The 57,671-nt window shown below is 56.6% G+C and carries 52 protein-coding genes and 1 pseudogene; 29 read left to right on the top strand and 24 right to left on the bottom strand.

Annotated features, from left to right (window positions below; genetic code table 11):
- The first annotated feature begins 200 nt into the window (after positions 1–200).
- Both GS614_RS18125 and GS614_RS18120 read left to right on the top strand, forming a co-directional pair.
- Positions 201–1,169, top strand: coding sequence for a zinc transporter ZntB (locus GS614_RS18125; RefSeq protein WP_171726986.1), 969 nt, complete (start codon positions 201–203; stop codon positions 1,167–1,169).
- 121 nt (positions 1,170–1,290) lie between these two features.
- On the top strand, positions 1,291–2,622 hold the full coding sequence (locus GS614_RS18120; protein ID WP_171331127.1) for an MFS transporter: 1,332 nt from the start codon (positions 1,291–1,293) through the stop codon (positions 2,620–2,622).
- Positions 2,623–3,769: 1,147 nt separating this feature from the next.
- Here the strand turns inward: GS614_RS18120 and GS614_RS18115 are convergent.
- Positions 3,770–3,988, bottom strand: a complete 219-nt coding sequence (locus GS614_RS18115) for a hypothetical protein (protein WP_171117720.1) — start codon at positions 3,986–3,988, stop codon at positions 3,770–3,772.
- Positions 3,989–4,418: 430 nt separating this feature from the next.
- On the opposite strand from GS614_RS18115, the gene GS614_RS18110 reads away from it, so the two are divergent.
- Positions 4,419–6,917 (top strand): hypothetical protein, encoded by a 2,499-nt coding sequence (locus tag GS614_RS18110; RefSeq protein WP_171726984.1) that lies wholly within the window; start codon positions 4,419–4,421, stop codon positions 6,915–6,917.
- Between the two features lie 171 nt (positions 6,918–7,088).
- Here the strand turns inward: GS614_RS18110 and GS614_RS18105 are convergent, their stop codons facing one another.
- The 8 genes from GS614_RS18105 to GS614_RS18070 all read right to left on the bottom strand — a co-directional run bounded on the left by GS614_RS18105 (position 7,089) and on the right by GS614_RS18070 (position 14,165).
- Positions 7,089–7,754 carry an EamA family transporter gene (locus tag GS614_RS18105; protein WP_171726983.1) on the bottom strand — a complete coding sequence of 222 codons (666 nt, stop codon included), beginning with the start codon at positions 7,752–7,754 and terminating at the stop codon, positions 7,089–7,091.
- 53 nt (positions 7,755–7,807) lie between these two features.
- The gene (locus GS614_RS18100) at positions 7,808–8,707 is read right to left on the bottom strand and encodes an EamA family transporter (RefSeq protein WP_171726982.1); all 900 of its coding nucleotides are present in this window, start codon (positions 8,705–8,707) and stop codon (positions 7,808–7,810) included.
- A 24-nt stretch (positions 8,708–8,731) separates the two neighbouring features.
- The gene (locus GS614_RS18095; protein ID WP_171726981.1) at positions 8,732–8,881 is read right to left on the bottom strand and encodes a hypothetical protein; all 150 of its coding nucleotides are present in this window, start codon (positions 8,879–8,881) and stop codon (positions 8,732–8,734) included.
- Positions 8,882–8,893: 12 nt separating this feature from the next.
- The gene (locus GS614_RS18090; RefSeq protein WP_171726980.1) at positions 8,894–9,532 is read right to left on the bottom strand and encodes a DsbA family protein; all 639 of its coding nucleotides are present in this window, start codon (positions 9,530–9,532) and stop codon (positions 8,894–8,896) included.
- A complete protein-coding gene (wrbA, locus tag GS614_RS18085; protein ID WP_171726979.1) occupies positions 9,532–10,155 on the bottom strand; it encodes an NAD(P)H:quinone oxidoreductase in 624 nt (207 codons plus the stop codon). The genes GS614_RS18090 and wrbA overlap by 1 nt, the downstream gene beginning before the upstream one ends.
- A gap of 107 nt (positions 10,156–10,262) precedes the next feature.
- Positions 10,263–11,150 carry a LysR family transcriptional regulator gene (locus GS614_RS18080; protein ID WP_171726978.1) on the bottom strand — a complete coding sequence of 296 codons (888 nt, stop codon included), beginning with the start codon at positions 11,148–11,150 and terminating at the stop codon, positions 10,263–10,265.
- A 335-nt stretch (positions 11,151–11,485) separates the two neighbouring features.
- On the bottom strand, positions 11,486–12,853 hold the full coding sequence (locus tag GS614_RS18075) for an alpha/beta fold hydrolase (RefSeq protein WP_171726977.1): 1,368 nt from the start codon (positions 12,851–12,853) through the stop codon (positions 11,486–11,488).
- Positions 12,854–13,532: 679 nt separating this feature from the next.
- A complete protein-coding gene (locus tag GS614_RS18070) occupies positions 13,533–14,165 on the bottom strand; it encodes a YceI family protein (RefSeq protein WP_171726976.1) in 633 nt (210 codons plus the stop codon).
- 73 nt (positions 14,166–14,238) lie between these two features.
- On the opposite strand from GS614_RS18070, the gene GS614_RS18065 reads away from it, so the two are divergent.
- From GS614_RS18065 to GS614_RS18015, 12 genes are all read left to right on the top strand, one after another.
- The gene (locus GS614_RS18065) at positions 14,239–14,982 is read left to right on the top strand and encodes an endonuclease/exonuclease/phosphatase family protein (RefSeq protein WP_171117268.1); all 744 of its coding nucleotides are present in this window, start codon (positions 14,239–14,241) and stop codon (positions 14,980–14,982) included.
- Between the two features lie 76 nt (positions 14,983–15,058).
- Positions 15,059–15,781, top strand: coding sequence for a CDP-alcohol phosphatidyltransferase family protein (locus GS614_RS18060; protein ID WP_171169817.1), 723 nt, complete (start codon positions 15,059–15,061; stop codon positions 15,779–15,781).
- A 590-nt stretch (positions 15,782–16,371) separates the two neighbouring features.
- Positions 16,372–17,391 carry a sulfatase-like hydrolase/transferase gene (locus GS614_RS22225; RefSeq protein ID WP_253285426.1) on the top strand — a complete coding sequence of 340 codons (1,020 nt, stop codon included), beginning with the start codon at positions 16,372–16,374 and terminating at the stop codon, positions 17,389–17,391.
- Positions 17,388–18,293 (top strand): lysylphosphatidylglycerol synthase transmembrane domain-containing protein, encoded by a 906-nt coding sequence (locus tag GS614_RS18050; RefSeq protein ID WP_171726975.1) that lies wholly within the window; start codon positions 17,388–17,390, stop codon positions 18,291–18,293. Before GS614_RS22225 ends, GS614_RS18050 begins: the two co-directional genes overlap by 4 nt.
- Positions 18,290–19,285, top strand: a complete 996-nt coding sequence (locus tag GS614_RS18045) for an ABC transporter substrate-binding protein (protein ID WP_171116966.1) — start codon at positions 18,290–18,292, stop codon at positions 19,283–19,285. Before GS614_RS18050 ends, GS614_RS18045 begins: the two co-directional genes overlap by 4 nt.
- Positions 19,286–19,300: 15 nt before the next feature.
- Positions 19,301–20,047: an ABC transporter ATP-binding protein gene (locus GS614_RS18040; protein ID WP_171116964.1), complete on the top strand. Its 747-nt coding sequence runs from the start codon at positions 19,301–19,303 to the stop codon at positions 20,045–20,047.
- On the top strand, positions 20,048–21,580 hold the full coding sequence (locus GS614_RS18035) for an ABC transporter permease (RefSeq protein ID WP_371809415.1): 1,533 nt from the start codon (positions 20,048–20,050) through the stop codon (positions 21,578–21,580). It abuts the gene before it with no gap.
- Positions 21,577–22,629, top strand: a complete 1,053-nt coding sequence (locus tag GS614_RS18030) for a glycosyltransferase family 4 protein (protein WP_171116962.1) — start codon at positions 21,577–21,579, stop codon at positions 22,627–22,629. Before GS614_RS18035 ends, GS614_RS18030 begins: the two co-directional genes overlap by 4 nt.
- A gap of 258 nt (positions 22,630–22,887) precedes the next feature.
- Complete coding sequence (locus GS614_RS18025) at positions 22,888–23,454, top strand: hemerythrin domain-containing protein (RefSeq protein WP_171116960.1); 567 nt, start codon at positions 22,888–22,890, stop codon at positions 23,452–23,454.
- Between the two features lie 10 nt (positions 23,455–23,464).
- Positions 23,465–23,872 carry a hypothetical protein gene (locus GS614_RS22220; RefSeq protein WP_253285424.1) on the top strand — a complete coding sequence of 136 codons (408 nt, stop codon included), beginning with the start codon at positions 23,465–23,467 and terminating at the stop codon, positions 23,870–23,872.
- Between the two features lie 143 nt (positions 23,873–24,015).
- Positions 24,016–24,480, top strand: a complete 465-nt coding sequence (locus tag GS614_RS22215) for a glutathione S-transferase family protein (protein ID WP_371807927.1) — start codon at positions 24,016–24,018, stop codon at positions 24,478–24,480.
- Positions 24,481–25,025: 545 nt separating this feature from the next.
- Positions 25,026–25,631, top strand: a complete 606-nt coding sequence (locus GS614_RS18015) for a hypothetical protein (protein WP_216601202.1) — start codon at positions 25,026–25,028, stop codon at positions 25,629–25,631.
- 149 nt (positions 25,632–25,780) lie between these two features.
- On the opposite strand, the gene GS614_RS22210 is transcribed toward GS614_RS18015, so the two are convergent.
- The 4 genes and pseudogenes from GS614_RS22210 to GS614_RS22470 all read right to left on the bottom strand — a co-directional run.
- A complete protein-coding gene (locus tag GS614_RS22210; protein WP_253285422.1) occupies positions 25,781–26,230 on the bottom strand; it encodes a tetratricopeptide repeat protein in 450 nt (149 codons plus the stop codon).
- Between the two features lie 18 nt (positions 26,231–26,248).
- Complete coding sequence (locus tag GS614_RS18010) at positions 26,249–27,523, bottom strand: adenylate/guanylate cyclase domain-containing protein (protein WP_371809414.1); 1,275 nt, start codon at positions 27,521–27,523, stop codon at positions 26,249–26,251.
- Positions 27,524–27,751: 228 nt separating this feature from the next.
- On the bottom strand, positions 27,752–28,429 hold the full coding sequence (locus GS614_RS18005; RefSeq protein WP_253284216.1) for a LysR substrate-binding domain-containing protein: 678 nt from the start codon (positions 28,427–28,429) through the stop codon (positions 27,752–27,754).
- A 48-nt stretch (positions 28,430–28,477) separates the two neighbouring features.
- Positions 28,478–28,669, bottom strand: a pseudogene (locus GS614_RS22470) (LysR family transcriptional regulator); the annotation flags it as partial.
- Between the two features lie 102 nt (positions 28,670–28,771).
- On the opposite strand from GS614_RS22470, the gene GS614_RS18000 reads away from it, so the two are divergent.
- Entirely contained in the window at positions 28,772–29,638 is an 867-nt protein-coding gene (locus GS614_RS18000; protein ID WP_171726973.1) for an NAD(P)-dependent oxidoreductase, read from the top strand.
- 163 nt (positions 29,639–29,801) lie between these two features.
- Here GS614_RS18000 and GS614_RS17995 read toward each other — a convergent pair whose 3' ends face one another.
- Positions 29,802–30,434, bottom strand: a complete 633-nt coding sequence (locus tag GS614_RS17995) for a tyrosine-type recombinase/integrase (protein WP_170465021.1) — start codon at positions 30,432–30,434, stop codon at positions 29,802–29,804.
- 208 nt (positions 30,435–30,642) lie between these two features.
- On the opposite strand from GS614_RS17995, the gene GS614_RS17990 reads away from it, so the two are divergent.
- The gene (locus GS614_RS17990) at positions 30,643–32,523 is read left to right on the top strand and encodes a tetratricopeptide repeat protein (protein ID WP_170659160.1); all 1,881 of its coding nucleotides are present in this window, start codon (positions 30,643–30,645) and stop codon (positions 32,521–32,523) included.
- 902 nt (positions 32,524–33,425) lie between these two features.
- Here GS614_RS17990 and GS614_RS17985 read toward each other — a convergent pair.
- Positions 33,426–35,708 (bottom strand): adenosylcobalamin-dependent ribonucleoside-diphosphate reductase, encoded by a 2,283-nt coding sequence (locus GS614_RS17985; RefSeq protein ID WP_171726972.1) that lies wholly within the window; start codon positions 35,706–35,708, stop codon positions 33,426–33,428.
- A 129-nt stretch (positions 35,709–35,837) separates the two neighbouring features.
- Between GS614_RS17985 and GS614_RS17980 the strand changes: the two genes are divergently transcribed.
- Together GS614_RS17980 and GS614_RS17975 are read left to right on the top strand one after the other, a co-directional pair.
- Positions 35,838–36,269: a DUF1489 family protein gene (locus GS614_RS17980; RefSeq protein WP_171726971.1), complete on the top strand. Its 432-nt coding sequence runs from the start codon at positions 35,838–35,840 to the stop codon at positions 36,267–36,269.
- A 100-nt stretch (positions 36,270–36,369) separates the two neighbouring features.
- A complete protein-coding gene (locus GS614_RS17975; protein ID WP_216601201.1) occupies positions 36,370–36,750 on the top strand; it encodes a hypothetical protein in 381 nt (126 codons plus the stop codon).
- Here GS614_RS17975 and hisG read toward each other — a convergent pair.
- The 3 genes from hisG to hisS are packed head-to-tail and all read right to left on the bottom strand — an operon-like array spanning position 36,747 to position 40,018.
- Entirely contained in the window at positions 36,747–37,442 is a 696-nt protein-coding gene (hisG, locus tag GS614_RS17970) for an ATP phosphoribosyltransferase (protein WP_171726969.1), read from the bottom strand. The genes GS614_RS17975 and hisG overlap by 4 nt on opposite strands.
- Positions 37,439–38,527, bottom strand: coding sequence for an ATP phosphoribosyltransferase regulatory subunit (locus tag GS614_RS17965; RefSeq protein ID WP_171726968.1), 1,089 nt, complete (start codon positions 38,525–38,527; stop codon positions 37,439–37,441). Before GS614_RS17965 ends, hisG begins: the two co-directional genes overlap by 4 nt.
- A gap of 3 nt (positions 38,528–38,530) precedes the next feature.
- On the bottom strand, positions 38,531–40,018 hold the full coding sequence (gene hisS, locus GS614_RS17960; RefSeq protein ID WP_171726967.1) for a histidine--tRNA ligase: 1,488 nt from the start codon (positions 40,016–40,018) through the stop codon (positions 38,531–38,533).
- Positions 40,019–40,147: 129 nt separating this feature from the next.
- Between hisS and GS614_RS17955 the strand changes: the two genes are divergently transcribed.
- Positions 40,148–40,342, top strand: a complete 195-nt coding sequence (locus GS614_RS17955) for a SlyX family protein (protein WP_171726966.1) — start codon at positions 40,148–40,150, stop codon at positions 40,340–40,342.
- A gap of 4 nt (positions 40,343–40,346) precedes the next feature.
- Here the strand turns inward: GS614_RS17955 and GS614_RS17950 are convergent, their stop codons facing one another.
- From GS614_RS17950 to dnaE, 3 genes are all read right to left on the bottom strand, one after another.
- Positions 40,347–40,715, bottom strand: coding sequence for a hypothetical protein (locus GS614_RS17950; RefSeq protein ID WP_216601200.1), 369 nt, complete (start codon positions 40,713–40,715; stop codon positions 40,347–40,349).
- A 16-nt stretch (positions 40,716–40,731) separates the two neighbouring features.
- The gene (locus GS614_RS17945) at positions 40,732–40,950 is read right to left on the bottom strand and encodes a hypothetical protein (RefSeq protein WP_171172726.1); all 219 of its coding nucleotides are present in this window, start codon (positions 40,948–40,950) and stop codon (positions 40,732–40,734) included.
- Positions 40,951–41,035: 85 nt separating this feature from the next.
- Positions 41,036–44,539 (bottom strand): DNA polymerase III subunit alpha, encoded by a 3,504-nt coding sequence (gene dnaE, locus GS614_RS17940; RefSeq protein WP_171726965.1) that lies wholly within the window; start codon positions 44,537–44,539, stop codon positions 41,036–41,038.
- On the opposite strand from dnaE, the gene GS614_RS17935 reads away from it, so the two are divergent.
- The 8 genes from GS614_RS17935 (at position 44,538) to GS614_RS17900 (ending at position 54,267) form a co-directional block, all read left to right on the top strand.
- Entirely contained in the window at positions 44,538–44,702 is a 165-nt protein-coding gene (locus GS614_RS17935; RefSeq protein WP_171119079.1) for a hypothetical protein, read from the top strand. The two genes, dnaE and GS614_RS17935, sit on opposite strands and share 2 nt — an antisense overlap.
- 180 nt (positions 44,703–44,882) lie before the next feature.
- Positions 44,883–46,244: a xanthine dehydrogenase small subunit gene (gene xdhA, locus GS614_RS17930; RefSeq protein WP_171726964.1), complete on the top strand. Its 1,362-nt coding sequence runs from the start codon at positions 44,883–44,885 to the stop codon at positions 46,242–46,244.
- Positions 46,241–48,643 carry a xanthine dehydrogenase molybdopterin binding subunit gene (gene xdhB, locus GS614_RS17925; protein WP_171726963.1) on the top strand — a complete coding sequence of 801 codons (2,403 nt, stop codon included), beginning with the start codon at positions 46,241–46,243 and terminating at the stop codon, positions 48,641–48,643. The genes xdhA and xdhB overlap by 4 nt, the downstream gene beginning before the upstream one ends.
- On the top strand, positions 48,643–49,578 hold the full coding sequence (xdhC, locus tag GS614_RS17920; protein ID WP_171726962.1) for a xanthine dehydrogenase accessory protein XdhC: 936 nt from the start codon (positions 48,643–48,645) through the stop codon (positions 49,576–49,578). The genes xdhB and xdhC overlap by 1 nt, the downstream gene beginning before the upstream one ends.
- The gene (locus GS614_RS17915; protein WP_171726961.1) at positions 49,575–51,092 is read left to right on the top strand and encodes an ATP-binding cassette domain-containing protein; all 1,518 of its coding nucleotides are present in this window, start codon (positions 49,575–49,577) and stop codon (positions 51,090–51,092) included. The genes xdhC and GS614_RS17915 overlap by 4 nt, the downstream gene beginning before the upstream one ends.
- Before the next feature lie 63 nt (positions 51,093–51,155).
- Positions 51,156–52,238: an ABC transporter permease gene (locus GS614_RS17910; protein WP_171726960.1), complete on the top strand. Its 1,083-nt coding sequence runs from the start codon at positions 51,156–51,158 to the stop codon at positions 52,236–52,238.
- 3 nt (positions 52,239–52,241) lie between these two features.
- On the top strand, positions 52,242–53,162 hold the full coding sequence (locus tag GS614_RS17905; protein WP_152460135.1) for an ABC transporter permease: 921 nt from the start codon (positions 52,242–52,244) through the stop codon (positions 53,160–53,162).
- A 31-nt stretch (positions 53,163–53,193) separates the two neighbouring features.
- A complete protein-coding gene (locus GS614_RS17900) occupies positions 53,194–54,267 on the top strand; it encodes a BMP family ABC transporter substrate-binding protein (protein WP_152460134.1) in 1,074 nt (357 codons plus the stop codon).
- A gap of 123 nt (positions 54,268–54,390) precedes the next feature.
- On the opposite strand, the gene GS614_RS17895 is transcribed toward GS614_RS17900, so the two are convergent.
- The 3 genes from GS614_RS17895 to GS614_RS17885 are packed head-to-tail and all read right to left on the bottom strand — an operon-like array spanning position 54,391 to position 56,443.
- The gene (locus GS614_RS17895) at positions 54,391–55,188 is read right to left on the bottom strand and encodes a metal ABC transporter permease (RefSeq protein WP_171726959.1); all 798 of its coding nucleotides are present in this window, start codon (positions 55,186–55,188) and stop codon (positions 54,391–54,393) included.
- The gene (locus tag GS614_RS17890) at positions 55,188–55,928 is read right to left on the bottom strand and encodes a metal ABC transporter ATP-binding protein (RefSeq protein WP_171726958.1); all 741 of its coding nucleotides are present in this window, start codon (positions 55,926–55,928) and stop codon (positions 55,188–55,190) included. The genes GS614_RS17895 and GS614_RS17890 overlap by 1 nt, the downstream gene beginning before the upstream one ends.
- 2 nt (positions 55,929–55,930) lie before the next feature.
- Positions 55,931–56,443 carry a Fur family transcriptional regulator gene (locus GS614_RS17885; RefSeq protein WP_171119062.1) on the bottom strand — a complete coding sequence of 171 codons (513 nt, stop codon included), beginning with the start codon at positions 56,441–56,443 and terminating at the stop codon, positions 55,931–55,933.
- 57 nt (positions 56,444–56,500) lie between these two features.
- On the opposite strand from GS614_RS17885, the gene GS614_RS17880 reads away from it, so the two are divergent.
- Entirely contained in the window at positions 56,501–57,556 is a 1,056-nt protein-coding gene (locus tag GS614_RS17880; RefSeq protein ID WP_171726957.1) for a zinc ABC transporter substrate-binding protein, read from the top strand.
- The last annotated feature ends 115 nt before the right edge of the window (positions 57,557–57,671 follow it).

Genomic DNA, 57,671 nt, shown 5'->3' with positions numbered 1-57,671 from the left:
AATCATTTAGATGCGCAGCAACAGCATGACCCTTGCCACATTTCTGCGCGGCGAAGCCGGGGTGGTCTGGATTGATTGCCCAGACCCTAGTGCGGAAAGGTATTGCATAGGAGTAAAGCTGCACACTCTTAATAGGCAATCCGTGTTGCGGCCAGCATCAGTGGTCTTAACTTTCCAACCCACATAAAGAAGGATTGCCAATGAACACCCAAACAGTCACTCCCATCTGCGCGTTTGATATAGTAGCTGGCCAAGCAGTCCCCGTCTCTTCAGAGTGGCTAGAACCCTTTGCAAGGCAGCAAAACGGTTACCGCTGGATTCATTTCGACCTCGCCGACAGCGGCTTAAGGCAATGGGCATCCGAACAACTGCCAAACATAGCCGCGCAAGCATTGCTTCAATCCGAAACGCGACCACGATGTGATCTGCACGAGGATGGCATCATCCTGAACCTGCGCGGCGTTAACCTGAACCCTGACGCGTCTCCGGAGGATATGGTTTCTCTAAGGCTCTGGGCCACGGAAAGAACCATCGTATCTGCCCGTGTGCGCAAAGTCTGGGTAGCAGATAGTCTTCGCCTAAAAGCCGAAAGCGGTACGGGGCCGGAAAGTGTTGGTGCATTTTTGGCAGAACTTGCTTCGGGGCTCACAAAGCGGATTGAGGCTGTTTCCCTTGAACTTGAAGACGAGACAGACTCTCTCGAAGAGGTTGGGCTTTCAGGAAATGAAATCAAACCAGAGAGCATTGCGCGATTGCGGCAAACGGTGATCAAACTTCGGCGCTATATCAGCCCGCAACGCGATGCGCTCGATGCTTTGTCCTCATTGAAAAGTAGCGTAATTCACAGCGACGCATCCGTATTGGTCAATGAAACCGCGAACCGCACTCGCCGTACGCTTGAGGAACTGGATGCAAGCCGGGACCGCTTGACAGCCCTTCAGGAGCAAATGGACGCCGAACACGCGAATGCGCTTGCTCGAAACGGCTATCTCTTGTCTGTCGTGGCCGCGATCTTTCTGCCACTCGGATTTCTGACTGGACTGTTTGGCGTGAATATTGCCGGAATGCCCGGCTTGAGTGCGCCCTTTGCGTTTTGGGCGCTGACACTGGCGTCGGTTGCCATCGGAATTGCACTTTACGTCGTATTCAAACTCTCGAAGTGGTTGTAGCGAAAGCAGATTGCCAAAGGTTGACCAAACTGCTGGACAGAAAGCCTTGATCACCTTCGCCAAATCGCGTTTGCGAGCAAAATAGCTTCTCATTTCCCAATTTGACATTAGGCTGGAGCCGATGTTCCGACAGCTCTTACCGATATCAGCGCTACTTCTTGGATCAGGGCTTCTTCTATTTGCAGGTGGTGTCCACGGTCTGATACTTCCCGTTCGTGGATCCTTCGAAGGTTTTTCCGCCAGCTCTCTCGGCCTTTTAGGAACGGGGTGGGCAGTTGGCTATGTAGCAGGATGCCTTGTTGCACCAAGGCTTGTTGGGGCAGTAGGGCATATTCGAACCTTCGGCGTAATGTGTGCTCTCGCTGCCGTAACGATCCTTTTCCAGGCCGTTGTAGTGGAAACGTGGGCTTGGATACCGTCGCGCGCAGTATCAGGATTTTGTTTTGCTGGCGCAGCAATGATCGTCGAATCTTGGCTCAACGACAAGGTTGAACCCAATACGCGTGGTACAGTCTTTGGTGTCTACACGATGGTTAACCTGGGTGCGGTGACAGCCGGTCAGATGGCTATCTCACTGGGAGATGCATCGGGTTTCATTTTCTTTGCCGTAGGCGCGATGGTCTATTGTTTGGCGCTTATACCAACTGCCCTGTCAACCTCGGCATCGCCAGCACCCCTGACATCTGTGCGTCTCGATCTACCGGCGTTGTGGCGAAACTCACCAGTTGCGGTCGCTGCGGTCTTTCTTGTTGGCATTTCAAATGCAGCATTTGGGACTCTTGCTGCGGTGTATGCGGATCGCGTTGGGCTATCACTTACTGCAATAGCTTTGTTCGCGAGTATTCCGGTTTTGGCCGGAGCTTTTGCACAAATTCCAATTGGATTTGCAAGTGATCGAATGGACCGGCGTAAAGTCTTACTTTTTACAGCGGTCGTAGCTCTTGCTTCGGATCTGGCTTTTGTCCTTCTTGCGCCGGAGTCGCGCGTCATGAACCTTGCTTTGGTCGGGATGTTCGGCGCTGCAATTTTTGCGATGTATCCAATCATTGTTGCGCACGCGAACGACCATGCACCACCTGGAACGTCCATCCAAGTCTCAGGCGGCCTTTTGATGGTCTTCGGCTTAGGTTCAATTGTAGGGCCGTTGATCGCTGGTTTCGCCATGACAGCACTCGGGCCGCGGGGTTTGTTTCTTACAACCGTCGCAGCGCATTGCCTGATGATACTATTTACGATTTGGCGAATTCTGACTAAGTCCGCAGTTCCCGAGGGCGAGAAGACTGCATTTAGAGTCAGCGCTCCCGCAAGGGTGGTTACGCCTGAAACTGCCGTCCTTGCTGCCGGTGAAGATGAAGCAATTTCGCTTGCTGACGCTGAGAGCGAGCTGGGCGCCCATCCCGATGTGAAAGGTAAATTGGCTCCAAATTCAAGTTCCGAAAACAGTCTGCCCTGATCGTTGCAAATTTTTTCGCCACGCGCGATGCTGGTCCACTGCCAGCGTGAGAGTAATACCGTCCGCCCAAGACGCTCAATAACCGCTGGAAGCGCCGGAGCGACAAGAGCGAATTTGCCCGAACCACGGCGTGGATGACGGATATTTGCGCGCCAGAGTGGGACACCGGCCTCTATCAAAGACGAGTTGAATTGTGACGCTATTTTCACGGGATCGCCGGAGTTTCGACCTTCATTCAACCTCATTGCTAACCTCTTACCATTGGACACGGCGCAACATGGGAGGAGCTCCAATAAATTGCCGACTGTCAGCAACGAAGTTATCAAGTATATCACAAACTCTTCTCCGCTCGAGACCATGAAGGATTAGGGCGCCGGGGCCGGCGAGATGAGTGGAAAACTGTTTCCTTCACAAAAGCCAGCGATGGCTTCTTCCTAGATGGCGAGGCGCATTTCCAGTCTGTCCGCGCGGCTTGAGACAACGGCCTTACCGATACGAACCCGCTCGTTGACGACACAGGCGGAAGTATCAACCAGGACACAGAACAGAAAGTTCAAGTTATGTTTTCAGGTCCGTACCTCGATGCGTTGGCGAAAGGCTTAGGAAGAGCTCTCAAGATCAAAGAATGGAAAGATAACCCCAACAAACCGTCAATCGGCCACCCGTAGGTAGCCGCGCAACGGAATTTGGTTTCTGAATCCAAGATGACTAGGACAATTCATTGACCCGGCCCCCTGAAAACCATTCTGGATGTGAAATCGAGTCTTTGCTTCGTTTCGAGCAGTAATACTATCAACAGCCGCCTATCACAGTCCGCTCCTGGGAATCCGCAATGCAGCAATAAACATCCGCGCGGACAGCAACTTTGGACCGCCATATGACAGGTTGTAGGAAGAAATCATAGTATTGCCTCAGATTTCAGCATAAACGAGCAATTTGAACCAAGTTGGTTGCGCCAATTCGCTGACCATCGGTTTCAGCTGGCGTATATCGGTTCCGTAACACCCTCCAACTACTTGAACCTACGGATTCTTCCGTGCAATCGCGGCAGTCTGCTTTCCAAGCTCAATTGGATCGCCTTGGTCCAATTCATCTGCTTCGCCAAGTTCCGCATGCGAGCAACTCGAAGCGTTAGCCACCACGTCTTTCAGTCGGGGGTGGTTGCCAAGCGCTCCGGCGAAATGAGCCGGATGAACGCAATTGACAATAAAAACAGCGCTACCGCCTCGGTAGCCCCGTCGATCTTATCAATTCCGTCCACAAGTTTGGTTCCGTCCGCTAGGTATCCGTCTGTCTCTACAACCAGATACATGATGATCGGCAGATGCACCACCAAAACGGCGCGTGGTCTGATCGGTGGGAACAAAGTTTGCCACAGAGCTTCCACCCAGTTGGCGTTTCGAAGGTCGGCTTCGATTATCAGAGTTATCTGGTTAACTATACAGAACACCGTTTTCGAGCATTATACCCAAAACGCTTTGGGTTTGAGTTCGCGGCGCGGCTCAAAGGAAGGAAAGCGTACTAAAGCCCTACTTTTTGCAAAGCCTACTCTCGCGGCCCGATGCAGTTAATAATCGCGTTCAACAGCTGATTCATGTTTCCACTCGTAAAGCTGTCCTTCATGCATGTTGCAGGCCGTTGGGTCTTCTTTAGGCAGATCAAGCCGCCGCGCGGAATACTCTGACCGGTCAACTTAAACGCCTTGGTTCACGCAATTGTTTGTGTATCATGTCACCAAACGTTGCCGCCTTACAGATTTGCACAGTCCTTAGCCGAACTTCTGCGGAGTGTCGTTAATGCACGCCATCGATGATCTCGGATGGCCTGAAGCGTACATTGAGCTTCTGCCGCTGATAACTGACCGCTGGTTGGTAAAGGATGAGATTTATTTTCACCGGCAGCTAAGTGCCGGTAAGTCCGGAGCCCTAGTTTATATTGTCGACATTACATGCGACACGTTCAGCGGCCAGGCCATACTTAAGTTCGACGCCCTGCCCGATCCGGAATGGAATGAAAAGGCCGAAAACCAAAGGCATCTGGAAGCGTTTGAAGCGGTTCCCGCGTTTGGATCAAAGCACCTGGCGCGGGTCGTCCACTCTTTGGAACACGAGGGTAAGATTGCGATCCTGTCCACCGTTGTGGCGCAAGGACTTGAATACTCACTTCCCTGGAACGATTGCGGCTATGAGCCGGCCTTGAACGTTCTAGAGCGGCTGTCGAGAAGCCTGCTTGACGACTGGAATATCGATTACAAGATGGCGCCTGGCTTGCACTCGCCTCAGGATCTGCTTGCTGGATGGCTCGGCTACAGGTTGGATCCTGAGCCAGGCCGGCTACATCACTTTCTTTTGGATGTTTGCGGACATGACCCGCACGAGCGTTGTCTTATGTTTGAAGGGCATTGGTACCCAAACCCGCTGGCCTTTGCCTTTGAAAAGAACCTGCCGGGCCGGTTGAGCGTAAGAGCGGCAAAGGGACGGGTGCATGGGGACCTCCATGGCTACAATGTACTGGTTCGATCGCACCAGTCCCGCGATCCTGATTATTTTCTGATCGATTTGGCCATGTATGAAGACAAGCAATTCTTGTTTTACGATCATGCGTATTTCGAGATGGCGTACCTTCTGGCGCGGCGCGGAAACTGCATACCTGCCCAATGGGATGCCATCCTAGATGACTTAGGCCTCTTTCATTCGAAACACCACACATTGGGGCTTTGGCAGGATGACGTCGGCCTCGTCGAGTTCGTCAGAACTCTTCGGCGAGGCGCTATGAGTTGGGTCGAGCGCCACGAAAGCCATCGGCTAAGCTTTATGGAAAGCCAATACTTGCTGGCCCGTGTCGCCGTGGGCCTGAATTTTGCACACAAGAACCTCAACGTCGGCGCACGCAGCCACGCATTCTTGTATGCAGCTCACAATCTCAAAGACTACATGACACTCAACAATGTTGAATGGCCCAGACACGGTCCAGTGTTCCGTTTTCCAGCGACACGGGGAGCTATGTCTGATTCTCAATCTAAGGCCGAAACGCTTGCACCAAGAACCGAGCCTCCACCCGAAAAAGACCGTCTGTTTGATCAGATGATCACTCAGCTTCCAGCGCCGCAAAAACCAGTAATCGCAGTGCTACCTTTCGACTGCCTTAGTGGGCAAAGCGACACCAACGGGTTTGTGGCTGGCATCAACCATGAACTTGTAACCGAACTTGCCAAAGTGGATTGGCTGTCAGTCGTCTCACCAACCTCCACCCAGCTCCTCAAGGATGCTTCTTTGGTTGGAGAAGAGATCGCACAACGTCTCGGGGCCCACTATTTGGTAGAGGGTTCCGTGCGTTATGACGATCAGCGCGTTCGCGTGACTGCCCATCTGGTAGATACATCGACCGGGCATGATCTTTGGGCTGATCGCCTGGATCACAAGACAGAAGATGTCTTTTCCTTGCAGGAGGAGATCGCGTCAGCCGTTGTCGGGCACATAGATTGGGAGTTACGGTTCGACTTACGCGAACAAGCCCGGTTGAAACGTGGTGAGGTCAACGTTTGGGACAGGGTTCAAAAAGCGCTATGGCATCTCTTCAAATTCACAGATGAAGATACACAGAAGGCAAAGGATATTCTAACCAGAACTATCGACATCGCACCAGAATATGCACTTGCGCACGCGGTGATTGCGAACGCCGAGCTTCGGAAACTGTTCTTCGTCCAGGTCGATGATCGGGAAGAGGCGAAGGAACGCGCGCTATATCACGCAGAGCGGGCCGTGGCATTGGATGAACAAAGTAGTTTTGCGCACGCAAGTCTTGCCCGTGCCTACACTCAGTTCAACAAACACGATACCGCGATTGCAGAGGCTCAGCTCGCGGTCAGTCTAAATCCAAGCGCGGCAAACGCTCATTTGGTTCTTGGGTATGCGCATCTCGCAAACGGGCAGGCAAAGCTCGCGTTATCGCATTTCGAGACCGCTACCCGGTTTGGGCCATCGGGTCCTTATTTCAAGGTGAAATTGTTGGCTAAAGCCTTTTGCCTTTATGTTCTCGACAGTTTTGGCCAGGCCGAAAGTTGTGCGAGAACAGCATTGGAGGGAAAATCGGTTGATCCGTTCGGTCGCTATGTGCTGGCGGCAATACTAATTCGGCAGAAAGCCATAGGCGCCGCGAGACGAATGATTCGTCAGAGCCAAGAAAAACGCCCCGACATGACCTGTTCCCGCGTCCGTCTGGCATTCGAAAACCTGCAACAACGCGATATTGACAGGTTCGTTGAAGATCTTCGGGAAGCTGGGTTGCCGGATTGAGCTTGGCCCTTTTCGGTCTGCCTGGTGCCGCAATAGCACTTCTTTCGAATCGTTCAGCCAGATAAGAAGCCAGGCCCCGTGCCTCTGGCAACGCATGTATCAATGAGGCGGATGGTCCGCAGCCGTTGGCCGATGGTGCAAACGGGTTGCGATCAAAACACCACTGACAATCTACGCACCACCAACGCCTTGATAGGTCCGATTGTCCATGCCCTTTGCAGCCACGGCTTCGACCGCAACAAATATCGGCACGAGATAGGCAAATAGAGAAGCTGTCGAAACACCGACTTCGTTTGTACCAAAATTTATCAGGTGGAGGTAGATAGCACCCATGCCAACACCAATGAACAGGATCGATCCCCAGACCTGCCAAGAGTAGTCCAATGGCTGAGATGTACCAGCTTCATGTATCACAATGAACGGCAGCAGGACGACAATGCCAACAACGAATATCACGAATAAACCTTCATCTGGCTTAGGGTGCATGCGCCATTTCTTCAGAAGAACCAAATACAGCCCGCGGCAGGCATTGGAGGCTATCATCAAAAGAAAGGCGAGCGCGGGCGCATCGGCCAGAATATCCGCGCGGACCAAAACCAGCCACCCGGTCATGAGCCCCATGAGACTGACAACGATCAACACGGTCTGGATCAGCCGGCAGACCATGGCCGAAAGCGCCAGGCCCGGCGCTATGGCGCGAAAGATCCGGTAGAGCAGAATGGCCAGAGCGGCATCGCTGAGATCGATCAGGGGCGCGCGCAGGCCAAGTTCGGCACCAAAGCCCGTCATGATGATCGCGAGGTAAAACAGCCCCGGCGAGCCATATCTCGCACGCAAGATCGGGGGTGAGGGTAAGCTTGGGCATTGGGACCGTCCTTATTGACACCTGGTCAGACATTTCTTGCAAGCACCGGCTTGTGCCGCGCGAATGTAGCACGGGCGCTGGTCCGGTTCGCGCGCTGCCCCGCCCAGACGGAGGCAAGGACGATGACCGCGCCCAAGCCCTGCAGGGGTAAGAGCGACTGCCCAAGCACCACCCAGCCCAGGAAAACCGCAGTAACGGGGCTCATCATGCCCAACATGGCGACGGCACCGGGCTCGATCCGGGCGACACCCCGGAACCAGAGCGCATAGGTGGCTGCCGCGCCGATGAGGCCAAGCCAGACCAGCCCGGCCAGGTTCGTCGCCGTCAGCGGCGGCAAGGGCGGTTCGATGATCAGTGCGAACGGCAAAAGGACAAGCCCCCCGGCGGTCAGCTGCCACGCGGTGAAGCTCAGCGCCGAGACGGGCGGCTGCCACTTGCGGCTGAGCACGGTACCCGCCGCCATGGAGGCGGCACCGCCCAGACCCGCGGCGACACCGATGGGATCGAGTGCGGCCTCGGGTCCGATCAACAGCAGTGCGACGCCCAGTATGCCGGTTGCCGCCGCGGCGACCGCGCCAGCCCGGATCGGTGTGCCGAGCCAGCCGCGCGCCATGAGAATGACCATCATCGCCTGCAGCGATCCGAGCGTCGCCGCGACTCCGCCCGGCAGCCGATAGGCGGCCACGAACAGAAGCACCCAGAACAGGGCGAAGTTGAAGCTGCCGAGCAGGAAGGCGCGGCCAAGCCATGCGCGTGGCGGCAGGCAGCGCGTGAGGGCAAGCAGGAGCAGGCCGGCGGGCAGCGCGCGCAGCGCGGCAAGGGTCACGGGATAGCCCACCGGCAGCGCCTCGGTGGTGACAATATAGGTGCTGCCCCAGATCGCCGGGGCGAGCGCCGTGAGAAGAATGTCGCTGGTGCGTGACATGGATCGTATCTCCTTGTTCGGGGCTCACCAGAGCAGGTGATGGGGCAGCCGGGGTGGTCTGGCGCAGGCATCAAGGCCGATATCGCGCCGCATGTGCGGCGAGAGATCCCGTGCCAATTCGCACAACCTGCGGCGGTGGATCCGGCTGCGCGAAAGACGGGCGAAAGAGGTCATGAGGGTCTCCTTTCAGGCGACAAGGCGGAGGGCGGCGCGGAGCTGTGCGGCAAGGTCTTCCCGCGGTCCGTTGACGAGGCGCGCGCCTGTTTCGCGCACGATGAGCGTGGGAATGGAGTGGACCTGAAGAGCGCGGGCCAGTTGCCTATCGGCTTCGACGACCCGGGCCGTGTGTGGATCGTCGAACGCATCGCCAAAGACAGTCGCCTCGAACCCGAGATCCCGTGCCACTGCCAGAACGGTTTCGGGGTCGGCAATATTGCGGGCTTCGCCCAGATGAGCTCGTTGCAGGCAGTCGAACATGTCCCAATGTGCGGCTTGCCCGCCAATGCGTTCGGCGGCCTTGCAGCCGAGGGCGGCGATCATACCGTGGGGATAGTCGAAGGGCGCTGCCCGCATGGCGTCGATATCGACAAGCTCCGGCCGGTCGCCGACCTGGCGGCAGGCGTCCCAGTGGCCAAGGATGGTCTCGCGGGCGTCTTCGGGTGCGCCCCAGCGTGCGGCCATCTCGGCGCGGCTGGCCTGCAGGACGAAGGTCCGGTGCCGGATATCGAGATCGAACTCCTCCGCAAGCCCGCGCATCCACGACGAGATGTTGAAGCACCAGCAGCAGACGACGTCGTGAAAGAAATCTATTGTAAGGGACGGCATCACGCGGCCTCCTCTTGCCAATCCGCCCCGGCAAGGCGCACGGCGATCCGGGCGACATGCGCGCCCTGGAAGCGCGCCCCGGCAAGATCGGTCCCGGATGGTGCACGCGACCCGTCGGCTCCGGCGATGGTGCCCGCGCCATAGGGCGCGCCGCCCACGATTTCCTCGCCCGCCTTCTGACCAGCAAAGGTATAGGGCATGCCCGCGATCAGCATTCCGAAATGCTGCAACGGGATCTGGGTCGAGAGCAGCGTCGCCTCGTGCCCGCCATGCTGCGAGCCGGTAGAGGCGAAGACGGCCGCGACCTTGCCGACCAGCGCGTTCCGCGCCCAGAGGCCGCCCGCTTGGTCGAGAAAAGACTTCATCTGCCCGGCCATCATCCCGAACAGCGTTGGGGTGCCGAAGATGATGGCGTCGTAGCTTTCCAGATCGGCGGGAGACGCAACAGGGGTCTCGTCGGCCGCGAACCCGGCCTTCTGCCGGATCTCCTCGGGGACGGTTTCGGGCACGCGCCGCAGATCGACATGGGTGCCGGGCACCGAGCGCGCGCCTTCGGCCTCGGCCTCGGCAAGCGCGCGGACATGGCCATAGCTGGAATAGTAGAGAATAAGAACACGGGTCATGGGATCCTCTCAGTGTTTCGGGTTTCGTCACCTGAGAAGATCGGCGATGAGGCGGCCCGGAATAACCGGACCGCTCTCAATTCACTCTTTACGTGGATTGAAGAATGTCAGGGGTGCAGCGCGGCGCGCAAGTGATCGAGAAACGCCGTCACTTTCGCATCCATGCCGATGCGCGAGGCCGTCAATGCGTAGATTTCAGGCGCTGGCAGTTCCCAATCGGGCAGTACGCGGACCAGCTCGCCGCGCGCGACCGCATCCTTTGACACGAAATCCGGCAAGGTGCCGATTCCCTGGCCGGCAATCAGCAGATCGCGCAGGACAAGGCTGTTGCCGACGCGGATGGGCGGATCAAGGTCCACGGTCACCGTTTCGGACGGACCGTGAAGGGTCCAGGCGATGAGGTGATCGGCCAGCAAAAAGCCGATGACACGGTGATCGGCAACGTCCAGCGGCGTTTCTGGAGCACCGACGCTGTCCAAGTAGGACGGCGCGGCAAAGACCTGTTGCCGCATCGTCCCCAGCTTGCGGGCCACAAGCGCGGAATCCGGCATCGCCGCCCGGATCCGGATCGACACATCGAAGCCTCCCTCCACCATGTCGATCACCCGGTCATCCATCGAAAGCGTTAGGCGCAGATCGGGATAGGCGTCGAAAAACCCCGGCAGGATCGGCGCAATGACGGTCTGACCGAAGGAACTGGAGGCGTTCACCTTGAGATGGCCGCGTATCGCCCCGGCGCCGTCACGGATGCGCGTCTCGACCTGGGACACGGCATCAAGGATACCTGATGCTTCCTCGTAGAAGAGTTGGCCAGCATCGGTGAGTGACATTGAACGCGTTGTGCGGGTGAGCAATACCGTGCCAAGGCTCTCCTCCAAAAGCTTTATCTCGCGGCTTAGAAGAGCGGGAGAAACCCCGAGATCCTCCGCTGCACGCGCAAAGCTGCCTCGCTCGACAATGCGGCGGAAGGCGTTCATGACAGAGAGCTTGTCCATTGTTGCTTTCGACCAGTCCAACTGAAACGCTGCCTTCTGCGAGCGATCAAGTCGAGGAATACCATGAATGCGGATCTCGTGCGAACAGGCCGCAAGACTGCTCGGCTGTCAATTCGCCTCCCTCTTAGAGGATACCATATCTGCAAAACCCGCCAAACCGATGATCCGCATTCGAACCATGAACAAAGACCACCGGCTCACCTTCGGCGTATTGTGCGTAGGATAGCCTGACTGCACTTATTGCAACTCTGTGTTCCATTACTCTGGCGAGGTACTCTTGTAGCATTTGTTTTGAGAGATATAGCGCCAGACCCAAAGGCACTTGGAGCAATAATTCAGCTGTGTTCAGCCAAGAAAGCCAGGGCATCCCTCTCAAAACGTGGCCATTCCGGGTCGTTGTCCGGGATGGTATGGTTCGAGCTTTCGTAGGCGATGAACTTCGCGTTGGGCAATCCCTTTGCAAACAATCGTCCTTGTTCGACCGGTTGCATCCTGTCGCCGGTCCCATGGCAAACAAGGCACGGCACCTCGACCTTGGACAATATCGGTGAGATATCGATGTTATCAATCACGCCGCGATACCGCCCCATGTTTTCGGGTGAAATCATCTTGCGCATGTCTTCGGCATATTGCCGCCGTTCTTCTTGGCTCGCGCCCGGCACGATGATTTGCGCCATCAAATCACGCAGAGACGGATAATCATCGTCCCACCCGGCAGTCATCATTTGCTTAATTGCGTTGGCGCGTTCCACATCTTTTTGCGATGTTCTTTTTGCCCGACCAACAGGGAACCCACCTATCATTACGATCGCAGACACGCGGTCAGGTCGGCGCGCTGCGAAGGCGGCTGCCACTGCGGACCCCTGCGATATCGCAAGGATCGGCGCGCGCCTTATATCCGCTGCGTCGAAAACAGTTTCCAAGTCATCAACGAACCGTTCGAACGTACAAGTTTCGGCGTCCCAGTCGGATAGACCGTTGAGCCTGGCGTCAAAACGGACCAAGCGATGTCTTTGAGCGATGGAAGTGTAAATTGGAGCTTTCCCGGGATTGCGCCAGTCAAGTTCCAAGTGTCCAATCCAGCTTGGCGCCTTTACGACCGGAGGACCGTCCCCAACTGAGCTCCAGGCCAGACTAATGTTGTCGTCTGTCTTACAATAGCGAATTTCCTGTGTTTTGGCGAAGTTAGCGCGCGATTTGGACACATGTTCATCGGTGAAGTTGAACGACAGCACTTCGATCGGCTGTTCAATGCCTTTGAACGTATGCAGCCCTTCTCGGCGCAATCGTTTGGCGTAATCCGCTCCGGCAAGATCACAAAGTACCTTTGAGGCCAGAATGCCCCCGGGTTCAGCTGCCGATTGGAGCCGCGCAGCGATGTTAACGCCGTCTCCGAAGATATCTTCGCCATCGACGGTGACGTCGCCGACATGCAAACCCGCTCTAAGCTGGATACGTTCCGGAACCAGATAGGGATGGTCTGGCTCTCTTAACTTGGTTTGAATCGCAATTGCCGCTTCTAGAGCTTTTCCTGCTGACGGAAATTCAATCAATGCTCCATCGCCCAACAGCTTGACCACCCTGCCAGATTTTTGTTCAACGATCGGCGTAACCAAATCGCGGTACAAGGTGTTCAGTGTTTTGAGAAGTAGCTTGGAGCCGCCCTGCATCATCCGACTGAAGCCGACGACATCCAGAGACATGATTGCAGCAAGGCGACGTTGGCTCATAGTTACTTCCCGCAAGTTGGCTCGAAGACACTACCACTTTCATAGATTGTTAGAACCGGCAACTTGCCTAATACCTGTGAACGTGCGGTGGAAAGATCGGTAGCTAAGGTCTCGAATTGTCGGAAGACGTGTGGAGGCGATTATTCAAAAGGTATGCCTATCCGTTTTCGTGGAGAACTGCGGGTTTGTCCGCAAAGCAGACACTTATCGGGATTGCACCAATGACGGCTTCGAGCAGAAACTTGACTTTGCGCAGATAGGTGCACGTCCCTTTCTTACATCAACCGGTTTGTCCCAATACCGTGTCTACACCCAGCCTATCCCGCACTCATCGCTGTCGTGGCCCTACAAAACCTGATCAGCGTCAATGCTTGCGCAACCACCAAGCACTATTGTTGCGATTTGCTCAGAAATCTTCACCACTGTAGGCCGCGTTTAGTCCGCATGCTTTCAGCTATGTAATACGTCATTTATGGTTCACCGCTATCAACATGAGGTAAATTCAGACTCAAAACTGAAAATGGGCGGCAGTCGTTTAGTGACTAGGATTCGAAGGAAAAATCAAAAAAATACGTGGACTGCCCTTCGAAGCCAGGCAGTTTACTGCCCGCAAGATCGATTTGTTGGCTGGCAACACATTCGTTTACCAAAATCATTTGTCGCTTTTGATTGCTTCCGTCTCAATGTTAATCGTCACTTCATCGCCAACAAGCCCATTCGCGACTCCGTAGTCCATCCCAAACTCACTGCGCAAAATGGCGGTGTCGAGCGACAGTCCTAAAACCTCGCGTTTATGGCCAAACGGATATTCTGCGACTTTGTTTAGCGTAACATTCAGCGTTACGGGAAGAGTTTGATCCAAGATCGTCAATTCTCCGGTCACAGTTCCGCTGGTGTCGTCCGAAGCTGTGCCACCGTTCGCAACAAATTTGATTCCGGGATACGTCGAGACATCCAGGAAGTCTCGGTTTCGAACATGACCGTCACGCGCGTCGTTGAACGTGTTCACGGACGCCGCTTGGATTATAACCTCTACGTCGCGCAACTCTTGCGTTTCAGTGTCGTAAAAGAAGTTGCCCGACACTTCTGTGAACACACCAAGTGTTTTTGCGTAGCCGATGTGATCAATTGTGAAATAGATGGCCGTGTGCGTTGGATCGAGTTCATACCGCGCCATATCGGCGTTGGCCGCCATTGCATATGCACTTAGTGCAGCCGAGGTTACAATCGTTCGCGTTGTAGTGCCAAAGCGGCCGAGATCGGTTTTTAAACGCGTAAAAGCCATAGTACGAAGACCTCCGAGTGGTAGCCAAGGTTATAAATAATATAGGTTGCAAACGGACAAAGGCCGTAAAAACATGAGCAACTCCACAATTCGCTGCGCAACATGGAACATTCATCGCGCAAAGGGACCAGATGGACAGGTCGATCCAAACCGTGTGGCCAACGCAATCGGGACGGAACTGACGCCTTTGGGTTTGGACATTCTGGCGTTGCAAGAAGCGGATGAGGAATGTCGACCGCACGCTCGGATCGTAGACGTGCAGAACATCTCCGAGCTTACGGGGCTCAGATACACACAAGACGCCCCCGCATTGCGTTGGGGAAGTCAGAGCGATGGATTTCTGGGAAGCATCCTGTTTCTGGGCGAGAGGTTTCAGCGCACCCATGCAGATGTGATTGATCTACCAGGTCATTGCCACCGGGGCGCCATAGTGTTCGAAACGCTGGTTGACGGTTATCCGTTGCGCATAATGACGATGCATCTCTCTTTGTCGCAACCGTTGCGCATCATCCAAATGCGTACCATTGGGCAGTACTTACATCGTCGCCCAACTATGCAAACACTCATGCTAGGCGACTTCAATGAATGGCGGCCTTGGGGCGGTTTGATGTTCCATCAACGGATTACTGGAACGGCCTTTCAAGGGCCTGCTCGAGCCAGTTTCCCGAGCCGAGCGCCTTTTTTACCCCTAGACAGGATCTTGACGGATTTTCCAGACGCAATTTCAGAGGTTCACGCACTAAAATCAGAGGTTTTGGTGCAGGCTTCGGATCACTTGCCTTTGACGGGCGTTGTTAAGCTTGGGAAAAGGACGTGAGCGGTTGGTTGCCCACAAGGCTACCCGAAGTTCGTTGGCGGGCTAAATTGTTCTTAGGATCAATTGGGTGACGTTTATGTTTGGCGGTGATTTTTACAACGCGACAAGGCCTGTGGAGGTGGAACCACCTGTTGCCAACCTGTGCATAGCCAGCGCGGTCATTGCTCTTGCAATGGCAGTATGCTCATTACTGGCGTTTGGTTCCGCATTGCCCCCTTTGGTCGTCTTTGGGGTAGTCGTCGGATTGCTGATCCCGGGGTTGCGTCGAACCTATCCTTATGAAGTGTTGGGTCTGTGTAACCTTGTAACCCTAATCCGCGCTGCAATGGTCGCGTTTTTGGCTGGCACTGTGGTCGCGCCAACCGTGAACCCTTGGCTGGTATTTGTGGTGGCAACAGTAGCATTCGCATTGGATGGCGTAGACGGCTGGTTGGCGCGGCGATCAAAACTGACATCCCGATTTGGCGCGAGGTTTGATATGGAAACGGACGCGTTGTTGGGCGCGGTCCTCTCTGTGTGGCTTTTGGTATCAGGGACAACAGGCCTGGAAATTCTGGTTCTTGGTTTCATGCGATACACCTTCTGCGCAGCAAGTCTATTTTTGCCCGCATTGCAGGCTGAACTCCCCGAGTCGTTCCGTCGAAAAGCAATTTGCGTTATACAAATCGGTGCGTTGGTCACGCTCCTGTTTCCCTTGACGCCAACAACAGCGTATTTGCCGATATCTTTTATGGCTGCGATACTGCTCGCATGGTCCTTCTTTGTGGACATCAATTGGCTTCTTGGGCGTGCTGAATGAGGCAAGCACTTTTCTTAGCTTTGGGTGCGTTGGCTGTTTTTTCTGTTCTCGCGCTGCCAAACCATCCAAGCGCTTTTGGGTGGGGTGCGGTGTTGCGCTGGCCTCTCGAGCTGCCTGTCATACTATTTCTGATGATGGTGCTGGGTCGGCGCTTGATCATCGTACACGCGGTCGCGCTGGCTTTGTTGGCTGTCGCTGTTTTGAAGCTCGCCGACTATGCAATGTTTAGCGCTTTTGACAGGCCTTTTAATCCGGTCGTTGATATGCCCTTGATCGCTGCAGGGTTCTCATTCGCCCACGATAGCCTTGGTTTGGTTGTATTTGTTTTTGCAGTGTCATCGACCATTTTGTTGCTGGCCCTGCTTTACGTTTTTATAGTCCAGGGCTTTGCCGCTTGGGCGTCACTTGGACAAAATGCAAAAACAGGATTGGCAGCAGCTTTGATCGGCGTCGGCTGCACTGGATGGGCTGTCGCGGATGCGGGTCATCACCTCAGTTTCTGGAAATTGGGAAACAGCCCGCCGGGGACCACCTGGACCGCTCGCTTAGCAGTAAATCGCGTAGAGGAAATACAGAGAACAACCAGGGATTTGGCTGAGTTTCGTAAGGCCGCAGGTTCAGATACCTATGCCAATCAGACCGGATTGTTGAACAAGCTTGATGGGCGGGATGTGCTTTTGATCTGGATTGAAAGCTACGGTCGCGCGAGCTTCGACAACCCGCTGTACGCGCCAACGCATCTTGCAACGCTGCGGTCTGCTCAGGCGGAAATCGCGGGTTCGGGCCTTGCCATGAAAAGCGGTTGGCTGACTTCGCCAACGGCAGGCGGACAAAGCTGGTTGGCACATGGGACCCTGGGGTCCGGCTTGTGGACCGCCGATAACGGGCGCTATCAAGCGATGATCGACAGTGGGCGCAAATGGCTATCTCATATCGCGCAAGCGGCGGGGTATCGGACAGCCGCTGTCATGCCTGCAATCACAAAGGACTGGCCCGAGAGCCGAGCGATGGGGTTTGAGCTTGTTTTTGACAAGGCCACAATCCCCTATGCGGGCGAGAGTTTTCGCTGGGTCACGATGCCCGACCAATTCACCTTGGCTGCGTATCCCGATCTCTTGCCGCCGGACCCGAGACCTGATTTTGTCCAGATCGCCCTGATCTCTTCACATGCCCCTTGGACGCCAATCGCAGATGTAATCCCGTGGAAGGACGTAGGCGACGGCACCGTCTTCAATGAGATGGCCTTACGGGGACCGACACCTGAAGTGTTGTGGAAAGACCGGGATGCCGTGCGGGACGCGTATCGCAGATCGGTAGACTACGTTTTGCAAGTCGTCTTTTCTCATGTTCTTCAACTGGCCGACGATGCACCACTGGTCATTGTCGCAGGGGACCATCAAGCCGCTGGATTTGTATCAGGCAGTGACAGCAAGGATGTAGCTGTTCATATAATCGGACCCCCGCAAGTCTTGGATCACATCGAGCATTGGCGTTGGACCGAAGGGCTTGTCCCCGCATCCGACGTCCCTGTTCGCCGAATGGACAGTTTTAGGGACAACTTTATCGCGGCCTTTTCTGACAAGACCTCAACCGCAATGGTGACGCAATGAACCGGTATTGGGTCAGGTTGGTCGTATCGATCACGTTGATTATCGCGTTGCTTTGGTGGACGGATTTGGCGCGTGTCGCTGATCATCTGCGGATGCTTAGCCTGGAATGGGTAGGGCTTTCGATCCTTGCAACAACTGCCGCAACCTTCTCCATGGCATTCCGATGGCAACTTACAGCGCGCACGTTGGATATTCGGTTTGATTACTCTTTTGCCCTGCGCGAATACTATATCGCGCAGCTGGTGAATATGGTTCTGCCCGGCGGCGTTCCGGGGGATCTGACCCGTGCGGTTCGGGCGGGGAAGAAAGCAGACCTCAAACGCTCAGCTCAATCTGTGTTCGCGGAACGGCTGTTGGGGCAAATCGCGATCATGGCAGTCTTTTTTCTGGGCGTCTGTGCTGCGCTAATGTGGCCCGCAGGCTTCGATCATCCTGAACTGAGCATGACAGTTCTTGCTGTGTTGCTATGCGCTCTAGTCGTGGTGAGCCTTATATCACTTGCCCTTCCATCAATTGGGAGGTTCGTTGTCTTTTTGATCAGGTTACAACGTCGAACGGCCTTTGTTTTGCTCGGCTTAGTCAGCTCTGCATGTCTGATACTGGGATTCTACGCGTCAGCAAGGGCTGTAGGGGTTGTCATACCATCAGGCGGCTTGCTTATCATTATTCCTCTGGTGTTGACCGCCATGCTGATCCCTATGTCGATTGGTGGTTGGGGTTGGAGGGAAGGAGCCGCTGCCGCCTTATTTCCAATAATCGGGCAGTCATCCAGTGCGGGCATTGCTTCGGGTGTCACTTATGGCGCCGTTATCCTGATCGCCGCGCTGCCAGCAGTTGCAATTCTGCTGTGGCCAAGATCGCTTGAACTGCAACTAACGACAGGGAGAAGAAATTCGCTATGAAACAGCCCGCCCACCTTACACGCCGTTTTTTTCTTCAAACCGGAGCAGCCGGTTTTGCCGCTTCTGCATATGGGTTGCCGGCACTAGCAGCTAACTTACAACCTTTGAATTTCCAGCTGTCGTGGCTGCATTCAGTGCAGTTTGGCGGAAGTTACATTGCGAAAAACAAAGGGTATTGGTCCGATCTGGGTTTGGATGTCTCACTCGCCCAAGGCGGTCCAAACGCGCCTGTCGAGCCGCCCGTGGTTTCAGGAACTGCTATGGTTGGGATATCAGCTGCGGACTATACCGCCGCCGCTGTGGCGCAGGGCGCGCCGTTCAAAATTATCGCTGTTGCAATGCAAAAGAATCCGTTCGCGATTGCATCGCTTGCGGCCAACCCGGTAAACGAACCCGCGGATCTGGTCGGCAAAAAGATCGGTATGGCCGTCGCGAATACGCCCGTCTTGCAAGCCTTATGCAAGTTGAACGGGATAGACATCGACCAAATTGAAATTATCCCCACTCAATATGACCCGGCACCGTTAGTCAGTGGCCAAGTGGATTGCCTGCTTTGCTGGGAAACAGATTTGCCCGTCGCCATGACTGTGCAGGGCGTCGACAACACCACAATGCTCATGGCTGACTACGGGTATGCCGTTCATTCTCAAACCTATATCGCCACCGAAGACTCTCTTGCTCAAAGGCGCGCAGAGCTTGTGTCTTTACTGAAAGGCGAAGTCATGGGGTGGAATGATTATCACAAAGACACCGACGCCGCCGCCCAGTTGACGCTGGAGATGTTCCCTGATGCAGGTCTGGATCTCGCCGCGCAAAAGCTGCAGGCCGCGCGCCAAGTGCCGCTGATGTTCTCAAACCTGACGGCCGAGTTCGGGTTCGGTTGGTTCACCGACGAGACTGTGGCGGCCAATGTCGAAACGCTCGCGCTGTTGGGTCGAAACGTTACTCCTGACCTTTGGGACAGGTCGCTGCTGGAAGAGGTGTATGGCTGACCCGAGGGCTGACGCGTGACCACGCCCGGAATCTCCTGCACCAACATCCGCAAGAGTTTTGATCGCACAGAGGCGGTGTCAGAGCTTTCGGTTGACTTTCGATCCGGTAAGACGACGGCGTTGGTTGGACCATCCGGCTGCGGGAAATCAACCGTTCTGCGAATGATAGCCGGGTTGGAAACACCCGACACGGGGCACATTACGATTGGCCGTGAAACACCAAAACAGGTCGCCCGTCGCGGGGGGCTTGCCATGGCATTTCAAGACGCATCGCTGCTGCCATGGCGAACCGTAAGATCCAACATCGCATTGGGTGCGGAACTCGCTCGCAAACCGGTGGATCGCGTAGATGACCTGATAAATCTTGTCGGGCTGGACGGGTTTGCCGAGCATCGGCCTGCAGAACTGTCAGGTGGTATGCGCCAACGCGCCGCAATCGCGCGCAGCCTTATTTCAGAGCCAGAGGTCCTGCTGTTGGACGAACCTTTTGGGGCCGTCGATGCGATCACGCGACGTCGATTGAATCAAGAACTCCCGCCGTTGTGGCGTGAGCGCCAAACGACAACACTTCTCGTTACGCATTCCGTGGAAGAGGCGGTTTTGCTTTCGGATCGCGTGATCGTGCTGTCACCTCGGCCTGCGCGTATCTTGGCCGATATACAGGTCGAAATTAACCGGAACTGCACAGTTTCCACTGCAACTTCACCAGACTTTCGCGCTTTTGTGACGCAAGTTCTGACCGCGTTGGAGGAGGCTGAGTAGGTGGAACCGGGACGTATCATGCTGGGCGTCTTGCTTATGCTTCTAATCTGGGAAGGCTTGGCGCACGTTCAGCCAAACAGCGTGTTGTTCAGTGGACCATTTGAAATCGCGGAGTATATCAATGATCATTCTGGGCTACTTTTCAGGGCAGCGACCGAAACCTTAAGGAATGCCGCGCTCGGGTTCTTTTGGGGAAACCTTGCGGCGGTGGCCCTGGCCTGTTTCGTGATCTTGGTCCCGAAGTCAGAATGGGTAATATCGGCGCTCGCTCTTCTAGTGTTCTGCATTCCGCTGATCGCGAGCGGCCCGATTTTACGGGTCCTGTTCGGGCCCGGAGCTGGCCCACAGATCGCTTTGGCGGCACTGGCTGTTTACTACACCACATTCCTGGCCTTGGTTGTGGGTCTTCGGGCGATCTCGAAAAGCTGGACAGATTTGATGGCCGTTTACGGTCGGGGCCGCCTGTCGACCCTATTCGTTGTGCGATTCAGAGCCAGTTTGCCGTACCTTTTTGTGGGATTGCAGATCGCGGCGCCAGCTGCCTTTCTGGGTGCGATGATTGGAGAATTCACAGGCGCCGAGCGAGGATTAGGTGTTTTGACCTTGAGGGCCATGCGCGGTCTTCAAACGGATGCGACCTGGGCGCTGGCGGCTATTTCCGCATCACTGGCTATGCTCGGGTATGCATGCGTTGGCCTGCTCAAAAACAAACTGACACCACATGCACCGACAATCCTGCTGTCGACGCCCAGAGTTGGTCAAAAGCGCGCGCTCTCTACTCAAATACTTGGTATCGTTTTTCTGTCTGCCATGGTTTTGGTTCTGTGGCAGGGACTCATGGATTTATTTAACCTGAATTCGTTCTTCGCGAAGCGACCAGCAGATATTTGGACCTTCGTTTCCAACACAACGAACCTGAACACATTACTAACTGCGCTTGGCGAAACCCTGGCTTATGCGATACCCGGATATCTCGCCGGTTTGGCGCTTGGTGCGGGACTGGCCGTGATTTTAACGCTTTGGCCACCAGTGGAGCGGGCGATTATGCCGACCGCCATTACATTACGCGCCGTGCCGATCATCACAACTGCGCCCTTGCTGGTTCTGGCATTTGGGCGCGGCTTTACCGGGACCGTTGCAATTGTCGCTGTGATGGTTTTCTTCCCAACTCTTGTTGCCTGCCTGCAGGGATTGCGGCAGGCTCCGAAGCAAATCGTGGATCTTTTTGAAAGCTATGGTGCCGGTCGTTTGAAACTACTCCGATGCGCCCAAATCCCGGCCATGTTGCCCGCTTTATTCGCGTCTGCCCGCATGGCAGTGCCAGCCGCGCTATTGGCTGTCACTACAGCTGAGTGGCTGGCAACCGGGCGCGGCATAGGCGTGTTAATGGCACTGACCGCGAGTACATCAAACTACAATATGCTGTGGTCCTGCGTTGTCCTTTTGTGTCTTGCGGCAGTCACAGCATACGCTGGAGTTGCATGGTGCGAAAAGCGGGTTCTGCGCGTTTATGCGAGCGAGCAAGTGGTATGACAGAAGCTGTTTTTGCAATCCCTGGTGACAAAGACCGGCGCACCGGCGGATTCATCTACGAAGCCACTGTATTGCGGGTTCTTAACGAGATCGGTTGCAAGACCGAACACCTGAAACTACCGGGTCGATTTCCCGACCCAACGCAGGACGATATGGCAGTGGCACTGAACGCCCTGCGCGCCGTACCCGGAAAACGCCCGATTATCCTTGATGGATTGGTTTTTGGCTCCATCGATCCAGAGGGTTTGGCGCAGGTGAGCGCCCCTATAATAGCAATGATACACCACCCCCTTGGACTAGAAACTGGGTTGCCGACGGAACGGGCTAATTTTCTGCTCAAAAACGAAGCCGCAGCTCTTCAGCACGCAGCACATATTGTCGTTCCAAGTCCAGAAACTGCGCGCGTGCTGGTCAACCAATTGGCTGCAAAACCGGATCTAATAACTGTCGCACCCCCAGGTTTTGATCGTCCGGTTGTCTGTAAACAGCCGAAGCGTCCGCCTTTGATTTTGTCAGTTGGCCTGTTGGCCCGCCGCAAAGGGCATGACACTCTTCTAGGTGCGCTTGAGACAATCAGGGACTTGGAATGGCAGGCTGTTATCGTTGGCAAGGAGCACGACGATAACACTGCGGTTGAGCTTTACTGTCAGGCCAAGGCCCTCGGTCTAACTGAGCGCGTGACCTTCACGGGAGAGTTGGACCGAGCCCCGTTGAACGACTTGTTCAACTCGGCGACACTTTTCGCGCTTGCGACCCGGTACGAAGGCTACGGAATGGTTCTTAGCGAAGCAATGATGTTCGGACTTCCAATCGTTTCCTGCGACGTGGGTGCTGTCCCTGAAACAGTCGGTGACGCGGGGATTCTGTTGCCACCCGAGGACGCTCTGGCCTTTGGAGCTACTCTGCGTTTGCTTCTCAAAGACCAAGGAACGCGAGCACGCTTGGGAAGACTGTCAGACTTGAAGTCACAGTCTCTACCAACGTGGCGTGAAACCGCGGGAACATTCGCCTGCGTAATCAAATCACTCGCCGAGAAAACCAAATCATAGAGCTTTTTAGCAAGGGCTTCACCAAGATTTGTTTTTTGGCCACACAGTCTTAGCGGTCAGATCAACGGCAAAAGACGTGCTTAGCCGTAACGACCTGAAAGATTTCATCCAGCAAGGCATCGAAGCCTAGAAGCGCAAGAAAGCTGGTTTGTGTTGGACCGACTTCGCAGGGGTTCGCTGACACATAGTGACTGTGCGTTCTCGCTAGTGGCGAGCACTTGCCCGACCTCCCATCTTTGGCCTGAAAGGAGACAACCGATGCTCGATACATATACCATTCGCCAAGACGACATGCCTCAAGAAATGCGGTTTCTCTTGGACCAATACCCCCGCGACAGTTGGGAAGCCCATCCAGGTTTCAAAGAGAAAACCGAGCATTGGCTCGGCGCGCATGAGATGTTCCGCCGTGTTGCGGAACGTATTCGCTTGGATACAGAAGGGGTTTTGAGCAACGATATAGGGTTGGACGACTACGTTGGGCGGCTGTCGTACTATGGCGGCAACCTGGTTGGAAACCTGCATGGCCATCACGGCTGGGAAGATCGCAGCTATTTCCCTGCACTATCTGCTGCGGACCCTCGTTTTGATGCGGGGCTTGAGTTGCTAGAACAGGATCACTTCGATCTGGATAAGGTGCTGAGTGACTTCACCGGCACTGCGAACCGTGTGATCAAGCTATCCGCACTTGATGAGGAGCAAGCTTACGACGAAGCCGGACAGCTCCATGCGACGAGCAACACGATTGAAGCGTTCCTTAAACGGCATCTCAGCGATGAAGAAGAATTGGCCGTGCCAATCATCTTGCATCACCGGCTCAGAGGATGATGCTGAAGTTATGGCCGACACGTCTACCGAAGTAGACCAAACTGATATCAACAAGCGCCGTGCACGGGGTGAATTCGTGCGCGGTGTCAGCGGCTTTCGCCACGCTATTGGCGATCCAGTGTTTCCAGCAGAACCTGTTCGCTATCACCTATTCGTAGCACTGAATTGTCCGTGGTGTCACAGAGTGACGCTAGCGCGAAATGTGTTGGGCCTTCGAAACAGCATCACGATGGACGTTGCATTTCCAAATCGCACCGGCGACGACGATCCAGAGGCGCCAAACCTATGGGAGTTTGCGCCTGATCGGATTGCATCGCTCACAAGTGAGACTTTGCCAGAATGCACGAGTGAGACCGGCACCGGCAAAGGACTGCGCCTTGCCAAAGAGATCTATCGTGCCGAAGGCTCTGAAGAGTAATCCCTTCCAATCCTGTATGACAAGATTGCAGGGCGCATAGTTAACAACGAAAGCGCTGAAATTGTCCGAATGCTGGACGCATCAGAGGATTCTCTTGCAGCACAATCCCGGCAGCTGAACGCGTTAGGCTTTACCCAGACGAAGTGCCGATTCACCAAATTCACGACCTGAACGAACGGATTTATACAGCGATTAACAATGGTGCCTACAAGGCCGGGTTTTCCTCTGATCAAACGTTCTTTAAAACAGCCTTTGACGCCTATTTTGAGACACTCGAATATTTGGAGGAACATCTCTCAGATGGCAGGCCCTATTTGACAGGCAACCACTTTTCAGAAGTAGATCTTCGCCTGTTCCCAACTCTCTATCGTCACGATCCCGTCTACTATGTGCGAATGAAGCTTAATGGTGCGAGAATCCTAGATTACCCGTACTTGTGGCGGTGGCTGTGCCGTGTATACGCGTTGCCTGGAATTGCCGAGGCAGGTTCTCTTGTACACTGCCGCCAGGGCTATTTCGGACGCAGTTGGAATGTTGTGCCCAATGGGCCTTTCAAGCCAATGTCGTACCCAGAGGCCTATCGCCACCCTGACCTCGCAACACTGTAGGCCTCGTCAAATTGTATTTGGGAGGCCTAACTTCGAAACCAAACGTTTCTGTTTTGGACGACGGGAACATTTTTCCTCCGCATTTCGTAACCTGTAAATGTTTAGTTGCAAATGTCCGGTTTGGGCTGCGAGCGCTGAAGCATCTATCTGCAATGGGAAGCTCTCAAACTGGGCTTTAGGGCAATTTAGGTTGACAATTCATCTGTGAAATCGCCGGGTTTCTTGGGCAACAATCTTGGAGGTGGTGAACGCTCGCCGCTCCGGTCTGCGGATGACACCAAATTAGGAGATACGCAATTTCTATCGACAGTTTTGCGGAAACCGAGATTGGAAAACACCTAGCCGACGCTACACGTCGTTGCCGCATGGTTTTCTTCACTGGATTACCAGCGTCTGGAAAGTCATTTCTGTTGCGCCAGCATATATCCATTTCGGTCTCGTTGGGACGTCGCGTACATATCATCCGGTGGGATACAGGACTCGCGGCGTTTCAGACCGAAGACATACTCGCTAGGTATCCAGATGTTTCGGATGGAACTCATCCGTTGATCCGAAAGGCAGCCGGATTGTGGGGCCGGAGAGCCCTGGCGCGATGGCTGGCAGAGAATACCGATCCCACAGACATGATTGTCGGTGAAGTCCCTATCATCGGAAACAGGTTTTCAGAGTTCATCCAGGCGCAGCCGGATCAGGTTGAACCAGCCTTAGCATCCGAGGAAACCACATTCATCTATCCTGTTCCTACAAAGGGCTTACGTGCCAATCTCGAAGCCATCCGAAGGTCTACGTTTGCGAACCCAAAACATCCCGATGAGGCCAGAGATGCGCCTCCATCGACAATGGAACTGGCCTGGCGTTTGACCTGTGCCAAGGCCGCAGAATTGGGTTTGATCTCTGAGGCGGACAGTCATTCTCCGTACGAGGAGATGATTTATGTGCGGTTTTTTGAGCACCTACTGCAACACCGAAACGCCATCAGAATTGGGGTCGATACGATTTATTCAAATGCCGGGTCAGCCCATGATCTGGGGGCGAATATTTTAGAGCTCAATGCAAGCCCGGATGAAGTACGGTGTGTAGTCGCAGAGGTAGAGGCTGCTTATTCAGTCGAGGAAGCTACCCGAGACGTTGAAAACTGGTATCGGGTGTAACCTCGTGCAAAAGTTCGCTCTTTGACGTCTTGGAAACTGCAAAGTCTAACTGTGCATGTCCGCTTTGGGTTCGCGCCGCCGAAAATACACAGCGCAGAGAAACGCGTAATTGAGGCCGCGCTGTTTGGACAAACGAGTTAATGTCGGTGTCAGCCGGTCAAACCTGACGCCCGTAGCCCATCGGCAAGACGTTCAAAATCATCCTGTCGCCGCCACATAGACCGAAACCCGCGGGCAAGGCTATCTACCGTGTCATCCTCAACCACAATACCTCGACTTGTGAACTCATCGTGGCGTTCGGTGACAAATTCTCGCAACGCGTCGGAGGCGTCTCGCTCTCGCTCGAGCTGCGCGTAAGACGCGGCGACAAAGGCAGTGACCAACGAGTTAAGCCGCGCTGCTCCCATTAGAAAACCAAGCACTGCTTCATAGTTACCGTTGAAAAATTCGACCTGCCCCATAATCCAGTCGATGGCAGGCGGATGTAGCGGGTCCAGCGCCATAGCTTCCGAAACTACGTCGCGCGCCTTTTCGTGCTGGCCGAGCAGTAGGAAAGCATAGCCGCACCAAGCCATCGACTCCGCCTCGCTTTCTATCATGGAAAGTGTCTTGTTGAATTACGCTTCGGCCTCGCTCCATAGTCCGGCGCAGAGAAAAGCAAACCCAAGCTGGTCCTGAATGTAGACGTCCCGGTTATCCAGTGCCACGCCCTTTCGGGCGATTTTCAACGTGTGGGCCGGTGCGTCAGCGTCTGCCAGACCAAGCCACAAATCTATGACATATGTATCTGAAAGATACATGTAAGATCGCGCGATGGTCGGATCGAGCGCGACCGCTCGTTCCAACAACACTCTCGCCTTGGCCGTATCTCGTGCGTTCAGGCCGTCGCGCAATGCCTTGCCCTTGAGCATCAGTTCATAGGCCTTCATCTGATCTGTTGGTTTCTGTGTCGAACGGTCGACGACATCGTGCTGGACCGTGCCAGGTAACACTGCGACGATATTTCGGGCCGCCTCGTCTTGTACTGCCAGAACGTCCTCCAGTTCATGGTCGTACCGATCCGACCAGAGGTGAGTGCCCGTTCGGGCGTCAGCGAGCTGTACCGAGATTCTGACGAGACTGCCGGCCTTCCGCACGCTGCCTTCAACCAGGTAATCTGCGCTGAGAGCCTCCGCGATTTTGGCCGGATCTGTGTCCTGTGTCCGGAACCTGAAAGACGCATTACTGGAAACAACCTTAAGCGTCCGAAAACGCGATAAACCCACAATAATGTCTTCCGCAATCCCATCGCTAAAGAATGCCTGCTCGGGGTCATCACTCATGTTTTGTAGTGGCAAGACCGCAATAGTGGCTTTTCCTGAGGCTTCAGGCCGAGGCGGTTCAGCGCATACTGCGCTTGACCCGCCAATGCGCCAAGCATGTATCGGATCGGCCACGTTCTTTACCGTGTGCTGACCAGTATCCTCCCAGGCGACCGGTATACGGTTCCCGACCACACGATAAACAGCGTCCGACACCAACACACCGCCGGGTGGGGCAAGCTGCTCCAACCTGGACGCAAGGTTCACACCGGACCCAAAAACATCTCCGTCGCGCATGATGATGTCGCCAAGAGTGACGCCGATGCGAAAGCGAAGCGGGTCGGAGCCCACCACCGGCGAATTTTGCCATTCAACCGCGCAGGAAACGGCATCGACAGCGCTGTCGAAACTGGCGAGCAGACCGTCACCCATCTGTTTGACGATGCGACCGTGATGTCGACCGACAAGCGGAACAGCGGTTTCGTCAATGTACGCTGAAAGGACTTCGAGCGTGCCTTTTTCGTCCCGCTCCATCCGGGCGGTAAAGCCGACAAGGTCAGCAATCAGGATGGCCGCCAGCTTTCGCTCCACGTATTGTCCTCCTTTCTGTTTCATACTGGTCGCTAAGTGTTTAGACTATGCGAAAGTGAACAGGGGCGGTGTCTGATCTTGTCTGAAAGCTGTTTCAGCTTTGGAAAGTGCTGCGATACGTCTGCTTTATCAGCTCAGTGGGCAAACGGCCTTTTTTGTCCTCATCTTGCGAAACTTCATGGCCGCTTTGGGTTGTTGCTATCCATTCGAGTTGAACACCAACAACGGTTATATCAAGTGAGCCGGCGTCCATCTGAAAAGGCTTTTCTCATATTCGGTAATTGAGTTCGAAAGCCACTTCTGAAACACTTTTGCCGCTGGGCGAACTGGTCCAGGCAGCGTGACGAGGTGATATCCGATCTGCGGGATTGGATCATCGAATAGCGCCACGAGATCTCCAGACTTCAATTCATCAGAGATGAATGCCGGAACGGTCGCCCCGACACCATCACCCCGGCGGATTCCATCAAGCAGCATGTTGCCCGGCAAGCGAACAACTCTCCTATCGTCATCGGGTGGTACTCCAACCTTTTCCAACCACAAGTCAAATTCGACCGAAGCCTGTTCCTGAAGAAGAGTAAAGTCGAGCAATTCAATTGGGTCTTTGAGCACTCGCTCCCCAATCAATTCTTTTGCAGCGACCACAGTCAGACAGCCAGGTAGCAACATTTGCGAGACCAGTCCCGACCAGCGCCCGGTGCCGTATCGAATGGCTATGTCAATGCCCCCTGGTTTGAGGTCGACAGCTTGGATTGTTGAGTCGATCCGAAGCTCAATATCCGGAAACTCCTGAACAAACGTCGATAGACGCGGCATAAGAAATGCGCTTGAAAACATCGGTGTCGCACTGACCACCAGCGGGCGAACCGCCTCTGCACTTGATATGCTCTCAGTCAGGGACGCCATTGAGGCGAATGCTTCATGTAAACCTGCCGCTAAGAATTCCCCCTGTGCGGTCAGAGCGATACCGTGTCGCGTCCGAGAAACGAGTTGGGTTCCTAGATACTGCTCCAGTCCTCGGATTTGTTGGCTGACTGCGGAGTGGGTCACATTCAGTGCCGCTGCCGCGCGGGTCAAGTTCCTAAACTCTGCGGCGGCGGCAAAGGCTCTGAGAGACGTCAGCGAGGGTAAAGTGTGCCAATCCATAAGTCAGAAAATCTAACAATACAGAAATATTTACAACTACGCGTTTTCTCAATTCTTACGCATGCTGACGTGGAACACCAATGACCAGAACAGGAGAAAACCATGGCAACGCTTGCGGTACTCGGATTGGGCAACATGGGTTCGGCGTTGGCGCATTGCCTGCTCAAAGCAGGTTACAGCGTCTGCGTTTGGAATCGGACATCTGAAAAGACAAAGTCGTTTGCAAAGGTAGGTGCAGTTATTTGCGCTTCGCCAGAAGATGCTGTTGCAGCGTCCGAATTCGTCATCGTCTGCATCAAAAGTCACAAGGAAACTATCGATTTGATCAGCGGTCTAAGTGTATCGTTGAAGGAAAAAACAATCTGCGACATGAGCACCGGCGACACGTCCGATGCTGATTCACTGGTCTCATTTCTCAGCGAAAAAAACGCAGACTACATGTTGGGCATGATCAATGCCTACCCTTCAGGCATCGGTAGCAGCGACACCACTATCCTCACCGTGGGCAGTGCCGGAACCTGGGATCGCTACGGCGAAGTGATAAGGTCTCTGGGGGGAAAATCCGCTCAGATCGGTGAGAAACCCGCAGCTCTTGCAGCACTTTTTGCCGGTCTCTTCACTGTCCGGCAGGGGTTCATGTTTGGGATGATATACGGCGCACTGGTTTGCCAGAAAGCAGGTGTTCCGATGCAGGTCTATGCCGATCAACTCCCTGCCACGATCAAATTGGTAAATGACTATTACGATCTCTTTGCCCGAACTGTTCCGACCGAGGACTATGACGACGCTGAAGCCTCGTTGAAAGTCTACGCATTGGCCCAGGAGGACGCTCTAAAGACGTGCGTTTCTCTGAATGCACCGGCTGACTTTATCCGAATTATGCATGACCGCACAAAAGCGGCGTGGGAGGATGGATATGGAGACAAACAATTAACCTCTTTGGTCAAGCACATGACGGAAGCCTGTTGATATCGAACGCTTACTGTCAAAATGGCCATTCGACTTGACAAACAATCGGCTGCAAAGTTGCGTACATGGGACTGCGAAGTTTCGTCGCCAATGTCCGGTTTGGGCTGATAGTTCTACTCTCGGGGTTCGCGCAAAAAAGGCCGCTCGAAAGCGGCCTGATGGATCACACCTCGGTGGCTTCCGCGATGGCGAGTGCGTCTTCGATGTCTACACCCAGGTAACGCACTGTACTGTCCATCTTGGTGTGACCAAGCAATAGCTGCACTGCTCGCAAGTTACCTGTTCTACGATAAATCTGCGCCACTTTTGTGCGTCGCATTGAATGGGTCCCATATTGGCTGGGATCAAGCCCAATCGAAGCGACCCATGACTGAACCAACCTCGCGTACTGACGAGTAGAAATATGCAGCCGATGCTGAAAACGCCCTGGCCACAAGTACTCGGATCTTTTCATCGCAGGTTGTTTCAGCCAATTCAAAAGCGAGTTTCGCGTACCACTACTAATTTCAAAACGAACGGGTATCTTTGTCTTGCTTTGGTTGACAGACGCGCGTTCCTTTACTTGTCCAGCGGCAAATACGTCTGCAACTTTAAGGCGAACAAGATCGCAACCACGGAGCTTACTATCTATTGCTAAATTGAAGAGTGCTAAGTTCCTATGATCTTCTGAAATTTCTAAGCGAACGCGTATTGCCCAGACATGCCTTGGCAAAAGCGGGCGCTTCTGGCCAATAACCCGACCTTTGTTCCACGCTGATCGGCCAACTCGAATGACGGGTAGATTTAAAGCTTGCATGACGAATACTCCACACCGCCACGCACCACCTCATCGCCCACACAGTGTCAGCGTCTATTGGTTACCATGCTTGGTCTCCGTCATGAAAAATCTGACTTTGTCGAAGCCTGACCGGCGCCTCAAATATGCGATTTGGTATAGGGCGAATAGCAGAACTATGGATTCAATAGATCAGGATGGATAATCTTGGGTCTAGGGGAGAACGGGAGTGGAACGCCGCCTTACCACTATCTTGAGTATTGACGTCGTGGGCTACTCGCGACTGATGGAACGCGATGAGGCAGCAACGCTGGCAGCACTAAAGTCGCATCGGTCTGAACTCATTGACCCCTTTGCGGCGAGTTATGGTGGCAAGACGATCAAATTGATAGGTGATGGTGCTCTACTGGAGTTCGAAAGCACCGTACAGGCAATGAAATTTGCCGTTTCTGTTCAAAACGAAATGCTCTCTCGAAATTCGGACGTTCCAGAAAGCGAACGAATTGTGTTTCGGATCGGCATCAATATCGGAGATGTGATTGCCGAGGGCGGAGACATATATGGAGATGGCGTCAATGTCGCCGCCCGCCTTGAAGGTTTGGCTGAGCCCGGAGGTATTTGCATTCACCGCAGCGTGCGGGATCAGGTACAGGACAAGCTGGATCTGAATTTCGAGGATCTGGGTGAGACCGAAGTCAAAAACATAGAGAGACCAGTCCGAGCCTTCGAAATCGTTCTGGATGACAAGGCCAAGGCTTTGGCTTTATCAAAACCAATTGCGCATACGAAACCAACTATATCCAAGTGGGTGCCAACTCTAATCGGTGCAGCATGCATCTGTTTGGTGCTGGTTTCGGTCGTATGGTGGCGATCCAGAGATGCGGCACCCCTGACCGAACAAGAGGAGTTTGCGCTTGCCATCCCAGACGAACCGTCCATCGTCGTTTTGCCCTTTGAGAACCGCTCAAAAATTGAAGAGGTCGGCTATCTGGCAGAAGGTTTTGGAACAGCAATCACGACGCAGCTTTCGAAGTTTCCACAGCTATTTGTGATTGCTGGTTCGACTTCGATTACCTTTGCGGACAGCTTGGTCAAACCGCGAGAAATAGGTCGAGAGCTCGGTGTGCGATATGTTTTGTCAGGTAGCGTTCAGAGCGTTGGCGAGACTATTTCGATTAACTCAACACTGATAGAGTCAGAGTCGGGGCACGCTCTATGGTCGGAACAATATGACATTGGGATCGAAGAATTGTTTTCCGCTCAGGCCGACCTTATTCGGGAAATCGCATCCACCCTGAAAATAGTAGTTGAGGAAGAAGAAATCGCGTCGCTTAGGAAACGGCCAACCGATGATCTAGAAGCGTATGAACTTTTTCTGAGGGCTGTCGCCAATAGCAAGCTGCTGAATACTGCCAGTCGGCAAGAGGCAATTGAACTACTGGAACGAGCCATAGTGCTCGATCCAGACTACCTTTCTGCACATATTGAATTGAGCGGTCGCTACCTTAGTCTTTGGCGCTTTGGTGGGTCGGACGATCCAGAAACCGCGCTGAACAAAGCCCGCAGGCACGCACAGCGTGCGTTAGAACTGGATCAATCGGACTATCGCGTTCAACACCGCTTGGGCCAGCTACATTTGTTTGCTGACCACGATCATCAACTCGCATACCAGGCATTTCAGCGGGCAATACGGGAGAACCCCAATGATCCTGAGGTTCTATATGGTATGGGCTTTCTACGGTCGCTTATGGGTGAGCCAGCCGAAGCGATTGAGTGGAACAACAAGGCAAAAAAGGTCAACCCGCGTTATCCCGGCTGGTACAATTTTAACGCGGCCCTTTCTCATTTCTTAATCAGAGATTACAAACAGGCAATTCTGCTGGCAAAAACCGGTATCTCAACTTATCCAAAGTCGCTTCCTCCGCGCCGTATCTTGGTCGCAACTCTTGCTGAAATGGGACGTCTGGAAGATGCACAGGTTGAAGCAAAGAAATTACTCGAAATCCGGCCGGACTTCCGTGTTTCTACACACAGAAACACACCCTTTATGCATACTGAGGACCAGGACCGGTATTTTGGTGCGATGGTTGCTGGTGGATTGCCCGAATAGAAAGGTTTTCATATCCCGGATACTGGCTGTATGCGCGGTTTCCACTTTTGGTAGCATCGTTGCATGAATGGACCAATCCGCTCCTCGGGATCAACAAACATCGCTGTTGAATGTCTGGTTTGGGCTGCGACCCGCTGATGATGCGCATTGAAGAGAAGAGCGGGAGTAGCTTAGAACAACGTGTTTGTTGTTTCACTGGAGAGTGCGCAGTGAAGTAACCGTAGACGTTCAAGTGAGATTCAGGACTGACTCATTGTCAAAGCGGATCGGTCTACGCGCCAGTTTCAAGCCTTCCGGCCTCATTCGTCTTGCAGCACCGAGCCCGCCTAGGCGCGGAGAAGTATAGACAATACTCGGCGGTGAATACGATCTAGATCGTAATCGGTTAGTTCTAAACCCTCAGTCATCCGCGCTTTGAATGACTGAAAGTCTCCGCGAGTGATCTCGCCACGGTTTTCGTCGTCTCCGGCAAGTTGCTGCGCGAGTTTTTCCTTTCGGAAGTCCAGCAGAAAACGGGAAAATCGAGCGTTCAATTCGGAGTATTGAGGGGAATCCTCGATAGGCGATTTGTTTTTCATAAATTCGGTATCCGATAGCCATGGAACTGCTCGAGCGGTTTTGCTGGGCAAGTACAACATTCTGGTCAGCTTTTGCGTGTGACGCGTATGAGACGATTTGGTTCCATGGCCACAGTCTTGAGATTTTCTGGTCCTGGTCAATAGCGCGATTGCTATCGATGGTCGCCCAAAGCAGAACAATCTCAAAACTCTAAAGGAATCTTTTTTATTTTATTTCAGTACCTTAAGAATCTGTGGGCATTAAAGACCGTTCAAATGGGCGCAAAAATCAGCACTATGGGCTATTTATGCTCACCCACACATTTTCACAGCGACCCCCCCGTCTCAGCCACATTTCGAATGCCCGCAGCTGCGGCAGGTCATGCAGCCCTCGATCATCACCATGTCATACTGGCCGCAGGACGGGCAGGCCTTGCCGCGGGGGGCGTCCATGTTGACCACCTGCGCCTGCGGGTCGGACTTCAGCCCCATCCCTTCGCCCTCGAGGAACCCGATCGCGATCATGTGCTGCTCGATTACGCCGCCGATCGCCGCCAGGATCGAAGGGATATACTTGCCCTGCACCCAGGCCCCGCCGCGCGGATCGAACACGGCCTTGAGCTCCTCGACCACGAAAGACACGTCACCACCGCGCCGGAACACGGCCGAGATCATCCGGGTCAAGGCCAGCGTCCAGGCGTAATGCTCCATGTTCTTCGAGTTGATGAACACCTCGAACGGACGCCGCCGGCCGCCGATGACGATGTCGTTGATGGTCAGATAGATCGCGTGTTCGCTGTCGGGCCATTTCAGCTTGTAGGTCGAACCCTCAAGCGATTGCGGCCGGTCCAGCGGTTCGGACATGTAGATGACATCGCCGCCATCCACCTCGTGCGGCGCATCCGCACTTTCGCCCGGCACTTTGTCGTCGCTTTCCGAAACGGTCAGCACCGAACCGGTCACGTCGTTCGGGCGATAGGTCGTGCAACCCTTGCAGCCCTGATCCCAGGCCTGCATATACACGTCCTTGAAGGCGTCGAACGAGATGTCCTCGGGGCAGTTGATCGTCTTCGAGATCGAGCTGTCGATCCATTTCTGCGCCGCCGCCTGCATCTTGACGTGCTCGGCCGGGGTCAGGGTCTGGGCGTTCACGAAATAGTCGGGCAGCTCGACATCGCCGAACTTGTCGCGCCACATCTGAACGGCATAGTCCACCACCTCTTCCTCGGTCCGCGAGCCGTCCTTCTGCAAAACCTTGCGCGTATAGGCATAGGCAAAGACCGGCTCGATCCCCGACGATACGTTCCCTGCGTACAAAGAGATCGTCCCAGTGGGCGCGATCGAGGTCAGCAGCGCGTTGCGGATGCCGTGTGCACGGATGGCCTCGCGGACATCGTCATCCATCTGCTGCATCGTGCCGCTGGCCAGGTATTTCTCGGCATCGAACAGGGGGAACGCCCCTTTTTCCTTGGCCAAGTCGACCGACGCCAGATACGCGGCGCGGGCGATCGCGTGCAACCAGCGCTCGGTCTGACGCGCCGCCTCGTCCGAGCCATAGCGCAGACCCAGCATCAACAGCGCATCCGCCAGCCCGGTCACGCCCAGCCCGATGCGGCGTTTGTCCTGCGCTTCAGCCTCTTGTTCGGCCAGTGGGAATTTTGACACATCAACGACATTGTCCATCATCCGGACAGCCGTGGCGACAAGTTCTTGCAGGGCCTCTTCATTCAAACGGGCTTTTGCCTCAAACGGTTCAACCACCAAACGCGCCAGATTGATCGAACCCAACAGGCAGGCGCCATAGGGCGGCAATGGCTGTTCGCCGCACGGGTTCGTGGCAGCGATTGCTTCAACATAGCTCAGGTTGTTGGCCTGGTTGATACGGTCGATGAAGATCACGCCCGGTTCGGCATAGTCATAGGTGGCCTGCATGATCTTGTTCCACAGATCACGCGCCTGAACCGTGTGATAGACCTTGCCGTCAAAGATCAGATCCCACGAGGCATCGGCCTTGACCGCTTCCATGAACGGATCGGTCACCAGAACCGACATGTTGAACATGCGCAGGCGGGCCGGGTCAGATTTGGCGGTGATGAACTGTTCGATATCCGGGTGGTCACAGCGCATGGTCGCCATCATCGCGCCACGGCGCGAGCCCGCGGACATGATCGTGCGGCACATGGCATCCCAGACATCCATAAAGCTCAGCGGCCCCGACGCATCCGCCGCGACGCCTTTCACGTCAGCGCCACGCGGGCGGATGGTCGAGAAATCATAGCCGATCCCCCCGCCCTGCTGCATGGTCAAAGCGGCCTCTTTCAGCATGTCGAAAATGCCGCCCATGCTGTCGGGTACCGTGCCCATGACAAAACAATTGAACAGGGTCACCTGACGCGCGGTGCCGGCACCTGCTGTGATCCGCCCGGCAGGCAGGTATTTAAAGTCTTCCAGCGCCTCATAGAATTTCTCTTCCCAGTGCCCCGGGTCGTTTTCCGCCCGCGCCAGATCACGGGCGATGCGCCGCCAACTGTCTTCAACCGTTTGATCGATGGGGGTGCCATCCGCCTGTTTAAAGCGGTACTTCATATCCCAGATCTGCTCGGCGATGGGGGCGGCAAAGCGGCTCATTGGTGATTCCCTGTGCTGAAAGAGGTATCCAGACTACCTCAAATCACATGCTCACCACAACACCTTGATGACAACTGGAACCAAGCTACAATATAAAGATGGTCTTCGGGACGACTCTGTGGGAAAGCTGTGGATAATTACGTAAACCTCATAAAACTGTCCGTTGGTTCGGAAAGCGTCGACACGCTGATGGCCTGGCAGGACAGCTATCGCCAGCGGTTCGCAGATGGCCTTCCACGCCACGTCACCCGCATGTGGCCCAAGCGCGAAGCCGAAATTCTGAACGGCGGATCGATCTATTGGGTCATCAAGGGCGTAGTCCAATGCCGCCAGCGGATCCTGCGGCTGGATGAAGTGATCGGAGACGATGGTATCCGCCGCTGTGCCATTGTGCTGGACCCCAAGTTGCACCGCACCCAGAACGCCCTGAAACGCCCGTTTCAGGGATGGCGTTATCTCAAGCCTGAAGATACTCCTGCCGATTTGCCCAAAAACCGCGAGCAGGACGATGCCCTGCCCGATGATCTGAACCGCGCCCTGGCGGAAATCGGGGTTCTGTAAAGGCCGGCACTAGACTATCTGCAATGTGATGCGTTGAGGATGCCAACAAAATCGCATAGAATGTTTACTTGATTTTATTAAGTTAACGAGGGCAATCTAGATGATTGGACAATTTCGAACAATCGTATTGGCGGCTGTATTTGTAGCAGGCGGAACAAGCGTTCTCGCCGCCCCAAAGGATGGAACCTATAGCCTGACCGTGCCGTCCAAAAACCCGTTCCCGGTGTCGGTCACAATTACCGGCGGCAACATTGCAGGCATCACGTCCTCAACGCTGCAAAATATCAACGGCGCCAGCGTTTCGGGGAACAGCAAAAAGCAATCCATCAGTTTCAACTTCGACAGCGCGAACTGCGGAGGCGGCAACACCGGCACCATGACATTCGACCTGAGAAAGAATGTCGTGTTCAAAAAATGGAAAGGGACGTGCGGGTCAAAACGTTTTGACATCAGCAAATCAGTGACCGCTGCCCCTGATTAAGTTTTGCTTACCCGGTCCATTACTTCCGCAAGCACCCGCTTGTCATCAGGCAAATAACTGGCCACCCGACTGCGCCACAGCGTAGCCTGCGATTGCAGGATCAGACCGTCCGAGAGGATCTTCAGGTGGTTCGCCCGCAGGGTCTCTCCGGTCGAGGTGATGTCGGCAATTGCTTCGGCGGTTTCATTCATCACCGTGCCTTCAGTCGCACCCTGACTGTCGACCAGCGTGTAATCGGCCACGCCCGCTTCTGTCAGGAATTCCCGAACCAGACGGTGGTATTTGGTGGCGATCCGCAGCCGGTGGCTATGGGTTTTGCGAAACGCAGCTGCTGCCGCGTCCAGATCATCAAGCGTATCGACATCGACCCAACATGCCGGAATTGCGATGATCAGATCAGCCTTGCCGAATCCAAGCTGCGAAACCTCTTCAACCTGCTGTTCCCAGCGCGGCAGTTTCTCGTGCACCAGATCGATCCCGGTGACGCCCAGATGAATCCGCCCCGCCGCCAGTTCACGCGGAATTTCCCCCGCCGACAACAGGATCAGAGAGACGCCGTCGATCCCTTCGACCTTGCCCGCATATTCCCGGTCCGACCCGCTGCGTGACAAGGTGATGCCGCGTTTTTCGAACCATGAGAAGGTCTTTTCCATCAACCGGCCCTTCGACGGCACACCAAGTTTCAGGCTCATACAGCACCCTCCTCAATCTCCAGCATCAGGTCGGGGCGCAACACGCCGCCGACAGCGGGGATTTCGTCTCCACGGCCCAATTGCCGTGTCAGCGCGTCATAGCGCCCGCCCGTGGCGATCGGAGGCAGGTCAGGCCGACCTTCCGCGTAAAACCCAAAAACAAAACCATCGTAATATTCCATCGATGTCCGGCCATAGGCGGCCTCGAAATCCAACCGCTCGACATCGACGCCACGTGCTTGCAGCGCAGCCACACGCGCCTCCAGCCGGTCCAAGGCGGGCGTGATCTGCGGCAGATCCACCGCCACGTCGCGCAGCTGTTCCAGCGCAAATGGCATGGTCTCGCGCACATTCAGCAACGTTTCCAGCCCGGCCAGTTCATTGTCGGAAATCGGCGGCGTATCGCGGTCTTCGCGCAGGGCTTCGATGCGCGCTGCGATTTCGGCCTTGCGGCGCTTGCCGATCATAGGGGCTTCAAAGGCCATCGGATCGGCAGCGTCCAGCAGCGCGGCGCGCCCTTCCGAGGGCGCCTTGCGACCTGCAAACCGATCCAGCAAGATGCGGAACCGGCGCGGTCTCCACAGGTGCCGCATCAGGGCGGCCTTGCGACGCTCGGTCGTGCGCAGCCCTTCGACCGCAGCGGTGAGGATACCGATATCCCCGGTTGCCGCGCGCAGTGGCAGCCCGCGCAACTGAAGCGCCATCAGCGAAAACACCTCGGCATCGGCCCCGGCCGGATCGTCACGGTCAAAGACCTCGTATCCCACCTGGATGTATTCATTGGCGCGGTCGGGGTCATGCTCCTGACGGCGGAACACCTCACCCGAATAGGTATAGCGCGCCGGTTCGGCCCCGTCGCGCATGTGCATCTGCACCACCGGTAGGGTGAAATCCGGGCGCAGCATCTGTTCGCCGCGCAGCGCGTCCGAGGTGACATAGGCGCGCGCGCGGATATCCTCGCCGTAGAGGTCCAGCAGCGTCTCCGCCGATTGCAGCAGCGGCGGGTCGACGACCTGCGCCCCGGCGGCCTCGAAGCGCACGCGCATCATCGCGGCCCGGGCCTGGATCTGGGATCGGTTGGGCATGGCTTAGTCCTGACTGTCCAGAATCTCGCGCACCTTGGCGACCAGATCGCCGCGCGGCACCTCGAACTGGCTGGGGCGTTCCTTCCATTCCTCGAGCGTGGCGCTTTCGGCAATCTTGGCGCCCAGGATCAGGTCCTTGATCTGCACGATGCCCTTGGCTTTTTCGTCGCCGCCCTCAATCACCGCAATCGGAGAATTCCGCTTGTCCGCATATTTCAGCTGGTTGCCGAAACTCTTGGGATTGCCCAGATAGACCTCGGCCCGGATGCCGGCATTGCGCAGCTCGGCCACCATCGCCTGATAGTCGGCCATGCGGTCGCGGTCCATTACGGTCACGACCACAGGGCCGGTGGCCTGAGCACTGATCCGACCCTTTTCGCGCAGCGCTGCGAGCAGGCGATCAACGCCGATGGAGATGCCTGTCGCAGGCACTTCCTGCCCGGTGAAACGCTTCACCAGATCGTCATAGCGCCCACCACCCGAGACGGACCCGAACTGCCGCTTGCGGCCTTTCTCATCAAAGATCTCGAAGGTCAGTTCGGCCTCATAGACCGGCCCGGTATAATAACCCAGACCGCGCACGACCGAGGGATCGATCTGGATGCGATCAGCACCATAGCCGCCCGCAGCCAGCAACTCGCCGATCTGCTCCAATTCCGCAATGCCTTCGGCGCCGATCTTGCTGTCACCCACGGCCGCGCGCAGGTTGGCCAGCGTTCCGGCGGCAGCATCGGCCTTGGAGGTCAGGAAGGCGATCACCGGCTCGGCCTGATCGTCGGACAGGCCCACACCGTCGATGAACGCGCCCGAGACATCCAGCCGGCCCTTGGTCAGCAACTCGCGCACGCCCTGCTCACCCACCTTGTCGAACTTGTCGATGGTGCGCAGAACGTCGTCGCGCGCTGCCGCGTCCGCGCCTAGGCCCATCGCCTCAAGCACGCCATTCAGAACCTTGCGGTTGTTGACCCGCACCAGATAATCGCCGCGCGGAATGCCCACGGTTTCCAGCGTGTCTGACAGCATCGCGCAAATCTCGGCATCGGCCGCCATGCTGGCCGTCCCCACCGTATCCGCATCACACTGATAGAACTGACGGTACCGCCCAGGCCCCGGCTTTTCGTTGCGCCAGACCGGACCCATCGCATAGCGGCGATAGGGCGTGGGCAGATCGTTGCGGTGCTGGGCATAGACCCGGGCCAAAGGTGCTGTCAGATCATAGCGCAGCGCCATCCAATCGCCGTTGCCGCCCTCGTCAAACTCCTGCCAGGCGAACACGCCTTCGTTCGGGCGATCCACGTCGGGCAGGAACTTGCCCAGCGCCTCGACGGTCTCGACCGCACTGCTTTCAAGCGCGTCGAACCCGTAACGGTGATACACGCCCGCAATCGTCCGCAGCATCTCGGTGCGCTGCGTGACTTCCTCGCCGAAATAGTCGCGGAACCCTTTCGGCGTGACGGCCTTGGGGCGGGGCTGTTTCTTGGGCTTGGCCATGTGGGGCGTCCTTGGGAGTGTCCTTGTTCCGCGCGCGGTCTATCCCATGGTCCGCATCGGGGCAAGGCGCGCTTTCTCTGGCCTTGGGCCGACTGTGTCGCTATGACCTGCGCAAGACAGGAGTTCCCCATGCAGCATCTGGAAGAAGAGATCGCACATCTGACCCGTACCGTGGACGAACTGAACACGGTCGTCACCAGACAACAATCGGAAATCGACCGGCTGACCCAACGGGTTGAAATGCTGTTGCAGCGCGAAGCAGAACGGGCGCAGGAAGGCACGGGCGGCGTTGTCTTTGGTGACGAACGACCGCCTCACTATTGATGATTTAAAGCCCCAGCGTCGATCTTACCGCGTTGTCCACAACGCCCCCCAACAGGGCGTCTTCGTCCCCGGTACAGCCCTCTTTCAAGGCGGCCACAAATGTTTCTCTCAGAGCCGCCTTTTCCTCATCCGAAGTCGCGTGGGCTTCGATGTCAACCTGACGGTTGTAAAGCGAAAGGGCCGTCATCTTCCCGACGACGTCCAGAATGTATTCTTCGTTCCCATCAGCCTCTTCGATAACAGAGGTGCAGGTGTGATACATCAGCGGCAGCGCGTCCTGCATCATCTGTTCGGCTTCCTCGTCGGCAAGGGCCAATCCGGGCGCTGCAAGCATTAAGGCGGTGGCGGCTGGCTTAAGCAAATTCGTCCTCATCCGGGTGCTCCTCCGCTTACTTGGAATTCGCGCCGATCAGCGCACCGGCCACCGCTCCGGCGGCGGCACCTTTGCCGTCGCCGATCAGCGCGCCGACACCCGCGCCAATCACGGCGCCTTTGATCGTGTTTTCTTTTTTCTTGTCATCCGCCAGACCAGCTGAGGCCGAAACCAAAGCCAGCGTCGCTGCTGCGCCGAATAATATCTTTCTGAACTTGAGACCTGCTATTGTCATAACAACGCCCTCCCGTGGCATGACCTAAAGACATCTCTGTCAAGTCAGCCTAGCGGGGCACCAACAGTCTGGCAACAAAGCGGCGTCATATCTCTTCGACGGTCATGACGCCTTCAAGGGATTTGATCGCGCCCTTGATCTGCGGGTTGATGGGGAATTCACGTCCCAGTTCCATCTCAACATCGCCGGGCAGGCTGGGGTCCAGCAACATGAACTGGACTGGTCCCCGTGCAGCCCCTTTCGCGGCAGAGGCGGCGTCTTCCAAAACCTTGGCCACCGTTGGTACGGCCTGTGCTTCGTCAACGTAAATTCGCAGCCCAGTTGCTCCGGCCTCGGCCACGAGGGAATCCGCAGGGCCAACAGAGCGGCCCAGCAGCTTGAGCTGATCGGCTTCCATCGTTGCCTCGGCAGTCAGCACGACCTGCGCGCCGGTTTCCAGAAACTCGCGGCACTTCTCCAGCGTGTCTGAAAACAGCGTGACCTCATAGGCGCCGGCGGGATCAGACATTTGAACGAAAGCAAAACGGTTGCCTTTGGCCGATTTCCGTTCCTGCCGCCCGGCGACAACCCCGGCCATTTTCACTCCCATCATTCCCCTAGCTCGGACAGCATTAATCACTTCGTCCAGCGTCATCACCTGTTTGCGCTTCAGCGCGGGCATGTAATCGTCAAGCGGATGCCCCGAGAGATAGAAGCCGATGGCCTTGAATTCTTCGCTGAGGCGTTCGGCCGGCAGCCAGTCGGGCGTCGGCGACAGGCGCGGTTCGGGCAGGTCGTCGCCTGCCTCACCGAACAGAGACACCTGATTGGAGTTTTTCTGCTCATGGATCGCCGCCGAATACTGTACCAGACGGTCAAGGCTTTCGAACACGCGGCGACGGTTCTTGTCGAGCTCATCAAAAGCGCCGGCACGCGCCAGCATTTCCAGCGGACGTTTACCGACCTTCTTCAGATCGACCCGGCGGGCAAAGTCAAAGAGGTTGACGAAAGGCTTGTCTCCCCTGCCCTTCACCACAAGGTTCATCGCCTCGACGCCGACATTCTTGAGCGCGCCCAGCGCATAGACCAGCTGACCATCCACCACGTCGAAGGTCGCCAGCGAGCGGTTCACGCAGGGCGGCACGTAAGGCAGGCCCAGCCCCTTGCGGACCTCTTCGAAATACACCGCCAGCTTGTCGGTCAGGTGGATATCGCAGTTCATGACCCCGGCCATGAACTCGACCGGGTGGTTCGCCTTGAGCCAGCCGGTCTGGTAGCTGACCACCGCATAGGCCGCCGCGTGGGACTTGTTGAAGCCGTAGTTGGCGAATTTTTCCAAGAGGTCGAACACCTCGGAGGCCTTCTTGGCGTCCACCCCGTTCTTGGCCGCGCCGGCCTCGAATTTCGGGCGTTCGGCGTCCATCGCCTCTTTGATCTTCTTGCCCATCGCGCGGCGCAGCAGGTCGGCGCCGCCAAGGCTGTAGCCCGCCATGACCTGGGCGATCTGCATCACCTGCTCCTGATAGACGATGATGCCCTGCGTTTCTTCCAGGATATGATCGATCAGCGGGTGGACCGAGGTGATTTCGCGTAGGCCGTTCTTGACCTCGCAATAGGTGGGGATGTTCTCCATCGGGCCGGGACGATAGAGCGCCACAAGCGCCACGATATCCTCGATGCAGGTGGGTTTCATGCGCTTGAGCGCGTCCATCATGCCCGAGCTTTCCACCTGGAACACCGCCACGGTCTTGGCCGCGGAATAGAGCTTGTACGTCGCCTCATCATCCAGCGGAATGGCGTTGATCTGGTTCTCAGCCCCCTCAGCGGGCTCATAAAGTTCGGTGCCATCGGCGGCGATGTGCAAGGGACGCCCGGATTTGAAAATCAGGTCCATCGCGTTCTGGATCACGGTCAGCGTCTTCAGGCCCAGAAAGTCGAACTTGACCAGCCCGGCCTGTTCCACCCATTTCATGTTGAACTGGGTCGCGGGCATGTCCGAACGCGGGTCCTGATAGATCGGCACCAGCGCATCCAGCGGCCGGTCGCCGATCACCACCCCCGCCGCGTGGGTCGAAGCATTGCGCAACAGCCCCTCGACCTGCTGGCCATAGGTCAGCAGACGGTCAACAACCTCTTCATTCCGCGCCTCTTCGCGCAGACGCGGTTCGTCTTTCAACGCCTTTTCGATGGAAACAGGTTTCACCCCCTCAACCGGGATCATCTTGGACAGGCGGTCCACCTGCCCATATGGCATTTGAAGCACCCGCCCGATGTCGCGCACGGCGGCCTTGGACAAGAGCGCGCCGAAGGTGATGATCTGACCCACTTTGTCGCGGCCGTATTTCTGCTGCACGTAACGGATCACCTCTTCGCGGCGGTCCATGCAAAAGTCGATGTCGAAGTCGGGCATCGACACCCGCTCGGGGTTCAGGAAGCGTTCGAACAGCAGGCTGTAGCGCAGCGGGTCAAGATCGGTGATCGTCAGCGCATAGGCCACCAGTGAACCCGCGCCCGAGCCCCGCCCCGGCCCGACCGGAATGTCGTGATCCTTGGCCCATTGAATGAAATCCGCGACGATCAGGAAGTAGCCGGGGAAACCCATGCTTTCGATGATGCCCAGTTCGAAATCCAGACGTTCCTGGTATTCCTCGGGCGTCACCGCATGCGGGATCACGGCCAGACGTTTCTGCAAGCCCTCATTGGCGATGCGCCGCAGCTCGGCCACCTCGTCATCCGCGAATTTCGGCAGGATCGGGTCGCGCCGATAGGCCATGAACGCGCAGCGTCTGGCGATTTCGACGGTGTTTTCGATGGCCTCGGGCAAGTCCGCGAACAGGGTCGCCATCTCTTGTTGCGACTTGAAATAGTGCTGAGCCGTCAGGCGACGGCGACCTTCCTGCTGGTCGACATAGGCCCCTTCCGATATGCAGATCAGCGCGTCATGAGCTTCGTACATGTCCGGCGTCGGGAAATAGACGTCATTCGTGGCGACCAGCGGCAGATTCTTGGCATAGGCCATCTCGACATGGCCACGTTCGGTCAGGCGCTCGGCCTCGGGCTGGCCATCCTCACCCGGATGACGCTGGAGCTCGATGTAAAACCGATCGGGGAACATTGCCGCCAACCGATCGACCAACGCGTCGGCCGCCGGACGCTGACCCTGTTGCAGCAGCATCCCGACCGGGCCGTCGGGTCCACCGGACAGGCAGATCAACCCTTCGGATCGCTCAGCCAATTCTTCCAAAGTGACCTGAGGCAGTTGCCCGCCCTTGTCCACGTAGAGGCAAGTGCTGAGCTTCATCAGGTTTTCGTACCCGGTCTCGGACTGCGCCAGCAGCACCAGAGGCGCGGGCGTCTTTGGCTTCTCGCCGGGCTGGGCCTGAACATAGGTCAGATCGACCTGGCACCCCATGATCGGCTGCACCCCGGCCCCGCTTGCGGTGACCGCGAATTCCAGCGCCGAAAACATCGAATTGGTATCCGTTACGGCAACGGCTGGCATCTCCATCTTCTCGCACAGGCCCGGCAGCTTTTTCAGCCGCACGGCGCCTTCCAGAAGGGAATATTCAGTGTGAACGCGGAGGTGGATGAATCGTGGAGAGCTGCTCATGACGCCCAAGCTACCCCAGCCGGCTGTGCGACAAAAGGCGGAACCGCGCCACGTATGCCGCAAAAATATCGCCATTGATTATTCGGCTTTTTCAGAAGGTGCTTCGGGATTGACTGGGCGCCGCAATCAAAAACCGCTTTATTTACAAGTGGCTGCCCATTAATCAGACAAGACGGCAACAGGCCGTATACGTCTAATGGTGTATAACAGAGGCGGTTTTTCTTGCCAGACAAGCCGCGCTGTTTCTAACATCTCATGGCAAGCAATTCGCCCGCCACTCTTTCTACGTCGCATCGAAGGAGGGCCGCAGGGGCGCAACTGGGTAAGGCGACGGGTTTCTCGAATGAACATCACGTTTCTTCTGAACGGAGAGACAGTGGAGTTGGCTGGTGTTGATCCGACAGCCACCCTGCTGGATTGGCTGCGCGAAGATCGCGGTCTGACCGGCACCAAAGAAGGCTGCAACGAAGGCGATTGCGGGGCTTGCACCGTGATGGTGACGGATGACCAAGGCGCCAAGGCCCTGAACTCGTGCATTCTGTTTCTACCGCAATTGCATGGCAAGGCCGTCCGAACAGTTGAAGGCGCAAGTGGCCCGAATGGCGAAGCACACCCGGTCCAGCAGGCAATGGTCGATCTGCACGGCTCGCAATGCGGCTTCTGCACACCCGGGTTCGTCATGTCGATGGTCGCCGGGCACACGAATGGTGCAACGGACCATGACACTTTGCTTGCAGGCAACCTTTGCCGCTGCACCGGCTATGCGCCGATCATTCGCGCGGCGAAAGCGGCCGAGGAACAGCCCGTTCCGGTTTGGGTCAAAGATAGCCCACCTGCAACGATTGCCGCTTCGCGCATGCTGCCAACCTCATCCGACGAATTGGCCGCCGTGTATGCCGAGAACCCGAATGCGACTCTGGTCGCTGGTGCGACCGATGTGGGCCTTTGGGTCACCAAGCAACTGCGCGAACTGGACCCGGTGATCTTCCTCAACCGATGTGACGATCTGAAAGAGATCACGATCACCGACGATGAAGTCCGCTTTGGTGCCATGGTCGACATGAATCGCATGGCAGATGCATTGGTCGATCTGCATCCCTCCTATGCCGAGATGATCCGACGCTATGCCAGCGTTCAGGTTCGCCATGCGGCCACGGTCGGAGGCAATATCGCCAACGGCTCGCCCATCGGGGACAACCCGCCCGCGCTGATCGCATTGAACGCGACACTGCACCTGCGCAAGGGCAACGATCGGCGGTCGATCCCGCTGGAAGAGTTCTTCATCGACTACGGCAAACAGGATCGGGTTCCGGGCGAGTTTGTCGAAGCCGTCAGCTTCCCGCGCCAACCAGATCGCCTGAAGGTTTACAAGCTCAGCAAACGGTTCGATCAGGATATCTCGGCCGTCTGCGGCTGTTTCAACATAACCGTTTCGGAGGGCAGCGTCACACAGGCGCGCATCGCGTTTGGTGGCATGGCCGGTACTCCGAAACGGGCAACCCATGTCGAGGCCGCTTTGATCGGCAAACCGTGGACTCGCGCGACCGTTGACGCCGCGCTGCCTTCCTTTGCCGACGACTTTTCGCCACTCACGGATATGCGCGCCTCGGCCCTGTATCGTCTGGAAACCGCCAAGGCGATGCTGCAACGGTTTTTCCTGGAAGATCAGGGTGAGATCACCAATGTGCTGGAGGTGTCGGCATGAGTGTGACGCAAGCCCTGCCCCACGACGCCGCCCCTTTGCACGTTTCGGGCGCGGCGCGGTACGTGGATGACATCCCGACACCCAAGGGCACGCTGCATCTGGCCTTTGGCCTGAGCCCGATCGCCAGGGGCAAGATCACCGCAATGGATCTGTCGGCTGTCAAAAACGCCGAGGGTGTCGTGATGGTCATGACGGCACAGGATCTGCCATTTGCCAACGATGTCTCGCCCTCGATCCACGATGAGCCGCTGCTGTCGGACGGCTCGGTGCACTATATCGGTCAGCCCGTGTTCCTGGTCGTTGCCACCAGCCATCTGGCCGCCCGCAAAGCGGCGCGATTGGGTAAGGTCGACTACGCCGAAGACGTGCCGATCCTGACGATCGAAGAGGCGCTGGCCGCCGACAGCCGGTTTGAAGACGGTCCACGCATCTATGCCAAGGGCGATGCGGATGCGGCCATTGCCAGTGCGCCGCATGTGATCGAAGGTTCGTTTGAATTGGGCGGGCAGGAGCATTTCTATCTGGAAGGTCAGGCCGCGCTGGCCGTGCCGAATGAAGGTGCGGATATGCTGGTGCACAGCTCGACCCAGCACCCGACCGAGATTCAGCACAAAGTGGCCGACGCTCTGGGTGTTCCGATGCACGCCGTCCGGGTCGAGACCCGCCGCATGGGCGGAGGGTTTGGCGGCAAGGAAAGTCAGGGCAACGCTTTGGCAGTGGCCTGCGCCGTGGCCGCCCGCGCAACCGGCAAGGCCTGCAAGATGCGCTATGACCGTGACGATGACATGATCATCACGGGCAAACGCCACGCTTTCCGCATTTCGTACAAGGCCGGGTTCGATGAGCATGGCCATATACAGGGCGTCTCATTCCTCCACTATGCGATCTGCGGCTGGGCGCAGGACCTGTCCTTGCCCGTGGCCGACCGGGCGATGCTGCACTCGGACAACGCCTACCTTTTGCCGAACGCCCGGATCGAAAGCCACCGGTTGAAGACCAACACCCAATCTGCCACCGCATATCGCGGGTTCGGCGGCCCGCAGGGCATGGTCGGCATCGAACGGGTCATGGACCATGCCGCGCATGCGCTGGGTTTGGATCCCGTCGAGCTGCGCCGCCGGAATTACTATGCACCCGCGCACGCTGTGGCCGAGAGCACACCGACAGAAAAACCACTTGGGCATCCCGATCCGCACGAAGACCTGACCAGCCGCGGCGCCGTTGAAATGGGTGACGCACCGGTGCGTCCTCTGCCCGCCGGCGGCAACACCACACCCTATGGGATGGAGGTCAGCGATTTCGAACTGCACGGCATGACCGAGGCGTTGCTGAAATCCAGCGACTATGCCGCGCGCAAGACGGCTGTCGCGAAATGGAATGCCGAGAACAGTGTAATCAAAAAAGGCATCGCCTTTTCGCCGGTCAAGTTTGGTATCTCGTTCACGCTGACCCACCTCAATCAGGCGGGTGCGCTGGTACATGTCTATCAGGACGGATCAGTCCACCTGAATCACGGCGGCACCGAGATGGGCCAGGGCCTGTTCCAGAAGGTCGCACAGGTCGCCGCGTCGCGCTTTGGCATACCGCTGGAGATGGTGAAAATCACCGCAACCGACACGGCGAAAGTACCGAACACGTCTGCGACGGCGGCATCTTCGGGCAGTGACCTGAACGGCATGGCGGTCAAGGCCGCTTGCGACACGATCCGCGACCGGATGGCCGCCTATTTTGCGGAACGTCATCAGGCCGATCCATCGACGGTCACGTTCTCGGATGGGCAGGTCTCGGTCTCAGAAGAGCGCTACACCTTCGCCGAAGCCGCCGCACTGGCCTATCAGGGGCGCGTCAGCCTGTCGGCGACCGGGTTCTACAAGACGCCCAAGATCGAGTGGGACCGGATCGCCGGGCGCGGTCGCCCCTTCTTCTACTTTGCCTACGGTGCTTCCGTTACCGAGGTGGCGGTGGACACTCTGACCGGTGAAAACCGCATTCTGCGAACGGATATCCTACATGACGCGGGCGCGTCGCTGAACCCAGCTTTGGACATAGGTCAGGTTGAGGGCGGCTATGTACAGGGTGCAGGGTGGCTGACGACCGAAGAGCTGGTCTGGGATGACACGGGCAACCTGCGCACGCACGCGCCCTCGACCTACAAGATTCCGGCCTGCTCGGACCGGCCGGACATCTTCAACGTCACGCTTTGGGATGGCGAAAACCGCGAGGACACCATCTATCGTTCGAAAGCTGTGGGCGAGCCACCTTTCATGCTGGGGATCTCGGCCTGGCTGGCGCTGTCGAACGCCGTTGCCGCCTGCGGAGACAGATACCCGGCCCTGAACGCTCCGGCCACGGCCGAAGAGGTTTGGCGCGGGGTCCAGAGGATGAAGGGAGGCATCTGATGGGATTTGACCTTGAGGCTTTGAGGGAGGCGGTCAAAACCCACGGGAAAGTGGTTCGGGTGGTCATCGCCGGGATCAAAGGGTCGTCCCCGCGCGAGGTGGGTGCTGCGATGCTGGTCTGGAAAGACGGGCAAAGCGGAACCATCGGTGGTGGTACGCTGGAATACCAGGCCGCGGAGGCCGCACGATCGCAAACAGTCGCCACGCGCCTGACGCATCACACGCTGGGACCGGACATGGGCCAATGTTGCGGCGGAGCGGTCTCGTTGTTCAGCGAAGTCTATGATCTCAAGAAGGTTGAAACGCTGGATGATACGATCATTGCACGATCAGCATCCGGTGGCGCCACGCCTCTTTCGGTCAAGCGAGTGCTGGCGGCAGCATGCAGTCAGGGCATTGCACCCGAACCACGCCTGATCGACGGCTGGATGATCGAACCGGTGCATAAACCGGCACGAAACCTGTGGATCTGGGGCGCAGGTCACGTCGGACGGGCGCTGGTGGATGTTCTGTCCCCCCTGCCCGATCTTGCGATCACTTGGGTCGATACCGGCCCCGAGCGCTTTCCGGACGTGATTCCTGCAGGCGTGACCGATCTGCCAGCGACGAAACCGGCCGAACTTGTGCGACATGCACCGCCCAATGCCGAGCACCTTGTGCTGACTTATTCACACAATCTGGATTTAGAACTGTGCAACAGGCTGCTTTTGCACGATTTCCGCTTTGCGGGGCTGATCGGCTCGGCTACCAAATGGGCGCGGTTCCGATCGCGGCTGGCGGCTCTTGGGCATCCGCCCGACCGGATAAGCCGGATTACCTGCCCGATTGGTGACCCGTCGCTGGGCAAACACCCGCAGATGATCGCCGTGGGCGTCGCAGCGCAACTGCTGCGTCCGGCCCGGCAGAATGAGTTGAAGAAGGACCTGAGCGCGTGACCACTCCATTGCTGAGCCTGCAAGGGTTGACCAAAGCCTATCCCGGTGTCGTGGCCAATGATCAGGTGTCCTTTGACATCGGAGAGGGCGAAGTTCACGCCTTGTTGGGGGAAAACGGGGCCGGAAAATCCACGCTGGTCAAGATGATCTATGGGCTGGTGAAACCTGACAGTGGCACCATGCTGTTGCGCGGTCAGCCTTTTGCGCCGCCCGAGCCCCGCTCCGCACGGGCCGACGGGATTGCGATGGTGTTCCAGCATTTTTCGCTGTTTGACGCGCTGAGCGTGGCCGAGAACATCGCCTTGGGGATGGAAAACCCGCCCGCCATGGGTGATCTGGCCTCGCGCATCCGCGAAGTGTCGGAAACCTACGGCCTGCCGCTGGATCCGTTCCGCACAGTCGGCGATCTGTCCGCCGGGGAACGCCAGCGTGTTGAAATTATCCGTTGCCTTCTGCAAGACCCGAAACTGCTGATCATGGACGAACCGACCTCGGTGCTGACCCCGCAGGAGGTCGAGATCCTATTCGAGACGCTGAACAAGTTGCGGTCCGAAGGCACGTCGATCTTGTATATCTCGCACAAGCTGGAAGAGATTCGGACCCTGTGTGACCACGCCACGATCCTACGTCTGGGCAAGAATGTGGGCGAGTGCGTCCCGTCTGAGACCTCGGCCCGCGACATGGCCGAACTGATGGTGGGAACGGCCCTGCAAACCCCGGAACGTTCGGGGCGTGAATTTGGCGCAGTGACGCTGGATGTCAGCGGGCTGTCGGTGCCTTCTCCGTCAGAATTTGGAACTGCCTTGCGCAACGTGCATTTGACCGTCCGCAAGGGCGAGGTTCTGGGCATTGGTGGTGTTGCGGGTAACGGGCAGGATGAATTGCTGGGCGTTTTATCTGGTGAAATCCTGACGACGGCCGATGCGATCAAATTCAACGGTCAGGCGATCGGCAAGCTGGGCCCGACCGCACGACGCAAACTTGGCGTGTTGACCGCGCCCGAAGAACGGCTGGGCCATGCCGCTGCCCCGAACATGAGCCTGACCGAAAACGCCCTGTTGACTGGGTCGGTTCGAGAGGGTCTGGAAAGCAACGGCTTTCTGAAATGGGCCGAGACCAAGAGCTTTGCGGAGAAGATCATCGAGATTTTTGACGTCCGAACACCCGGCCCGGACAACGCGGCGCGGTCCTTGTCCGGGGGGAACCTGCAGAAATTCGTGATCGGACGCGAAGTGCTGCAAAACCCGGATGTGCTGGTGGTGAATCAGCCAACCTGGGGCGTGGATGCTGCGGCGGCCGCGTCGATCCGGCAGGCAATCCTAGACCTGGCGGCAATGGGAACGGCGGTTGTCTGCATCTCTCAGGATTTGGATGAGTTGATGGAAATCTCGGACAGCTTTGCTGCGCTGAACGAGGGCCGCCTGAGTGCACCACGTCCGACAACCGGACTGACAGTGGACGAAATCGGGCTGATGATGGGCGGTGCCCACGGAATGGAGGTGGCGCATGTGTGATCTGTTGGGCCGCCTTCGGCGAGAGTATTTGAGAAAAGATGAAGAAGTCAGGGGAACGAGCTGATGATTGTGCTGGAGAAACGTCCTCAGCCTTCCAGGGTCTGGTCTTATGCGACGCCGTTGGTTGCAGTTTTGGCGACGATGTTTTTTGGCGGAGTACTGTTCGCCATACTGGGCAAGAATCCGGTTGAGGCCATCGGCACCATCTTCTGGGAACCTCTTTTTGGTGAATTCGCCTTTTATTATCGCCCACAGCTGCTGGTGAAAGGCGCTCCGCTGGTGCTTATCGCCATCGGTCTGTCGCTGGGCTTTCGTGCAGGCATCTGGAACATCGGGGCCGAAGGGCAGTATATTATGGGCGCCATCTTCGGTGCGGGTGCCGGGCTGGCCTTTTACCCTTTGGATGCCTTCTTTATCTTTCCGATCATGGTGATTGCCGGCGCCTTCGGCGGCTGGTTGTGGGCCATGATCCCCGCCTTCCTGAAGGTGCGTTTCGGCACCAACGAGATTCTCGTCTCGTTGATGTTGGTCTATGTGGCCGAGCAGATGCTGGCCTCGGTTTCTCTGGGTTTGCTGAAGAACCCCGAAGGGTTCGGCTTTCCGGGGTCCCGCAATCTGCAATCCTATGACAGTGCGCACAATGCCGAACTGATCGCCGGATCCGGCATGCACTGGGGTGTTGTGACCGCGTTGATCGCAGTGATCTTCGCCTATGTCCTGCTGAACCGGCACATGCTGGGCTTTCACATCCGCCTGACCGGTGAAGCACCGCGCGCCGCGAAATTTGCGGGTGTGAACCCGGCCCGGTTGATCCTGTTCTGTCTGGGTTTGTCCGGTGCGCTTGCAGGACTTGCAGGCATGTTCGAGGTTTCCGGCCCTTCAGGCGTTGTCAGCATCGATTTCAACGTGGGCTACGGTTTCACTGCCATCATCGTGGCCTTTTTGGGCCGTCTGCACCCTGTGGGCATTCTGCTGGCCGGTGGACTGATGGCGCTGACCTATATCGGCGGTGAAATCGCGCAGTCGCAGCTGGGGCTGCCTGCTGCTGCCATTCAGGTGTTCCAGGGCATGCTGCTGTTCTTCCTGCTGGCCTTCGACCTATTGACCAACTACCGCATCCGTGCGGCCCGTAACGAGGTGGCGTGACCCATGGACCTTGGTGAAATCAATCCCGTACTTCTGGTCGCTTCACTGATGGTGGCCGCGACCCCCTTGCTGCTGGCCGCGATCGGAGAGCTGGTCGTTGAGAAAGCAGGCGTTCTGAACCTAGGCGTCGAAGGCATGATGATTGTCGGTGCGATCAGCGGCTTCGCGATTTCGGTCGAGACCGGCTCGCCCTGGCTGGGCTTTGTTGCTGCCGCGATCGGCGGCGCCGTTCTATCGCTGCTGTTCGTCTTGCTGACGCAGTTTGCGCTGGCCAATCAGGTGGCCAGTGGTCTGGCACTGACACTGTTTGGTCTGGGGTTCAGCGCGTTGATGGGGCAAAGCTATGTGGGGATCAAACCCCCCAGTATGGGCGACATCCATATTCCGCTGATCAGCGATATTCCGGTTGTCGGTCCGATCCTGTTTCAACATGACCCGATCCTGTATGTCGGTATCGCGATCACGGCGGCCGTCTGGGCGGTGCTGAAATTCACCCGTCTTGGTCTGATCCTGCGGGCAGTCGGTGAAAACCACGATGCCGCGCATGCGCTGGGCTACAAGGTGATCAAGATCCGCATTCTGGCCATCATGTTCGGCGGCGCCTGCGCTGGTCTGGGCGGGGCCTATATCAGCCTGATCCGCGTGCCGCAGTGGACCGAGGGCATGACCGCCGGTGTCGGCTGGATCGCACTGGCCCTTGTTGTCTTTGCGAGCTGGAAGCCGTGGCGGGTCCTGCTGGGTGCCTATTTGTTCGGCGGCATTACCGTGTTGCAGCTTAATTTGCAGGCAGCGGGCGTTGCCATTCCCGTCGAGTATCTGGCAATGTCGCCCTATATCATCACGATCCTTGTGCTTGTGATCCTTTCGGCCGACAAGAGCAGCGCACCTGCCTCGCTGGGCCGGACCTTCCATGCCTCACACTAGGGGCCAACAGTACCAACTTGGGGAGTAACACATGAAATTCACTACACTTCTGACGAGCGCCGCCATGGCGCTGGGCCTGGCCTCGGGGGCCATGGCCGAAGACAAGACCAAGGTCGGTTTCGTCTATGTCGGCCCGGTCGGCGATGGCGGCTGGACCTATGAACATGACAAGGGCCGGCAGGCCGTTGAAAAAGAGTTCGGCGACAAGGTTGAAACCGTATTCGTTGAATCCGTTCCCGAAGGCCCGGATGCCGAGCGTGTGATGACCCAGATGGCGCTGGAAGGCGCGGATCTGATCTTTACCACCTCGTTTGGCTACATGGACCCGACCATCAACGTGGCCAAGAAATTCCCGGACGTGAAGTTCGAGCACGCAACCGGCTATAAAACCGCCGACAACGTCTCGGTCTACTCGGCCCGTTTCTACGAAGGTCGCGCGGTTCAGGGCCACATCGCCGGTAAAATGACCAAGTCGAACATCATCGGCTATATCGGCTCCTACCCGATCCCCGAGGTGATCCGTGGCATCAACTCGGCCTATATCCACGCCAAGAAGGTGAACCCGGATGTCGAGTTCAAGATCGTCTGGGCCTATACGTGGTTCGACCCGGCGAAAGAAGCTGACGCCGCCACCGTTTTGATCGAGCAGGGCGCGGACGTAATCCTGCAACACACCGATTCGACAGCGCCGCAAGCAGCAGCGCAAGAGGCCGGCAATGTGATCACCTTCGGTCAGGCGTCGGACATGAGCGAGTACGCACCGCTTCCGCGTGTGTCATCGATCATCGACAACTGGGCCCCCTATTACATCGCGCGGACAAAAGCCGTAATGGACGGAACCTGGACGTCTTCCAACACCTGGGACGGTATCGGAGCAGGAATGGTTGAAATCGGCGAGATTTCGGACGCGGTTCCCGCAGATGTCAAGGAAGAGGCTCTGGCCCTGAAGGCGGCCCTTGCAGATGGCAGCTATCACGCGTTCACCGGTCCGCTGAAGAAGCAGGACGGCAGTGACTGGCTGGCTGAAGGCGAAACCGCTGACGATGGCACGCTGGCAGGCATGAACTTCTATGTTGAAGGGCTGGAAGGCGAAATTCCGCAGTAAGCTGTATCGTCAAGGAACGGAAAGGGCCCGCAATCCGTGTGCGGGCCCTTTTTTGTGCTATGTGCACCTGAGGTGCCGAACAACGAAGAGATTACCTGGTCAGCGCAATCGAGCTCAGATCCATCACGCCCTGCCCTGTCTTCGCCACCCCACCACGCTGAGACAGGCAAACAAGACTGCGGCGACGCAGACAATTGATGGCCCCGCCGGAGTATCGAACACATAAGCTGCCCGTAACCCCGCAACTGAGGACATCGCGCCTATTGCTGCCGCTATCAACGCCATTGATTCGGGCGATCGGGCCAGATTTCGTGCCGCCGCCGCGGGAATGATCAGCATCGCCGCGATCAGCAATACCCCCACGACCTTGATCGCAACAGCCACGGTCACCGCCAGAGACAGTGTCAGAATCAACTGTTCCCGCCTCGGGTCGAACCCACTGGCATAGGCCAGTTCCTCGTTCAATGTAGCCGTCAAAAGCTGAGCCCATCGCCAGGCGATCAGCGCCACGACAAGCGCCGCGCCGCCCCAGATCACAAGCAGATCCGAACGGGATACCGCAAGAATATCGCCGAATAGATATGCCAACAAATCAATGCGGACGCCGGACAAAAACGAAACGGCAACCAGACCGAAAGCCAAGGCGGAATGCGCCAGGACCCCCAGCAGCGTGTCCATCGCATAGCCACGACCCGCCAACAAAGTGACCGTCAGCGCCATAATCAGTGCAACGGCCAGCGCTCCGGTGAAGATCGACATCTGAAAGGTCAGCGACAGGGCCACGCCCAGAATTGCGGCATGTGCGGTTGCGTCACCGAAATACGCCATGCGGCGCCACACCACGAAACACCCAAGAGGAGCAGCCGCAAACGCAACACCGATACCTGCGAGCGTTGCCCGCATCATGAAATCGTCAAGCATTATTCCGCCGCTTCCTGAGGGTTTGCATCATGGTCGTGATTGTGATCGTGCTCGTGCCGGTACAGGGCAAGCGCACCGCCTGTTCCCGTTCCGAACAAGGCCCGGTATTCGGGTGCCGAAGCGACCACCGCCGGCGATCCTTCACAGCAGACATGCCCGTTGAGACAAATCACCCTGTCCGAGGCGCTCATGACCACGTGCAATTCGTGACTGATCATCAGGATTGCACATCCGGTTTCGCGGCGTACGGCCTCGATTTGCTGGTAGAAACTCGCCGATCCGCGCTGGTCCAACCCCTGGGTTGCCTCATCCAGCAGCAGAAGGTCAGGCTGGTTGATCAACGCCCGCGCCAGCAACACACGCTGAAACTGCCCGCCGGACAGTTGCGACATCTGACGTTTCAACAGATCCGGGACGCCCGCTTTTTCCAATGCCTCGACGCACTGACGGCCGGAGACACGGTCTGTCAGTCGCATGAATCGCTCGACCGAGATTGGCAGCGTGGGATCCACGTGCAGTTTCTGCGGCACGTACCCGATCTTCAATCCGGGTTTCAGCGATACATGCCCGGCACTTGGCCTGGTCGCACCGATGATGGCGCGCAACAGGCTGGTTTTTCCCGACCCGTTCGGCCCGACGATGGTGACGATCTCGCCGGGTTCGACAGCCATGTCCACATGGCTCAGAACAGTGTTTGAACCATAGCGAACACTGAGATTCTCGACAGAGACGAGCGTCATTTTCAGGCCTTTTCGGTGCAGTCGGGGCAAAGTCCCTCGGCTTCTACAACCGTTCTTTCGATCTCGAAACCCGCTGCGCGCGCAGCGGCACCCAGAACACCTTTGGCCGGCGTGGACTGCGCCTCGGCAACGGCATCGCACTTTCTGCAAATCATGAATGCCGGCGAATGCGACGCGCCGGGATGAGAGCAGGCAACGAATGCATTCAGCCGCTCGATCTTGTGAACGAACCCGTTTTGAACAAGGAAATCAAGCGCCCGATAGGCGACCGGAGGTTGAGATCCGAACCCTTCCTCTCGCAGGCGGTCAAGAATTGCATAGGCACCAAGGGCCCGATGCTCTTGCAGCAGCATTTCCAAGACCTTGCGGCGAACCGGCGTCAGGCGCAGCCCCTCGCCCTTGCAGCGCGCCTCGGCGGATACCAACGCAGTTTTGACGCAACTCTGATGGTCATGTTCCTGAAACCCGACCGGGGCCGCCTCATCGACAGAGACAGGGTTCGTATCGCTTGTCATGTTATTTCATATCATGTATTGCCACTCGTAACGTTATAAAATCACACAGAGGGTCTGATGTCCAGAAAGCTTCTTCCAGTTTCGATCACGGTTGCATTGATGGGAGGAACGGCCATCGCGGACGTTCCGAACGTTGCGGTCGATATCGCACCGATCCACTCGCTCGTTTCCCGGGTTATGGACGGCGTCGGAACACCGGCCTTGATCATCGCACCAGGTGCCTCGCCTCATGAATACAACCTGCGCCCGTCCGAGGCGGCCGCATTGCAGGATGCCGATCTGGTGTTCTGGGTAGGAGAAGACCTGACACCTTGGATGGAAAGTGCCATCGAAACCCTTGCCGACAGTGCGACGGTCACGTCCCTTCTTGACGCGGATGGTACGGTTCTTCTGGAGTTCCGCGAAAGCGCTGTTTTCGAGGCACACGATCATGGCGGCGAAGACGAACATGATCATGATGATCATGAACATGGTCACGACGACCATGCAAAGGATGATGACCACGAGCATGATCACGACGACCACGCCAAGGATGATGATCACGATCACGAAGAACATGCCGATCAAGACAAGCATGATGAGCATCATGATCACGCGCATGGCGCGCACGACCCACATGCGTGGCTTTCACCGGCAAATGCAGAAACCTGGCTGAATCTGATCGCCGCGCAGCTGTCGTCTGCCGACCCGGACAATGCAGGTGCATATTTTGCCAATGCCGCAGCCGCGCGCGCTGAAATGGCCGCGCTGTCTGAACAAGTGGCCGAGACGCTTGGACCGGTACGCGGAGGAAGCTTCGTCGTGTTCCACGACGCCTACCAGTATTTCGAGGATGCATTTGACTTTCCGGCCGCAGGTGCGATTTCCATCGCCGACGCCTCGGACCCGAGCCCGGCTCGTATCGCCGAAATTCAAAACCGTATCCGCGAAGAAGGTATCAACTGCGTTCTCGCCGAGCCGCAATTCAACCCCGGTATCGTCAAAACCGTGCTAGACGGGACCGAGGCGAAAACGGGCGTAATCGATCCGCTGGGCTCTGATCTGGAACCCGGAGCCGATCTCTACCCGCAAGTTATTCTCAACATGGCAAAAACTCTGGCCGAGTGTCTCTGACCCTGTCGCAAGCCCGGTTCAGTTTGAGAAACTGGCCGGGTTCAACCTTCCAGAAGACAGTGAGCCTCCCCAACTGAACGGGTCCACCGTTATGTTTAGGAAACGGAGGACTGAG

It is taken from the genome of Ruegeria sp. HKCCD6604 (genome assembly GCF_013110635.1).
Classification (GTDB): Bacteria; Pseudomonadota; Alphaproteobacteria; order Rhodobacterales; family Rhodobacteraceae; genus Ruegeria.
This window is presented reverse-complemented; position numbering and strand designations above follow the sequence as displayed.

What these genes read in the sequence shown, in the direction of transcription:
- wrbA (WP_171726979.1), bottom strand. Translation starts at nt 10,155, where the DNA reads ATGACCCGTGTTCTTATTCTCTACTATTCCAGCTATGGCCATGTCCGC.
- GS614_RS18045 (WP_171116966.1), top strand. Translation starts at nt 18,290, where the DNA reads ATGAAACAGCCCGCCCACCTTACACGCCGTTTTTTTCTTCAAACCGGA.
- hisS (WP_171726967.1), bottom strand. Translation starts at nt 40,018, where the DNA reads ATGGCCAAGCCCAAGAAACAGCCCCGCCCCAAGGCCGTCACGCCGAAA.
- dnaE (WP_171726965.1), bottom strand. Translation starts at nt 44,539, where the DNA reads ATGAGCAGCTCTCCACGATTCATCCACCTCCGCGTTCACACTGAATAT.
- GS614_RS17965 (WP_171726968.1), bottom strand. Translation starts at nt 38,527, where the DNA reads ATGCCCAACCGATCCCAGATCCAGGCCCGGGCCGCGATGATGCGCGTG.
- hisG (WP_171726969.1), bottom strand. Translation starts at nt 37,442, where the DNA reads ATGAGCCTGAAACTTGGTGTGCCGTCGAAGGGCCGGTTGATGGAAAAG.
- GS614_RS18005 (WP_253284216.1), bottom strand. Translation starts at nt 28,429, where the DNA reads ATGGCGTCCCTGACTGAGAGCATATCAAGTGCAGAGGCGGTTCGCCCG.
- GS614_RS18060 (WP_171169817.1), top strand. Translation starts at nt 15,059, where the DNA reads ATGTTTGGCGGTGATTTTTACAACGCGACAAGGCCTGTGGAGGTGGAA.
- GS614_RS18100 (WP_171726982.1), bottom strand. Translation starts at nt 8,707, where the DNA reads ATGTCACGCACCAGCGACATTCTTCTCACGGCGCTCGCCCCGGCGATC.
- GS614_RS17880 (WP_171726957.1), top strand. Translation starts at nt 56,501, where the DNA reads ATGTCCAGAAAGCTTCTTCCAGTTTCGATCACGGTTGCATTGATGGGA.
- GS614_RS17900 (WP_152460134.1), top strand. Translation starts at nt 53,194, where the DNA reads ATGAAATTCACTACACTTCTGACGAGCGCCGCCATGGCGCTGGGCCTG.
- GS614_RS18070 (WP_171726976.1), bottom strand. Translation starts at nt 14,165, where the DNA reads ATGGCTTTTACGCGTTTAAAAACCGATCTCGGCCGCTTTGGCACTACA.
- GS614_RS18050 (WP_171726975.1), top strand. Translation starts at nt 17,388, where the DNA reads ATGAACCGGTATTGGGTCAGGTTGGTCGTATCGATCACGTTGATTATC.
- GS614_RS18025 (WP_171116960.1), top strand. Translation starts at nt 22,888, where the DNA reads ATGCTCGATACATATACCATTCGCCAAGACGACATGCCTCAAGAAATG.
- GS614_RS17950 (WP_216601200.1), bottom strand. Translation starts at nt 40,715, where the DNA reads ATGAGGACGAATTTGCTTAAGCCAGCCGCCACCGCCTTAATGCTTGCA.
- GS614_RS18120 (WP_171331127.1), top strand. Translation starts at nt 1,291, where the DNA reads ATGTTCCGACAGCTCTTACCGATATCAGCGCTACTTCTTGGATCAGGG.
- GS614_RS18080 (WP_171726978.1), bottom strand. Translation starts at nt 11,150, where the DNA reads ATGGACAAGCTCTCTGTCATGAACGCCTTCCGCCGCATTGTCGAGCGA.
- GS614_RS18090 (WP_171726980.1), bottom strand. Translation starts at nt 9,532, where the DNA reads ATGCCGTCCCTTACAATAGATTTCTTTCACGACGTCGTCTGCTGCTGG.
- GS614_RS18075 (WP_171726977.1), bottom strand. Translation starts at nt 12,853, where the DNA reads ATGTCTCTGGATGTCGTCGGCTTCAGTCGGATGATGCAGGGCGGCTCC.
- xdhB (WP_171726963.1), top strand. Translation starts at nt 46,241, where the DNA reads ATGAGTGTGACGCAAGCCCTGCCCCACGACGCCGCCCCTTTGCACGTT.
- GS614_RS18125 (WP_171726986.1), top strand. Translation starts at nt 201, where the DNA reads ATGAACACCCAAACAGTCACTCCCATCTGCGCGTTTGATATAGTAGCT.
- GS614_RS17935 (WP_171119079.1), top strand. Translation starts at nt 44,538, where the DNA reads ATGACGCCCAAGCTACCCCAGCCGGCTGTGCGACAAAAGGCGGAACCG.
- GS614_RS22210 (WP_253285422.1), bottom strand. Translation starts at nt 26,230, where the DNA reads ATGATAGAAAGCGAGGCGGAGTCGATGGCTTGGTGCGGCTATGCTTTC.
- GS614_RS18110 (WP_171726984.1), top strand. Translation starts at nt 4,419, where the DNA reads ATGCACGCCATCGATGATCTCGGATGGCCTGAAGCGTACATTGAGCTT.
- GS614_RS17975 (WP_216601201.1), top strand. Translation starts at nt 36,370, where the DNA reads ATGATTGGACAATTTCGAACAATCGTATTGGCGGCTGTATTTGTAGCA.
- GS614_RS17895 (WP_171726959.1), bottom strand. Translation starts at nt 55,188, where the DNA reads ATGCTTGACGATTTCATGATGCGGGCAACGCTCGCAGGTATCGGTGTT.
- GS614_RS17910 (WP_171726960.1), top strand. Translation starts at nt 51,156, where the DNA reads ATGATTGTGCTGGAGAAACGTCCTCAGCCTTCCAGGGTCTGGTCTTAT.
- xdhA (WP_171726964.1), top strand. Translation starts at nt 44,883, where the DNA reads ATGAACATCACGTTTCTTCTGAACGGAGAGACAGTGGAGTTGGCTGGT.
- GS614_RS18065 (WP_171117268.1), top strand. Translation starts at nt 14,239, where the DNA reads ATGAGCAACTCCACAATTCGCTGCGCAACATGGAACATTCATCGCGCA.
- GS614_RS18000 (WP_171726973.1), top strand. Translation starts at nt 28,772, where the DNA reads ATGGCAACGCTTGCGGTACTCGGATTGGGCAACATGGGTTCGGCGTTG.
- GS614_RS17985 (WP_171726972.1), bottom strand. Translation starts at nt 35,708, where the DNA reads ATGAGCCGCTTTGCCGCCCCCATCGCCGAGCAGATCTGGGATATGAAG.
- GS614_RS17945 (WP_171172726.1), bottom strand. Translation starts at nt 40,950, where the DNA reads ATGACAATAGCAGGTCTCAAGTTCAGAAAGATATTATTCGGCGCAGCA.
- GS614_RS17995 (WP_170465021.1), bottom strand. Translation starts at nt 30,434, where the DNA reads ATGCAAGCTTTAAATCTACCCGTCATTCGAGTTGGCCGATCAGCGTGG.
- GS614_RS17890 (WP_171726958.1), bottom strand. Translation starts at nt 55,928, where the DNA reads ATGACGCTCGTCTCTGTCGAGAATCTCAGTGTTCGCTATGGTTCAAAC.
- GS614_RS18095 (WP_171726981.1), bottom strand. Translation starts at nt 8,881, where the DNA reads ATGACCTCTTTCGCCCGTCTTTCGCGCAGCCGGATCCACCGCCGCAGG.
- GS614_RS18030 (WP_171116962.1), top strand. Translation starts at nt 21,577, where the DNA reads ATGACAGAAGCTGTTTTTGCAATCCCTGGTGACAAAGACCGGCGCACC.
- GS614_RS17955 (WP_171726966.1), top strand. Translation starts at nt 40,148, where the DNA reads ATGCAGCATCTGGAAGAAGAGATCGCACATCTGACCCGTACCGTGGAC.
- GS614_RS17885 (WP_171119062.1), bottom strand. Translation starts at nt 56,443, where the DNA reads ATGACAAGCGATACGAACCCTGTCTCTGTCGATGAGGCGGCCCCGGTC.
- xdhC (WP_171726962.1), top strand. Translation starts at nt 48,643, where the DNA reads ATGGGATTTGACCTTGAGGCTTTGAGGGAGGCGGTCAAAACCCACGGG.
- GS614_RS22220 (WP_253285424.1), top strand. Translation starts at nt 23,465, where the DNA reads ATGGCCGACACGTCTACCGAAGTAGACCAAACTGATATCAACAAGCGC.
- GS614_RS17905 (WP_152460135.1), top strand. Translation starts at nt 52,242, where the DNA reads ATGGACCTTGGTGAAATCAATCCCGTACTTCTGGTCGCTTCACTGATG.